Annotated in this window: 50 protein-coding genes (1 of these 50 running past the window's edge); 35 read left to right on the top strand and 15 right to left on the bottom strand. The window is 45.1% G+C overall.

Annotated elements, in window-relative coordinates; translation table 11 throughout:
• The 11 genes from DFP81_RS07080 to mobA all read left to right on the top strand — a co-directional run.
• Nucleotides 1-457, top strand: the 3' portion of a protein-coding gene (locus DFP81_RS07080) for an ANTAR domain-containing response regulator (protein WP_245959106.1). The gene continues 146 nt to the left of window position 1, outside the view; only the last 457 of its 603 coding nucleotides appear in the window; its start codon lies off the left edge, out of view; it ends in the stop codon at nt 455-457.
• Nucleotides 454-1,644 (top strand): CmpA/NrtA family ABC transporter substrate-binding protein, encoded by a 1,191-nt coding sequence (locus DFP81_RS07075; RefSeq protein WP_115897077.1) that lies wholly within the window; start codon nt 454-456, stop codon nt 1,642-1,644. The genes DFP81_RS07080 and DFP81_RS07075 overlap by 4 nt, the downstream gene beginning before the upstream one ends.
• Nucleotides 1,645-1,972: 328 nt before the next feature.
• Nucleotides 1,973-3,382: a CmpA/NrtA family ABC transporter substrate-binding protein gene (locus DFP81_RS07070; RefSeq protein WP_115897076.1), complete on the top strand. Its 1,410-nt coding sequence runs from the start codon at nt 1,973-1,975 to the stop codon at nt 3,380-3,382.
• Between the two features lie 68 nt (nt 3,383-3,450).
• Complete coding sequence (locus DFP81_RS07065; RefSeq protein WP_115897075.1) at nt 3,451-4,422, top strand: ABC transporter permease; 972 nt, start codon at nt 3,451-3,453, stop codon at nt 4,420-4,422.
• Nucleotides 4,423-4,435: 13 nt separating this feature from the next.
• Nucleotides 4,436-5,281 carry an ABC transporter ATP-binding protein gene (locus tag DFP81_RS07060; RefSeq protein ID WP_115897074.1) on the top strand — a complete coding sequence of 282 codons (846 nt, stop codon included), beginning with the start codon at nt 4,436-4,438 and terminating at the stop codon, nt 5,279-5,281.
• 58 nt (nt 5,282-5,339) lie between these two features.
• Nucleotides 5,340-6,584, top strand: a complete 1,245-nt coding sequence (locus DFP81_RS07055) for an NAD(P)/FAD-dependent oxidoreductase (RefSeq protein WP_115897073.1) — start codon at nt 5,340-5,342, stop codon at nt 6,582-6,584.
• 62 nt (nt 6,585-6,646) lie between these two features.
• Nucleotides 6,647-9,205 (top strand): nitrite reductase large subunit NirB, encoded by a 2,559-nt coding sequence (nirB, locus tag DFP81_RS07050; RefSeq protein ID WP_115897072.1) that lies wholly within the window; start codon nt 6,647-6,649, stop codon nt 9,203-9,205.
• 11 nt (nt 9,206-9,216) lie between these two features.
• Complete coding sequence (gene nirD, locus DFP81_RS07045) at nt 9,217-9,546, top strand: nitrite reductase small subunit NirD (RefSeq protein ID WP_115897071.1); 330 nt, start codon at nt 9,217-9,219, stop codon at nt 9,544-9,546.
• A gap of 295 nt (nt 9,547-9,841) precedes the next feature.
• On the top strand, nt 9,842-12,514 hold the full coding sequence (locus DFP81_RS07040; RefSeq protein WP_115897070.1) for a nitrate reductase: 2,673 nt from the start codon (nt 9,842-9,844) through the stop codon (nt 12,512-12,514).
• Nucleotides 12,511-13,515, top strand: a complete 1,005-nt coding sequence (locus DFP81_RS07035; protein ID WP_115897069.1) for a glycosyl transferase family protein — start codon at nt 12,511-12,513, stop codon at nt 13,513-13,515. Before DFP81_RS07040 ends, DFP81_RS07035 begins: the two co-directional genes overlap by 4 nt.
• Entirely contained in the window at nt 13,515-14,093 is a 579-nt protein-coding gene (mobA, locus tag DFP81_RS07030) for a molybdenum cofactor guanylyltransferase (RefSeq protein ID WP_115897068.1), read from the top strand. Before DFP81_RS07035 ends, mobA begins: the two co-directional genes overlap by 1 nt.
• On the opposite strand, the gene DFP81_RS07025 is transcribed toward mobA, so the two are convergent.
• From DFP81_RS07025 to purM, 3 genes are read right to left on the bottom strand one after another with little or no spacing between them, the layout of a single operon-like run.
• Nucleotides 14,083-14,817, bottom strand: coding sequence for a DUF3108 domain-containing protein (locus tag DFP81_RS07025; RefSeq protein ID WP_115897067.1), 735 nt, complete (start codon nt 14,815-14,817; stop codon nt 14,083-14,085). The two genes, mobA and DFP81_RS07025, sit on opposite strands and share 11 nt — an antisense overlap.
• A gap of 16 nt (nt 14,818-14,833) precedes the next feature.
• On the bottom strand, nt 14,834-15,487 hold the full coding sequence (gene purN, locus DFP81_RS07020; protein WP_115897066.1) for a phosphoribosylglycinamide formyltransferase: 654 nt from the start codon (nt 15,485-15,487) through the stop codon (nt 14,834-14,836).
• Entirely contained in the window at nt 15,484-16,542 is a 1,059-nt protein-coding gene (purM, locus tag DFP81_RS07015) for a phosphoribosylformylglycinamidine cyclo-ligase (protein WP_115897065.1), read from the bottom strand. Before purM ends, purN begins: the two co-directional genes overlap by 4 nt.
• Nucleotides 16,543-16,658: 116 nt before the next feature.
• Between purM and DFP81_RS07010 the strand changes: the two genes are divergently transcribed.
• Both DFP81_RS07010 and DFP81_RS07005 read left to right on the top strand, forming a co-directional pair.
• A complete protein-coding gene (locus DFP81_RS07010) occupies nt 16,659-17,894 on the top strand; it encodes a DUF2066 domain-containing protein (protein WP_115897064.1) in 1,236 nt (411 codons plus the stop codon).
• Nucleotides 17,894-18,121, top strand: a complete 228-nt coding sequence (locus DFP81_RS07005; RefSeq protein WP_342769963.1) for a hypothetical protein — start codon at nt 17,894-17,896, stop codon at nt 18,119-18,121. Before DFP81_RS07010 ends, DFP81_RS07005 begins: the two co-directional genes overlap by 1 nt.
• Nucleotides 18,122-18,205: 84 nt before the next feature.
• Here the strand turns inward: DFP81_RS07005 and gltA are convergent, their stop codons facing one another.
• The gene (gene gltA, locus DFP81_RS07000; protein WP_115897062.1) at nt 18,206-19,489 is read right to left on the bottom strand and encodes a citrate synthase; all 1,284 of its coding nucleotides are present in this window, start codon (nt 19,487-19,489) and stop codon (nt 18,206-18,208) included.
• A 569-nt stretch (nt 19,490-20,058) separates the two neighbouring features.
• Here gltA and sdhC point away from each other — a divergent pair.
• The 12 genes from sdhC to DFP81_RS06940 all read left to right on the top strand — a co-directional run bounded on the left by sdhC (nt 20,059) and on the right by DFP81_RS06940 (nt 33,852).
• Nucleotides 20,059-20,436 carry a succinate dehydrogenase, cytochrome b556 subunit gene (gene sdhC, locus DFP81_RS06995; RefSeq protein WP_115897061.1) on the top strand — a complete coding sequence of 126 codons (378 nt, stop codon included), beginning with the start codon at nt 20,059-20,061 and terminating at the stop codon, nt 20,434-20,436.
• Nucleotides 20,430-20,777: a succinate dehydrogenase, hydrophobic membrane anchor protein gene (sdhD, locus tag DFP81_RS06990; protein ID WP_115897060.1), complete on the top strand. Its 348-nt coding sequence runs from the start codon at nt 20,430-20,432 to the stop codon at nt 20,775-20,777. Before sdhC ends, sdhD begins: the two co-directional genes overlap by 7 nt.
• A gap of 3 nt (nt 20,778-20,780) precedes the next feature.
• Complete coding sequence (gene sdhA / locus DFP81_RS06985; protein ID WP_115897059.1) at nt 20,781-22,553, top strand: succinate dehydrogenase flavoprotein subunit; 1,773 nt, start codon at nt 20,781-20,783, stop codon at nt 22,551-22,553.
• A gap of 12 nt (nt 22,554-22,565) precedes the next feature.
• Entirely contained in the window at nt 22,566-23,270 is a 705-nt protein-coding gene (locus DFP81_RS06980; protein WP_115897058.1) for a succinate dehydrogenase iron-sulfur subunit, read from the top strand.
• Nucleotides 23,271-23,634: 364 nt separating this feature from the next.
• Nucleotides 23,635-26,472 (top strand): 2-oxoglutarate dehydrogenase E1 component, encoded by a 2,838-nt coding sequence (locus DFP81_RS06975; protein WP_115897057.1) that lies wholly within the window; start codon nt 23,635-23,637, stop codon nt 26,470-26,472.
• 33 nt (nt 26,473-26,505) lie between these two features.
• The gene (gene odhB / locus DFP81_RS06970; RefSeq protein ID WP_115897056.1) at nt 26,506-28,029 is read left to right on the top strand and encodes a 2-oxoglutarate dehydrogenase complex dihydrolipoyllysine-residue succinyltransferase; all 1,524 of its coding nucleotides are present in this window, start codon (nt 26,506-26,508) and stop codon (nt 28,027-28,029) included.
• Between the two features lie 145 nt (nt 28,030-28,174).
• Nucleotides 28,175-29,617, top strand: coding sequence for a dihydrolipoyl dehydrogenase (gene lpdA / locus DFP81_RS06965; RefSeq protein ID WP_115897055.1), 1,443 nt, complete (start codon nt 28,175-28,177; stop codon nt 29,615-29,617).
• Nucleotides 29,618-29,704: 87 nt separating this feature from the next.
• Nucleotides 29,705-30,871 carry an ADP-forming succinate--CoA ligase subunit beta gene (gene sucC, locus DFP81_RS06960; protein WP_115897054.1) on the top strand — a complete coding sequence of 389 codons (1,167 nt, stop codon included), beginning with the start codon at nt 29,705-29,707 and terminating at the stop codon, nt 30,869-30,871.
• 2 nt (nt 30,872-30,873) lie between these two features.
• Nucleotides 30,874-31,746: a succinate--CoA ligase subunit alpha gene (sucD, locus tag DFP81_RS06955; RefSeq protein WP_115897053.1), complete on the top strand. Its 873-nt coding sequence runs from the start codon at nt 30,874-30,876 to the stop codon at nt 31,744-31,746.
• Between the two features lie 93 nt (nt 31,747-31,839).
• The gene (locus tag DFP81_RS18605) at nt 31,840-32,043 is read left to right on the top strand and encodes a cysteine-rich CWC family protein (RefSeq protein WP_115897052.1); all 204 of its coding nucleotides are present in this window, start codon (nt 31,840-31,842) and stop codon (nt 32,041-32,043) included.
• Nucleotides 32,044-32,073: 30 nt separating this feature from the next.
• The gene (gene lhgO, locus DFP81_RS06945) at nt 32,074-33,294 is read left to right on the top strand and encodes an L-2-hydroxyglutarate oxidase (RefSeq protein ID WP_115897051.1); all 1,221 of its coding nucleotides are present in this window, start codon (nt 32,074-32,076) and stop codon (nt 33,292-33,294) included.
• Between the two features lie 96 nt (nt 33,295-33,390).
• A complete protein-coding gene (locus DFP81_RS06940; protein ID WP_115897050.1) occupies nt 33,391-33,852 on the top strand; it encodes a hypothetical protein in 462 nt (153 codons plus the stop codon).
• Nucleotides 33,853-33,868: 16 nt separating this feature from the next.
• On the opposite strand, the gene DFP81_RS06935 is transcribed toward DFP81_RS06940, so the two are convergent.
• A complete protein-coding gene (locus tag DFP81_RS06935; protein ID WP_115897049.1) occupies nt 33,869-34,273 on the bottom strand; it encodes a nucleoside-diphosphate sugar epimerase/dehydratase in 405 nt (134 codons plus the stop codon).
• 119 nt (nt 34,274-34,392) lie between these two features.
• On the opposite strand from DFP81_RS06935, the gene DFP81_RS06930 reads away from it, so the two are divergent.
• Nucleotides 34,393-34,623, top strand: coding sequence for a DUF2789 family protein (locus DFP81_RS06930; protein WP_115897048.1), 231 nt, complete (start codon nt 34,393-34,395; stop codon nt 34,621-34,623).
• Here DFP81_RS06930 and DFP81_RS06925 read toward each other — a convergent pair.
• From DFP81_RS06925 to DFP81_RS06890, 8 genes are all read right to left on the bottom strand, one after another.
• Complete coding sequence (locus DFP81_RS06925) at nt 34,620-35,309, bottom strand: response regulator (RefSeq protein ID WP_115897047.1); 690 nt, start codon at nt 35,307-35,309, stop codon at nt 34,620-34,622. The genes DFP81_RS06930 and DFP81_RS06925 overlap by 4 nt on opposite strands.
• The gene (locus DFP81_RS06920; RefSeq protein ID WP_115897046.1) at nt 35,306-36,904 is read right to left on the bottom strand and encodes an ATP-binding protein; all 1,599 of its coding nucleotides are present in this window, start codon (nt 36,902-36,904) and stop codon (nt 35,306-35,308) included. The genes DFP81_RS06925 and DFP81_RS06920 overlap by 4 nt, the downstream gene beginning before the upstream one ends.
• Before the next feature lie 94 nt (nt 36,905-36,998).
• Complete coding sequence (locus DFP81_RS06915) at nt 36,999-38,282, bottom strand: 2-hydroxycarboxylate transporter family protein (RefSeq protein ID WP_115897045.1); 1,284 nt, start codon at nt 38,280-38,282, stop codon at nt 36,999-37,001.
• 254 nt (nt 38,283-38,536) lie between these two features.
• Nucleotides 38,537-39,427, bottom strand: a complete 891-nt coding sequence (locus DFP81_RS06910) for an NAD(P)-dependent oxidoreductase (protein ID WP_115897044.1) — start codon at nt 39,425-39,427, stop codon at nt 38,537-38,539.
• An 85-nt stretch (nt 39,428-39,512) separates the two neighbouring features.
• Complete coding sequence (locus tag DFP81_RS06905; protein ID WP_115897043.1) at nt 39,513-40,598, bottom strand: class I mannose-6-phosphate isomerase; 1,086 nt, start codon at nt 40,596-40,598, stop codon at nt 39,513-39,515.
• A 140-nt stretch (nt 40,599-40,738) separates the two neighbouring features.
• A complete protein-coding gene (locus DFP81_RS06900) occupies nt 40,739-42,049 on the bottom strand; it encodes a TRAP transporter large permease (protein WP_115897042.1) in 1,311 nt (436 codons plus the stop codon).
• Nucleotides 42,046-42,543, bottom strand: a complete 498-nt coding sequence (locus DFP81_RS06895; protein WP_115897041.1) for a TRAP transporter small permease — start codon at nt 42,541-42,543, stop codon at nt 42,046-42,048. Before DFP81_RS06895 ends, DFP81_RS06900 begins: the two co-directional genes overlap by 4 nt.
• Nucleotides 42,544-42,634: 91 nt before the next feature.
• Nucleotides 42,635-43,636 (bottom strand): TRAP transporter substrate-binding protein, encoded by a 1,002-nt coding sequence (locus tag DFP81_RS06890; RefSeq protein WP_220342864.1) that lies wholly within the window; start codon nt 43,634-43,636, stop codon nt 42,635-42,637.
• Between the two features lie 381 nt (nt 43,637-44,017).
• Between DFP81_RS06890 and DFP81_RS06885 the strand changes: the two genes are divergently transcribed.
• From DFP81_RS06885 to DFP81_RS18655, 8 genes are all read left to right on the top strand, one after another.
• Nucleotides 44,018-45,502 carry a carboxypeptidase M32 gene (locus DFP81_RS06885; RefSeq protein ID WP_115897040.1) on the top strand — a complete coding sequence of 495 codons (1,485 nt, stop codon included), beginning with the start codon at nt 44,018-44,020 and terminating at the stop codon, nt 45,500-45,502.
• Between the two features lie 69 nt (nt 45,503-45,571).
• Nucleotides 45,572-46,771, top strand: a complete 1,200-nt coding sequence (locus tag DFP81_RS06880; protein WP_115897039.1) for an NADH:flavin oxidoreductase/NADH oxidase family protein — start codon at nt 45,572-45,574, stop codon at nt 46,769-46,771.
• Nucleotides 46,772-47,221: 450 nt separating this feature from the next.
• Nucleotides 47,222-47,809, top strand: a complete 588-nt coding sequence (locus tag DFP81_RS06875) for a cytochrome b (protein ID WP_181903054.1) — start codon at nt 47,222-47,224, stop codon at nt 47,807-47,809.
• An 806-nt stretch (nt 47,810-48,615) separates the two neighbouring features.
• Nucleotides 48,616-48,942, top strand: a complete 327-nt coding sequence (locus DFP81_RS06870) for a gamma-glutamylcyclotransferase family protein (protein ID WP_115897037.1) — start codon at nt 48,616-48,618, stop codon at nt 48,940-48,942.
• A 416-nt stretch (nt 48,943-49,358) separates the two neighbouring features.
• Complete coding sequence (locus tag DFP81_RS06860; RefSeq protein WP_115897035.1) at nt 49,359-50,264, top strand: DMT family transporter; 906 nt, start codon at nt 49,359-49,361, stop codon at nt 50,262-50,264.
• 277 nt (nt 50,265-50,541) lie between these two features.
• The gene (locus DFP81_RS06855; protein ID WP_115897034.1) at nt 50,542-51,021 is read left to right on the top strand and encodes a GNAT family N-acetyltransferase; all 480 of its coding nucleotides are present in this window, start codon (nt 50,542-50,544) and stop codon (nt 51,019-51,021) included.
• A gap of 491 nt (nt 51,022-51,512) precedes the next feature.
• Nucleotides 51,513-53,399: a methyl-accepting chemotaxis protein gene (locus DFP81_RS06850; RefSeq protein ID WP_115897033.1), complete on the top strand. Its 1,887-nt coding sequence runs from the start codon at nt 51,513-51,515 to the stop codon at nt 53,397-53,399.
• 404 nt (nt 53,400-53,803) lie between these two features.
• Nucleotides 53,804-54,181, top strand: a complete 378-nt coding sequence (locus DFP81_RS18655; protein WP_484172075.1) for a GFA family protein — start codon at nt 53,804-53,806, stop codon at nt 54,179-54,181.
• 129 nt (nt 54,182-54,310) lie between these two features.
• Here the strand turns inward: DFP81_RS18655 and DFP81_RS06845 are convergent, their stop codons facing one another.
• Together DFP81_RS06845 and DFP81_RS06840 are read right to left on the bottom strand one after the other, a co-directional pair.
• Nucleotides 54,311-55,186 carry an MYG1 family protein gene (locus tag DFP81_RS06845; protein ID WP_115897032.1) on the bottom strand — a complete coding sequence of 292 codons (876 nt, stop codon included), beginning with the start codon at nt 55,184-55,186 and terminating at the stop codon, nt 54,311-54,313.
• Between the two features lie 250 nt (nt 55,187-55,436).
• The gene (locus DFP81_RS06840) at nt 55,437-56,339 is read right to left on the bottom strand and encodes an AraC family transcriptional regulator (protein ID WP_115897031.1); all 903 of its coding nucleotides are present in this window, start codon (nt 56,337-56,339) and stop codon (nt 55,437-55,439) included.
• 180 nt (nt 56,340-56,519) lie between these two features.
• On the opposite strand from DFP81_RS06840, the gene DFP81_RS06835 reads away from it, so the two are divergent.
• Nucleotides 56,520-57,470: an SDR family oxidoreductase gene (locus DFP81_RS06835; protein ID WP_115897030.1), complete on the top strand. Its 951-nt coding sequence runs from the start codon at nt 56,520-56,522 to the stop codon at nt 57,468-57,470.
• Nucleotides 57,471-57,671 lie beyond the last annotated feature (201 nt).

Genomic DNA, 57,671 nt, shown 5'->3' with positions numbered 1-57,671 from the left:
AGAAAGTCAGCCTGATATGGTGATCATTGATATTGAATCTCCAGATCGAGATATGTTGGAAAATATGTCTCGCTTAACGAAGGATAATCCTAGACCCATTGTGATGTTTGCCGAAGAAGATGACTCAAAATATGTGGAGGCAGCGATCCGAGCAGGTGTCAGCGCTTATGTGGTTGATGGCGTTCAAAGTGGCAGTGTAAAAGCCCTCCTGCAAGTGGCGATTGCTCGCTTCCGAGAATTTCAAGCGTTACGTTTAGAGCTGGATTCAGTAAAAACTCAGCTTGAGGATAGAAAGGTCATCGAAAAAGCCAAAGGACTAATTATGAAACATCAAGTATGTGATGAGCCTGCGGCCTATCAAGCTCTAAGAAAACTAGCAATGGATCGCAGTCAGCGCATGATAGACGTTGCTAGGAATGTTATCTCTGTGATGGAGTTGTTGGGGGAGAAGAGATGAATATAACAGCACCTAATACTGTGAGTTTACAGTCACAGCCTGTGCGCGTTGGTTTTATACCCTTGATCGACTGTGCGCCCTTTGTTGTTGCTCATGAGAAGGGATTTTTCTGCGCACAAGGGGTCCAAGTTGAATTATCAAAAGAAGCATCTTGGGCCAGTATCCGAGATAAGGTGGCGTTTAATTTATTGGATGGGGCGCATATGTTGGCGTCGCTGCCGATCGCTGCCAGTTTGGGTATTGGTACGGTAAAAACATCGATGGAAAGCAGCTTTACTGTGAGTCACAACGGTAATGCAGTGACGGTAAGTAACGCGCTGTATCAAAACCTAGTTAAGTTCAGTAATGATGTGCAAGATATTCGTTCTGGGGCGGCCTTGAAGCGCTTTATAGCCAGTAAAAAACCTACCGATCCAACACTTCGCTTTGCCATTGTTTATCCGTATTCCTCGCACAATTACCAGCTCCGAGACTGGCTTGCTCAAGCAGGTATAGACCCAGATAAAGATGTGCAGATTATTGTTATCACACCTGCCCAGATGATGAGCTATTTAAAACAAAATGAAATTGATGGCTACTGTGTTGGTGAACCCTGGAACAGCTTAGCGGTTGAGCAAGGTGTCGGCCACATTTTGGTAACAGGCTACGACATTTGGGGAAGTACCCCAGAAAAAGTATTTGGTGTGAATTCGTTATGGGCAGCACAGAATCCCGATGTGTATCTGGCGATGATTCGGGCCTTAAACCGTGCTTGCGAGTGGGTGGATGATAAACAGAATCAAAGTGAATTATTGAGTTTATTAAGCCAACCAGATTATCTGAATTGTCCAGCTGAGCAGCTTATCTATGGTTTCAATACGCTAAAGCCAAAAGGACAGTTCGATTGGCCTCTTGAGGCCTATCAACGCTTTTCTGGTGCTGACATTAATCGACCGCTTCCCAATTATGCTTTATGGATCCTAGCGCAAATGTCCCGTTGGCAGCAATTGGCGAAAATTCCGTCATTAAATCAAGTGGTAGAGCAGGTATATCGACAAGAATTGTATTATCAAGCCCTTGGTCTAGTGTGCCCTGAAGGGGGAAGTTGGAAAATCACCAAACAACAAGAGAAGGCGTTTTTAGCTGCAGTCGCTTCAGGAAACGTCAGGCTGCATCCTGATGGGGTATTGAAAGGGATTTGTTTCTAAGTTGACTTGTTATGGTGCAAGAGCGTGTGAAAGCTGCGCTAAAATGATCAAATAATCGATAAAAAACGACACTTAATATTTTTTCATTTGATTAAATTATTATTTATCAATGATTTAGAGTTTTTGGCATAGTCCATGCTTTATGTTTAGAAGCAGAAGATTTACTTGATAGCAAAACGGTGAAATTAGCGACGACTGTTAATTGTCACCCTCAAATTAAGTTGTTCATGACTGAATGACAGAAGAATGGCAAAGGCGCCTGCGGACACATAGATTGTGATTCGCATGCGCCTTTTTTTGTTTTTATAGCCTAAGCGGAGTGTTGATAATGAACTTGAAATCGAAGAAAGCCTGGTTACCTTTAGCGAAGTTAGCAGCAAGCACCCAAAAAGTGACGTTATCACTGCTGGTCGGATCCGCAGTTTTTTCAAGTGTTGTTCATGCAGAGCTGGGCTACCCAGAAAAAGAAGAGCTGAAGTTTGGCTTTATTAAATTGACGGATATGGCGCCGCTTGCCATTGCCTATGAGAAAGGCTATTTCGAGGATGAAGGTTTGTATGTCACCTTGGAAGCGCAAGCCAATTGGAAAGTACTGTTGGATCGCGTTATTGATGGGCAACTTGATGGTGCACATATGTTGGCGGGGCAACCACTTGGCGCCACCATCGGTTATGGTACAAAAGCGCATATCGTGACGGCCTTTAGTATGGACCTCAACGGCAATGGCATTACAGTATCAAATGATGTTTGGCAGCAAATGAAGCAGCATATTCCCAACGGTGCCGATGGTAAGCCCGTTCATCCGATCAGTGCCAGTGCTTTAAAACCTGTGATTGAGAGTTTTAAAGAGCAGGGTAAGCGTTTCAATATGGGGATGGTTTTTCCGGTTTCGACGCACAACTATGAGCTGCGTTATTGGCTAGCGGCGGGGGGCATCAACCCTGGTTACTATTCCCCTAAAACAGGTGATATCAGTGGGCAAATTAATGCTGATGCTTATTTGTCTGTTACGCCTCCGCCACAAATGCCTGCCACCATGGAAGCGGGCACTATTTCCGGTTATTGCGTAGGCGAACCTTGGAATCAACAGGCGGTATTTAAAGGAATTGGTGTGCCGGTTATTACTGACTATGAAATCTGGAAGAACAACCCTGAGAAAGTCTTTGGTGTCAGCCAGGCATGGGCAGATAAGTACCCTAATACGCATATTCACGTTGTCAAAGCGCTTATCAGAGCGGCCAAATGGTTAGACGAAAACAACAATGCTAATCGTCCTGAAGCAGTGAAGATATTGGCGCGCAGTGAATACGTAGGGGCAGATGAAAAAGTCATTGCTAACAGTATGACTGGCACCTTTGAGTATGAAAAAGGCGACAAGCGTGAGATTCCAGACTTTAACGTGTTCTTCCGCCATAACGCCACTTATCCTTATTACAGCGATGCTATTTGGTATCTCACGCAAATGCGCCGTTGGGGGCAAATCCCAGATGCAAAATCGGATGACTGGTATATGGATACCGCGAAGGAAGTCTACCGTCCTGCTATTTATCAGCAAGCGGCAGAGTCTTTGATCGAAGAGGGTCTAATGACAGCGGCGGATTTCCCAGACTTTGCGACAGAAGATGGCTTTAAACCACCTCAAGGTGAGTTTATTGATGATGTGGTTTATGACGGTAAACAACCTAATGCGTATTTGAACAGTTTCACCATAGGGCTAAAGGGGGATGATCAAATTTAATATCAATGGCCTGGCTGTGTGCACGCACAGCCTTCCTTTTTTAGTTGTAGCGTAAGAGTGACGTTATTATGAAAACACCAAATATATCAACCACAGCGTTAAAAGATTGGTTGGCGAGCTTTTCTTTGAAGGCGATATTTTTTCCGATTTTTGGCATTGTGGCCTTCTTACTTCTATGGCAAGTCGGTGCGAGTAAAGTACATACTTCTTTAGGGGAGTTTCCAGGCCCTGTCGTGGTATATCAACAGTGGAACAGCTTGTTGGATGACCATAGACGTGAAAAGGTTAAAGAAACTAAGTTTTACGAACGCCAAGAGGTGCGTATTGAAAAGCGCCAAGCGAAAGACCCAAGCTATGTCGGAAAAATACGCAGTTATACAGGCAAGCCTACTTTTTTTGAGCAGATCTTCACCAGCCTTTATACGGTACTAGCAGGGTTTGGTTTAGCAACCTTGATTGCGATTCCCGTGGGTATTTTGATCGGCTTAAACAGCTCAGTTTACAGTGCTTTAAACCCGATCATTCAGATTTTCAAACCGGTTTCTCCCTTAGCTTGGTTGCCGCTTGTGACCATGGTGGTCAGTGCTACCTATGTTACTAACGACCCGATGTTTTCCAAATCTTTTCTTACCTCCATGTTTACTGTGACGCTTTGTTGTATGTGGCCGACTTTGGTCAATACGGCTGTGGGTGTGGCAGCGATTGATAAAGACCTCTTGAATGTGTCTAAAGTGCTGCAACTTGGTTGGTTAACTCATGTGGTCAAGATTGTCATTCCTTCCGCCATTCCATTGATGTTTACCGGTTTGCGTTTGTCTTTGGGTATTGCTTGGATGGTATTGATTGCTGCTGAGATGTTGGCGCAAAACCCAGGGTTAGGAAAGTTTGTTTGGGACGAATTTCAAAACGGTAGTTCGAATTCTTTAGGCCGCATTATGGTGGCGGTTTTGATGATTGGCTTTATCGGCTTTTTATTAGACCGAGCGATGTTAACGGTGCAACGGTTTGTGTCGTGGGATAAGAGCCAAATATTACGCTAATTAGGAGAATAGTATGTCTACGCACCTTGATATAAGTAAAGTATCGATTGAATTCCCCACTCCAAAGGGGCCATTTAAGGCGCTTGATGAAGTGAGTCTTAAAATCGCCAAAGGGGAGTTTGTTTCTCTTATTGGGCATTCTGGTTGCGGTAAATCCACCGTGTTAAATATTGTTGCTGGTCTTTATGATGCAACAGAGGGTGGCGTGTTGTTGGATGGTAAAGAAGTGCGCGGGCCAGGGCCTGAGCGCGCGGTTGTGTTTCAGAATCATTCTTTGCTGCCTTGGCTGACGGCCTATGAAAATGTCGAACTCGCGGTAAAAAGAGTGTTTAAGGGTAAAAAATCCAAAAAAGAAATGCATGAATGGATCTTACATAACCTGGCTTTAGTGCATATGAGTCATGCCGCAGACAAACGCCCCAACGAGATCTCAGGAGGCATGAAACAGCGTGTTGGCATTGCTCGCGCGCTGGCGATGGAGCCGAGTGTGCTACTGATGGATGAGCCTTTTGGTGCGTTGGATGCGTTAACCCGTGCACACTTGCAAGACTCATTGATGGAAATTCAAAAAGACCTAAACAACACTGTGATCATGATTACCCACGATGTGGATGAGGCGGTATTGCTCTCCGATCGAATTATCATGATGACCAATGGACCTGCGGCCACGGTGGGTGAAATTCTCAGTGTGGACCTAGAACGACCTCGTGATCGATTGGCATTAGCGAATGACCCTAAGTATGTCAATTATCGAGCGCAAGTACTTACCTTCTTATATGAAAAGCAGCGTAAAGTTGAGCCCATTACACAAGCCTCTAAAGTCGTGACGAGCACGGCTAGTCGAGCGGCAAGCGCTTAAATGATGGGTATCAATAGTCGGATGGATTGGCAGCTGCAGAATAAAGAGGAGGTGGTTTATGCGTAGTGTTATAGCCGCATCGTTGCGTAAAGAGCGCATTGTTATCGTTGGTGGTGGTATGGCTGGCAGCAAGTTGGCTTATGAATTATGCCAACAGCAGAATAAGTCGACGCAGATTACTTTGATCGGTGAAGAAAAGCAGCTTGGCTACAATCGCATCATGCTCTCATCCTTGTTAGCAAACGACATTACTCAAGCAGACATGGCGTTAGTGGATACACAAAAAATGATCCTATCTGGTGCTGAAATTGTGTCTGGTGACCCTGTTCAGGGCATTTCAGCCGAGGACAAAAGTCTAAGCTTGCACAGTGGTCGAACCCTTTATTATGACAAGCTTATTCTTGCAACTGGGTCTAGAGCAAGCATTCTGCCGATTCAAGGTGCGTCAGCGGAGAATGTTATTGGTTTTCGTAATTGGCAAGATGTGCAGACCATGTCAGCAATGGCGGGGTCTCAGCCAGTTAGTGTGATTGGTGGTGGTTTGTTGGGGCTCGAAGCCGCCGTGGGTTTAGCCAAACGTGGCCATCAAGTTACCGTTTTTCATCGCTCAAAGTACTTATTAAACCGACAGCTAGATCGAGAATCGGCACGTTTGTTGCAGAATAAATTAGAAACAATGGGGATCACATTTCTTTTAGGGGAATCACCGCAAGCCTTGTTGCATAACGACCAAGGTGTGGTCAGTCATATTGAACGGGCAGATGGCAGCATCATGGCGACAAATTTAGTTGTGATGGCCGCTGGTATTACCCCAGAAGTGAAGGTGGCGAAACAAGCCGGTTTGCAGATTAACCGCGCCATCCTTGTTGATGCACAAATGAGAACCTCTTGCCCAGATGTTTTTGCGCTTGGTGAGTGTTGCGAGTTTGACGGTCAAACCTTTGGTTTAGTCGCCCCAATATGGTCTCAAATTAATGTGTTATTGGCGGTACTGGCTGGAAAACACGCTGACTTTTCCGTGGCGCCAGTTCCCACCAAACTGAAAGTTTCCGGTGTGAATCTTTTCTCCGTAGGAAGGATTCAGCCGACGGCAGATGATAACTGCATCGTTTTTCAGGACGAAGGCTCCAATCATTATCGCAAACTGATAGTCAACGACGGCTATTTAGTAGGCGCAATTCTCTATGGCAACGTCGCCGATGGTAGCTGGTACTTCCAGCTTATTCAAAATAAGACCAATGTCTCTGACATGCTTGATTTACTGGTCTTTGGCGAAGCGTACTGCCAATCCAAAGTTGCCTAAAACAAGCCTTTCTAGACGCGGTCAGCCTGCGGGCGAACTGATACAGGTGAGAGGAAAAAAAGATGATTTTAACGGCATCAGAAAAAACAGCTAAATCCCATCTAGTGGTGGTTGGTAATGGCATGGTGGGTCACCATTTTGTCGAGCAATTGATCGCACAGAAGGGGCATGAAGCTTACCAAATTACCGTCTTTGGTGAAGAGCCTCACCTTGCCTATGATCGTGTCCATCTGAGTGAATATTTTACCGGCAAAGAGGCGGCGGATCTGGCGATGACAGATGGCACCTTGTACGACCAACATGGGGTGCGCTACTTTACCAACCAACAAGTCATAGAGATCAACCGAGAAGACAAAATTTTGCGCCTGAAAGGGGGGGAGAGTCTTTCATATGACAAGCTTGTATTAGCGACAGGATCCTACCCTTTTGTGCCTCCCATTCCGGGGCATCAACGTGACAATACCTTTGTTTATCGAACCCTTGAAGATTTGGATGCGATCCGTGATTGCGCTAAAAAAGTGACCCGAGGCACAGTGGTTGGGGGTGGGTTACTCGGCCTAGAAGCCGCAAACGCTCTAAAAAACTTAGGGCTTGAAACCAGCGTTGTTGAGTTTGCACCGCGACTAATGCCAGTCCAACTGGATGAGAAAGGCGGTGATGTTCTTAAAGGGATGATTGAAGGGCTCGATGTTAAGGTCTACACCAATACCGCCACTCAAGATATTGTCGATGGTGATGATGCCTTCCATCGTATGAATTTTGCCGATGGTACCCATCTAGAAACGGATTTAATCTTATTTTCAGCGGGCATTCGTCCGCAAGATGCCTTGGCAACTCAGTCTGGATTAACCGTGGGAGAACGCGGTGGTATAGCAATTAATAACTTTTGCCAGACCAGTGACGAGAATATTTACGCAATCGGCGAATGCGCACTATGGAATAATCGTATTTTTGGCTTAGTCGCGCCGGGTTACACCATGGCGAAAACTGCGGTTGGACATTTATTAGGAAGCTCCGATTTCACCTTTACCGGTGCCGACATGAGCACAAAATTAAAGTTGTTGGGCTGTGATGTGGGCTCTGTGGGTGATGCCCATGGACAATCTCAAGGCTGTAAGGTCTTTGTCTATCAAGATGAAATCAGTCAAAGCTACCGTAAAATGGTGGTGTCAGAAGATGGTAAGAAGCTGCTTGGTGCGGTCTTGGTGGGCGATAACAGTTACTACGATACGCTATTGCAGTATTTCTTGAATGCCATTGATTTGCCAGAGCAGCCTCAATCATTGATTCTGCCGGCGATGGGTGACGCACCGGTGGGACTTGGTGTAGACGCATTGCCAGCAAGTGCGTCGATTTGTAGTTGTCACAATGTTTCTAAGCAAGATATCAACCAAGCGGTATCTAATGGCGCGGTTTCGGTCGCAGAGGTAAAAGGATTAACCAAAGCCGGTACTGGTTGTGGTGGTTGTGCGGCACTGCTTAAAAAGGTAGTGGACAACGAATTGTTGTCATTAGGCGTTGAGGTCAGTACCGATATCTGTGAACACTTTGCGTATACTCGCCAAGATTTATTTAACCTAGTTAAGGTTGAAAACATCAAGAGTTTCAAGGCGTTGCTTGCCAAACATGGTAAGGGGCATGGTTGCGAAATTTGTAAGCCTGCCGTGGGTTCTATCTTAGCCAGTGTGTGGAATGAATATGTACTGAAAAAAGAGCATATTTCGTTGCAAGATACCAATGATCGCTTTTTGGCTAACATGCAAAAAGACGGCACTTACTCCATTGTGCCGCGTATTCCAGGCGGTGAAATTACCCCAGATAAACTCATTGTGTTAGGTGAAGTGGCCAAGCAGTATGAGCTTTATACCAAGGTAACAGGCGGCCAGCGAATTGATTTATTTGGTGCTACCTTGTCTCAGCTTCCAGCCATTTGGAAACAGCTTATTGAAGCTGGATTTGAAACTGGCCAAGCCTATGGGAAATCCTTGCGAACGGTTAAGTCGTGTGTGGGAAGTACTTGGTGCCGTTATGGTGTAAATGACAGTATGACCATGGCGATTGACTTAGAAAATCGTTACAAGGGGCTAAGATCGCCCCATAAAATTAAATTTGCCGTGTCAGGTTGTACTCGAGAGTGTGCCGAAGCGCAAAGCAAAGACATCGGTGTGATTGCCACAGAAGGGGGATGGAACTTATACGTTTGTGGTAACGGTGGTATGAAGCCTCGCCATGGTGATTTATTTGCGACGGATTTAGATGATGCGACCTTGGTGAAGTACATCGACCGGGTGTTGATGTTTTACACCAAAACTGCCGATCGCTTACAGCGCACGTCTGTTTGGATGGACGGACTAGAAGGTGGGTTAGATTACCTAAAAGCAGTGGTGATTGAAGATAAATTGGGGCTTTGTGATGAGCTAGAAGCGCAGATGCAGCGGGTTGTTGATACCTTCCAATGTGAGTGGAAAACGACTCTAGAAGATGAAGAGGCGTTAAAAACTTTCCGTCAGTTTGTGAATTATGAAGGTGAAGACAGCAATGTGGTGTTTGTTCAAGAGCGAGATCAAGTGCGCCCTGCAACAGACGCAGAAAAACAACAACTTATCGCGAAAGTCGGCTAAGGAGAAGAGCAATGCAGTGGCATTTAATTTGTAAGCAAAGTGATCTCGTTATTGATGCCGGCGTGGCGGCGATGGTGAATGGCCAACAAGTTGCGCTATTTTATGTGCCAGAAGCATCAGAACAAGTGTTTGCAATTGGCAATTGGGACCCTATTGGCAAAGCGAATGTATTATCGCGCGGTTTGGTCACCCATTTAAATGGTCAATGGTCGGTAGCGAGTCCTTTATATAAGCAACACTATGACTTAGCGAATGGGTGCTGTGTGGAGCAGGAGGCAAAAGTGCCAGTGTGGCCAACTAAGTTGGTCGATGGCAAGGTGTATATTCGACAGTCTAACTAATCAGGTGCACGTTGGCTCCTTTATGGTGCGCGAGAGAGAGGTGGTTGCTGAGCGCTCCTTTGCTTTTTTCTCTTGTAACATCTTGAGTTCACATAACTCATTGAATTTTAAGGTTAAAATTTTTTTTGCTTGAGTGGTTTTTAATGTTGGCCTGGTATTTGCTTTTAGTTAGGCATACTGCACCGAGGGCCGATGAAGGCTGTCACATAAAGCAGACGAATATCATAAAAAGGCAACGAAGCCCAATCGCATTGTAACAGATGCGGTTGGGCTTTTTTTCGTTTAGGAGCACGCCATGACAACAACCGTTAGTACAACCTGTCCTTATTGTGGCGTAGGGTGCGGCGTAAATGTAACGCTTCCTGCGCAACCCAATGGGGTTGTCCCTCCGGTGTCTGGGGACTCAGCTCACCCGGCTAATTTCGGGCGTTTGTGTGTAAAAGGAAGCAGTTTAGCGCAGACCCTGAACTCCGATGACCGTTTACTGGTGCCGCATGTGGCAGGGCACGCAACGACATGGGATAACGCCATCGACACCGTTGCGAATAAAATCTCACAAGTGGTCAAAGAGCATGGTGCAGATGCGTTTGCGTTTTATTTGTCGGGACAGATTCTGACGGAAGACTATTATGTTGCCAACAAATTGGCCAAGGGCTTTATTGGTACCGCCAATGTCGATACTAACTCCAGGCTATGTATGGCATCTGCGGTGGTGGGCTACAAAAGGGCATTTGGTTCCGACACTGTACCTTGTAACTACAATGATTTAGAACAATGTGACCTGCTTATTATGGTGGGGTCTAACGCGGCGTGGACGCACCCAATCCTGTTTCAACGCATTGTCGCCGCAAAAAAACAGCGACCTGAAATGAAAGTGGTGGTGATTGATCCACGTGCGACAGCAACCTGTGATATTGCCGATTTGCATCTGGCGATTCGTCCAGGTTCCGATGCCGCGATCTTTAGCTTTTTACTTCAGGAGTCTGCGCGTCTTGGTTTAGTGGACAGGGATTTTATCGCTCAACATACCAGCCATTTTCAAGCAACGTTACAACAAGCGATTGAATCCACCCCAGATTTATCTACCACGGCTGAATTTTGTGGCCTAGAGGAAGCGCAATTGGCCACTCTTTGTGAGTGGTGGGCGAGCCAGGATAAAACCGTGACTTTCTACTCCCAAGGGGTCAACCAGTCGTCATCAGGGGTAGATAAATGCAATGCGATTATTAATTGTCATTTGGCAACCGCTCGCTTAGGAAAAGAAGGTGCAGGGCCTTTTTCCATTACCGGGCAACCAAATGCCATGGGTGGCAGAGAAGTAGGTGGATTAGCCAATCAGCTGGCTGCGCATATGGATTTTGCTACGCCTGGTGCGCTGGATTTGGTGCAGCGGTTTTGGCAGGCGCCAAATATGGCCACGCAAAACGGGCTAAAAGCTGTCGATTTATTTCAGGCGGTGGAAGAAGGTAAAGTAAAAGTGTTGTGGATTATGTCCACCAACCCTATGGTGAGTTTGCCGGATACCGCGCAAGTTAAAAGAGCATTAGAAAAGTGCGAATTGGTGATCGTCAGCGATTGCAAGGCGCACACAGACACCACCGTCATGGCGGATGTTTTGTTGCCTGCCACCGGTTGGAGCGAAAAAAATGGCACGGTGACCAACTCTGAACGAAGAATATCTCGCCAGCGAGGGCTACTGCCACCACCTGGAGAAGCAAAGCATGATTGGTGGGCGATATGTGAGGTTGCCAAAGCGCTCGGTTTTGAGGCGGCGTTTGATTATCAAGGCGTACATGAGATTTTTGCCGAGCATGCCGCCTTATCTGCGTTTGAAAATGAGGGTAAGCGTGATTTTGATATTGGTCATTATCGTCATATTAGCCAGCGCGAATACGATGCGTTTACGCCGACTCAATGGCCTGTTCCTGAGGGGAGGCCTGAGGGAACTGAGCGCATGTTTAGTGATGGTCATTTTTTCACGGGGGATGGACGAGCGCAGTTCATTCCGATAAAACCCAGCTTACCAGTGCAGCAAACCACTGAAAAATGGCCTTTTGTCTTGAATACTGGTCGTGTGCGAGATCAGTGGCACACCATGACCCGAACGGGGGATGCCGCTTCTTTAGCAAAGCACACGGGTCAGCCCTATGTGGCACTGCATCCAACGGATGCCCAGCGCTTAGGGATTAACGAAGGGACACTGACACGGATCAGCTCGGCCTATGGTGAAGTGAGAGTAAAGGCAACCTTAAGCAATGCGTCTCCTCCAGGACAAGTCTTTGTGCCCATTCATTGGACCCAACAATTTGCCAATGCGGCCGTAGTATCCAATTTGATTCCGCAAACGGTTGATCACCTATCCGGTCAGCCTGAATCTAAGCATGCGGTTGTCCAGTTAGAGGCGATACAAGACCTGCGCTATGGGTTGGTGGTGTCAAGGCGCCCTCAATGTTTTCCTGAGGCGCTTTATTGGTGCGCTATTCCCTCTGATAATGGCTTCCGCTATGAGGTTATCTGGCCTAAAGGGGTCGCTATTGAAAGCTTAAAAGCAACATTTACCCTCTTAGAAACAGGGCAAATACAGTGGCTGGAATATAACAATGAGGCGACAGGTCAGCGTCGCTTGGCGTGTGTGTGTGATGAAAAGTTGGACACAGTCATGTATTTTAGCAATCGGCCTGAAGCTGTGTCAGCAGACTGGTTATTGTCTAACTTGGTTGCAAGTGAGCCGTTATCTGAGCCTGATCGAGTCGCGTTATTGGTAGGTTCGCCGGCCAATGTTGAAGATAAAGGGAATATTGTCTGTTCTTGTTATCAAATTGGTAGTAAACAAATCGAGAAAGCCATAGCATCTGGCGCTGAATCAGTTGAAGCGCTAGGCGCTAGACTAAAATGCGGTACCAATTGCGGTTCCTGCATTCCCGAATTGAAACACTTTATACCAAAAGAAATGGAGTTATCTGCATGAGTCAGGCGTTTACGCAATTTGTTAAAATACTAGGTCGTGGCAGAAAAGGGGCTCGTAGTTTAACGGTGCAAGAAGCGGAACAAGCGATGTGGTTGATCCTCACCACCTCAGTGGCGCCTGAGCAGATGGGGGCGTTTTGGATGCTAATTCGGATCCGCGAAGAAACCGTAGAGGAAACCGTTGGCTTCACCCGTGCGACACGTCGATTCTTGGCACAACAAAGCGCGCCTCAACAAGCGGTACAATTAGACTGGCCTAGTTATGCTGGTAAGCGTAATGAGCTACCTTGGTTTTTATTATCCGCCTTGGCGTTGGCAAATAGCGGTGTGAATACTGTGATGCATGGGCACTCGTTCCGCGGCGAAGAGCGTATTTATGTGGACCAGGTGTTAGAGGCATTTAACTGGCCTTTGTGTGAAACGGCAGAGGAGCTGGATCAACAATTAGCAGAGCGTCATTTCGCCTATATATCATTAGCCAATATTCACCCTAAACTCAGTGAAATGATGGATCTTAAATATATTTTAGGTTTGCGTTCACCGGTCAATACCGTGGTGCGTATGATGAACCCATTCTCTGCGACACACAGTGTTCATGGGGTCTTTCATAAAGGCTATGACAGCTTACATTTAGAAGCATCTGAGCAGTTAGAAGACCCGTCCGTGCTGATTTTTCGAGGCGGTAATGGCGAGGCGGAAGTTAACCCTGAGCGTGATGTAGTGTTGGGTAAGCGACAAAAAGGCGTTTCTTCTTGGACTGGCTGGCCAAAAGCCGAGCAAGAGCATAAGCGTCGTAAAGACAATTTAGATTTATCTCGGTTAGCCGAACATTGGCAAGGTAAGTGTATCGACCCCTTTGGTGAGCAAGCGGTTAGGCAGACCTTAGCCTCAGTGGCAGGTTTGGTGTTTGGTGTCGTATCCCATGACGCTTGTTTGAATTTGGCCGATGAAATCTGGTCGCAACGAGATAAATCTGCGCTATCACTTGGGGAGGCAGGCTAATGGCTTGCTCGTTTTCTGGTGTTGTGCTGGCTGGAGGGCGAGCGCAACGCATGGATGGTGTAGAAAAAGGACTTATGCTTTACCAAGGTAAGCCTATGATTGCGCGTGTAGCGCAGGCAATGGAAGGGCTAACAAAGAGTATCGTGTTAAACGTGAATCGTCAGTTCAGGGATTATCAGGAGCTGGGTTATCCGTTGCTGCATGATGCTGATGAGTACGCTGAGCGAGGGCCGCTTTCCGGGTTGTGGAGTGCTCTTAGCCAAGCCTCTTGCGGTCATCTTTTGGTGGCGCCGTGTGATACGCCTAATATTTCAAGCGCGGCGTTCGCGGCGCTGTTAGAGGCGAGTCAGAGTCGACCTGAACAAATACACTGTTTGGCGAGTGCCAGTGGTATCCATCCTCTGCATGCAATTATACCGGTGGAAAGTGCCTTGTTGTGTTTGACCAATAGGCTAGCCGAAAGCAGTCAAAACAGTGTGTTGGGGTTTTATCGCCAGCATGGTTTTGCAGAACTGTTGTGGCACCACGAAGACGAGTTATTAAATGTGAATTATCACGACCAGCTGACTAGGAGTTAGGGTCTGTTTTGAGTGACTCTATGTCCAAGGTGTAAGAGTCGCCGTCTTTTTCTTTATGGGTTAACTTAACCAATAAAAAGTCATGGCTAGGAGCAAACCAAAAAGAGGTTTGCTTGTTTGATTTAGCATCGTTTATACGGGTAACCTTGATCGCTTCAAGACGTCCTAGAGTGGTGTCGATGGTTTCTGTTTGTAAGCGCTTAAAGCGCCAATTCTTCGTGTAACCACCATCTGCAATAAGATAGTTCAAGGTGGTTTTACCCTGTTTTAAATCTTCTCTTATTTGCAATTGAACACTCAGCTTGTCAACGGTTTTGGGTTTGATTGACATGCTCCAAGGCTTGTTTTTTACGTCATTTCTCACGCTCATTTTTGACCAGTCAAAACGCAGTTCTGCTTTGCGCTTTTTACCAAAGGCACTGCTTTCATAACGGTAATGAGATGGGACAATTTGGTATTGATCGACGGCAAAGGTGCTTTGCTCGTTCAGGGAGGCAAAAAGATTGTCGGCAGTAAAAGAAAAATGCCAGTTACCATCGGCTTGTCGGGTGAGGGTTTGTGTGCCTTTTACTTTTACTGTAATGCCTTTTTTCCAAACCGTGCTGTAGACCGCGCTATAGGGTACTAAAAAGCTGTCTTTGGCAGAGCTGGCGCCGTAAGCAGGAAGTATGGGCAAGGCGAGTAAGCTAATAATAGAAGTGATTAGAATCTTATCAATGCCCATACGTTTGGTTCCTACATTATGCTGGCACTTCTTTATAATCTGCGCCACTTTCGGGGAGTGGCTGACCATCAAGAAACGCTTTTCCGTGATTAACTGTGAGTCGGCCTTCGCTAAACCATTTTACCGCCAGTGGATAAATCACATGTTCCAGCTGGTGCACCTTAGTGGCTAATGATTCAGCGGTTTCTTGCGCCTCGATTTGGGTTCTAGCTTGCACGATAACCGCCCCAGCATCAAGCTCAGCACTAACAAAGTGCACAGAGACTCCATGTTCTTTATCACTTGCATCGATTGCACGCTGGTGGGTGTTTAAACCTTTATACTTTGGCAACAGTGAAGGGTGAATATTAAGCATTCTTCCCTCATAGTGACGAGTAAATGAATCGGTTAAGATTCTCATGAAGCCAGCCAGCACAACCAGTTTAGGTTGGTATTGGTCAATCACTTCTTGCAGTGACTGGTCAAATTCCTCTCGACTAGCAAAGCTTTTATGATCTAAAACATGCGTCGGTATGCCTGCTTTACGGGCTCTTTCTAAGCCAAAAGCGTCGGCTTTGTTGCTCACTACGGCGCTGATCGTAATGTCGAGCTTGCCTTGCAAGCTTTGATCAATCAAAGCTTGCAAGTTGCTACCGCTGCCAGATATTAAGACAACGATGGGGAAGCTCATGCATTGGCCTCTAGATCAGAGATCAATACTTCTTTGCCGCCGTTACGTTCGCAAATGTCACCGATGATCCAAGCGTTTTCGCCTTCTGCTTTTAGGATCGCAAGCGCTTGTTCGGCTTTGTCTGCGTCGATCGCAAGTACCATGCCCACGCCACAGTTTAGTACGCGGTACATTTCTTCTTGCTCAACATTGCCTTGTTCTTGTAGCCAATCGAACACAGCAGGGCGTGTCCAGCTAGTCGCGTCGATGCGCGCTGCTGCATTGTCTGGCAATACGCGAGGAATGTTTTCCAGCAAGCCGCCACCGGTAATGTGAGACAAGGCATTTACGGAAACGGATTCCATTAGTTTAAGAATGGACTTCACGTAAATGCGTGTTGGCTCCATTAGAGCGTCTTTTAGGGCAACACCGTCGATCTCTTGCTCTAAGTCTGCTTCGCTTACTTCAAGAATCTTACGAATCAAAGAGTAACCGTTAGAGTGCGGGCCAGAAGAGCCTAGGGCAATCAGGGTATCGCCAGCTTTTACATTGCTGCCATCGATGATGCCGTCTTCTTCAACAACACCCACACAGAAGCCTGCAAGGTCGTAGTCGCCGTCATGGTACATGCCTGGCATTTCAGCGGTTTCGCCACCCACAAGGGAACAACCAGACTGAAGACAGCCTTCGCCAATGCCTGTTACTACGTTAGCAGCAACATCAATGTCTAATTTGCCAGTTGCGTAATAATCTAGGAAAAGAAGAGGTTCTGCTCCAGCGACGATAAGGTCGTTAACACACATAGCCACAAGGTCGATGCCGATCGTGTCATGCTTGTTAAGGTCCATAGCCAAACGCAGCTTGGTGCCTACACCATCTGTGCCGGAAACAAGAATAGGATTTTTGTATTTGGTTGGAAGGCGAGTCAATGCGCCAAATCCACCCAATCCACCCATTACTTCAGGGCGACGAGTTTTTTTGCTAACGCCTTTGATGCGTTCAACAAGTTGATTGCCTGCGTTGATATCAACGCCCGCGTCTTTATAACTAATCGATGTTTTATCCGACTTGGTCATTGCCTATGCCTTATCATGGTACGAGGAAAAAAATGCATTTTAGCATAGTGACGCATTAGGGCTATGGTTCTTTGGTATTAAGACAGTAGAATAAGCAAATAAACGAAGGAAGGGTTATGAATTTTCGTATATTAGTGGTTTTATTCAGTGTTTTGTTTGTGTCGTACGCCAATGCGGTGCCCGTTAAGCAGCTTTATCGGGCAGAAATTAAACTGCCGGTAGAAGAATCTGAAGCAAAAATGCTGAACCAAGCGTTTTCGCAAGCGGTTGAACAGGTGTTGGTGCGCGTATCTGGTGATAAGGCAGCAATTAGTGGTAGCTTATTACAAGAAGCGCGATCCAGAGCGTCTACTTGGGTTGCTCAACATTCGGTGGTTTCATTAAATCAGCTGCTTCCGGTCGATGGTCAGCTGGTGGCGGGCAATCAAGTCAATGTGGTGTTTTATTCTGAGTCGATTGATCAGTTTTTGTCGCAGCATAATTTACCCGTATGGGGGCGTGATCGTCCTTCGGTGTTGATTTGGGCAGCCAGTGAAGAAAATGGTGTGCGTCGTTTGTCAGGGGGAAGTGCGCCTTCTCAGTTGTTGAATGATCTGGCTTCATCTGCTGCCATGTTAGGAGTGCCAATTTATGCCCCTTTGATTGACACAGTTGATAAAAAAGCCATTTCAGCGGCGGACGTATGGGGCTTCTTTGAAGGCAATATTCGTCAAGCGAGCCGACGTTATCAAACCGATGCGATTGCGGCCATGAGAGTGACGAATTACTCAGGTAATGTGACTGGCAGCTTGTTGGTCTTATTAAGTGATGGCAGTTCACAACGCTTTACCCTTTCGGGTGAAAATGTGTCTGCTCTTGCCGATCAAGCCAGTGCTGACATGGCAAAAGTCTTCTCGACGCGCTATGCCGCGGTGAGAAACAATCAAGCAGAGAGTCGTTTTTTAATTCAAGTGTCAGGCATCAGCAGTTATGCAGCGTTAAATAGAGTGCAAACTTACCTAGAGCGAGTTGGTGTGGTGAGAGACGCAGCCATTGCCAGTGCCAAAGGAGATACGGTGACTTTTTCGATTGCTATTAATGGTAGTAAACAGAAATTGATCAACAGCATTTCATTAAACAGTGTTTTGCAGCAAGTAGCGCCGCCTAAACCGGCGCTTGTGGTGACCAATACCGAGGCCACGGATTCGACTGAGGTACCGGTAGGTGAGGCCAGCGCACCAGCGGTTGCAGTAGTGTCTGACGATAATGGCGACGACACTCGTTCGCCAGAGGTTGCAGTAGTGCCTAACGATAGTGGCGACGATAGCCGTCCGCTAGTGGTTGAATATTTTAAATACAATGGAGTTCAATAGTGACAGAGTTAAATGAAGGGACAGTGCAAAAATTGGATTTTTTTGCGCGTCCTGCTGATGAGCAACAAGATTTCCTGCAGCAAACTTGGTGCAACACTTGTATGGAAATGGATTTAGGGATGAAAAACCCAGTCGAATACAGAGATAAAGATAAACTTTGGATTGAAGGTGAGTGCGTAAAGTGCTCTACCAAAGTTGTGACAGAGATTGTTGAAGAAGACGAATAGCTTTATTCGCTCTTGAGCAAACGGATCTGATCATAAAAAAAACCGCGCCATGGCGCGGTTTTTTTTGTCCTGGTAGCGACCAAACTAGCTGTTAGTTGGGTAGTCGCGCTCAGTTTCACCAACGTAAAGCTGGCGAGGACGGCCAATTTTGTATGGCCCTGAGATCATTTCGTTCCAGTGAGAGATCCAGCCGATAGTACGGGACATGGCGAAGATCACAGTAAACATACTGGTTGGAATACCAATGGCTTTCATGATGATGCCTGAGTAGAAGTCTACGTTCGGGTAAAGCTTACGCTCAACGAAATAAGGGTCTTCTAGGGCAATTTGTTCAAGACGCTTAGCAATTTTCAGTAGTGGGTCATTAGACATGCCCAACTCGGCTAATACTTGATCGCAGGTTTCACGCATCACTTTCGCGCGTGGATCGAAGTTTTTGTAAACTCGATGACCAAAACCCATCAGGCGGAATGGGTCGTTTTTATCTTTCGCTTTGTTGATGAATTCATCGATGTTCTCAACATCGCCGATTTCTTCTAGCATAGATAAAACGGCTTCATTTGCACCACCGTGAGCAGGGCCCCAAAGTGTCGCAATGCCGGCTGCAATACAAGCAAATGGGTTAGCGCCTGAAGAGCCTGCTAAGCGTACTGTAGAGGTCGAAGCGTTTTGTTCATGATCCGCATGAAGGATGAAGATTCGGTCCATCGCTTTCGCAAAGACAGGGTTAACCACATACTCTTCACAAGGTGTTGCAAACATCATGTACAAGAAATTTTCGGCGTAAGATAAGTCGTTACGTGGGTACATAACTGGCTGATCTTTAGAGTATTTGTAACAAATCGCCGCCAAGGTAGGCATCTTAGAAATCAAACGGAAAGCCGCAATTTCACGGTGTTTCGGGTTGTTGATGTCCATGTGGTCTTGGTAGAAAGCAGACAAGGCGCCGACTAGGCCACACATGATAGCCATCGGGTGAGCATCGTTACGGAAGCCTTCGATAAATTTGTGCATAGATTGGTTCACCATAGTGTGGTTACCAACCGTTTTTTCGAATTCTTCTTTTTGCGCTTTGTTAGGTAGCTCTCCGTATAAAAGAAGGTAGCAGGTTTCTAAATAATCAGAATGTTCTGCAAGCTGAGCAATAGGGTAGCCGCGATGAAGCAAGATGCCGGCTTCGCCATCGATGTAAGTAATCGCAGATTCACATGAACCAGTAGACATAAAGCCAGGGTCATAAGTAAAAATGCCATTAGAACCTAGCGAACGTACGTCGATAACGTCTGTGCCTAGTGTACCGGAAAGAACGGGTAACTCGATGGTCTTATCGATCCCATCTACTGTAAGTTGAGCTTTTTTATCGGCCATTGTATGGTCTCCTTCATATTCTGATCCGAGGCTAAGAAGTGACGGATTGGTGCGCTTAGCCCAGAAGGTGGGCAAAAAGTACTGTCTACGCACTATAAAAGTCAATCTTATGCATTTGCAAATTACTTGCATAATTGGTCTTTTGCTTGTAATTATCTGACAAAAAAGCGTTGTCCGGCTTGTTTGAAAAACACTCTATTTCGTTCTAACCAATTGATAACAAACAAAAAATTATTATATTTTTTTCGTATTTTTTCTGTAATTTAATACCATTATTGTTTTAGCTTATGGTTACATTCAGCTTGTGAATGATGATCATTGAAAACCCTTACTCTTGTCTATTTGTCTTAGTAAAATTTGCTGGTCTATAATTGCGGCTCCGATGATTTCATTGATTTGCCGACGTATTGCGATAAAGAGTAGTTGCTTTACCAAAACTCGTTTGCAAATCGATGGGATTTTCAAAGCAGGCCTATGATGCAGTAGCACTTTATAACAATGAGTGTGTACCTGCATATAGATATTGGGTCGTGATTGACCATTCAATCGATAAAATGGTGTAAAGAGTCGTGAGTAAAAAAAGACCAGTCAACCTTGATATTTCAACAATATCGCAGCCCGTAACAGCAATAGTATCCATCCTTCACCGTGTAACAGGAATCATTCTTTTTATTGGTTTGATCTTCTTGTTTTATGCTTTCGATGTCTCTTTAGAGTCTCAAGAAGGTTTTGATCACGTTGCTGATATGCTTCAAAACAATTTCTTAGCGAAATTCATTATTTGGGGTGTTGTATCCGCTTTGTTATACCACTTCGTAGCAGGTATCAAACACCTGTTTATGGATCTTGGTTATTTTGAAGAATTAGAAAGTGGGCGCCAAGCCGCTATCGCTAACCTAGTGATTGCCGCTGTCCTAATCGTTTTAGCAGGGGTGTGGATATGGTAACTCAAATCACTAGTTTCGGCCGTTCTGGTCTATATGATTGGATGATGCAGCGTATTTCTGCTGTCGTATTGTCCTTGTACACAGTTTTTATTATTGGCTACTTGTTGTTGCACCCTGATCTAACATTTGATCAGTGGAGCGCATTGTTCGAAACAACTTGGATGCGTATTTTCAGTCTGATGATGTTGCTGTCTATTGGCATGCACTCTTGGATTGGTTTGTGGTCAATTTCTACTGACTACATTAAACCAACCGGTATTCGTTTCTTTTTTCAAGCTCTATGCGGTCTACTGATGTTTGTTTACATCGTATGGGGTATTCAGGTTCTTTGGGGGCTATAAGTAATGGCAAATATTCGTACTATTTCTTTTGATGCCATTGTAATTGGTGGTGGCGGTGCTGGTATGCGCGCCGCATTACAATTGACTGAATCCGGTTTGAACACAGCGTGTGTAACGAAAGTGTTTCCTACACGTTCACACACAGTATCAGCACAAGGTGGTATTACCTGTGCGATCGCAAGTGAAGATCCAAATGATGATTGGCGCTGGCACATGTATGACACCGTAAAAGGGTCAGACTACATTGGTGACCAAGAAGCAATCGAGTACATGTGTTCTGTTGGTCCACAAGCGGTATTCGAGCTTGAGCACATGGGTCTACCTTTCTCTCGTAAAGAGAATGGTCGTATTTACCAACGTCCTTTCGGTGGTCAATCAAAAGACTTTGGTAAAGGCGGACAAGCAGCACGAACTTGTGCCGCGGCTGACCGTACTGGTCACGCGCTATTGCACACGCTTTACCAAGCGAACTTGAAAGGCGGTACTACCTTCTTTAACGAGTGGTACGCGACTGACCTTGTTAAAAACAGCGACAACGCAGTGGTTGGTGTGATTGCGATCTGCATCGAAACTGGCGAAACCGTTTATCTGAAAGCGAAGGCGACAGTACTGGCTACTGGTGGTGCAGGTCGTATTTTCCAATCTACTACTAATGCTCACATTAACACTGGTGATGGTGTTGGTATGGTATTGCGTGCTGGTTTCCCTGTACAAGACATGGAAATGTGGCAGTTCCACCCAACGGGTATCTATGGTGCCGGTACACTAGTGACAGAAGGTTGTCGTGGTGAAGGTGGTTACCTGATCAACAAAGACGGCGAGCGTTTCATGGAACGTTATGCGCCAAACGCGAAAGACCTTGCAGGTCGTGATGTGGTAGCGCGCTCTATGATTCTTGAGATCCTAGAAGGTCGTGGTTGTGGTCCAGAAGGCGATCATGTATTGCTTAAGCTTGACCATCTAGGTGAGGAAACCTTGAACAAACGTCTTCCTGGTATCCTAGAGTTGTCTCGTACTTTTGCTCACGTGGATCCAGTTAAAGAGCCAATCCCAGTTATTCCTACTTGTCACTACATGATGGGTGGTGTGCCGACTAATATTAGTGGTCAAGCGCTACAGCAAAACGAAAATGGCGACGATGTCGTGATTGAAGGTTTGTACGCTTGTGGTGAAATTGCTTGTGTATCTGTACACGGTGCAAACCGCCTAGGTGGTAACTCACTGCTTGATTTGGTTGTCTTTGGTCGTGCGGTTGGTTTGCATGTTAAGAAAGTGTTGGACGCAGGTTTCGATACACTTGATGCAAACGACACAGATATTGCAAAAGCCATGGCTCGTTTGGAGCGTCTGAACAACACCACAGGTGGTGAAGATGTTGCCACCGTTCGTGCAGAGCTGCAAAAAGTGATGCAGTTGTACTTCGGTGTATTCCGCGAAGGTGCCATGATGCAAAAAGGCTTGAAAGCACTGGAAGAAATTCGTACTCGTGTTGAGAATCTTAACCTTAGCGATAAGAGTCAGGCATTTAACACGGCTCGTGTTGAGGCGCTTGAACTTGAGAACTTGTTAGAAGTGGCAGAGGCAACCGCTATTCCAGCTGAGTTCCGTAAAGAAAGTCGTGGTGCACATGCCCGTAATGACTTTACTGAGCGTGATGATGAGAATTGGTTGAAACACTCATTGTTCCATCCAGCGAGCAAAGCCGTTACCAAGCGTGACGTAAACTTTGGACCGAAAACGATGGAAGCTTTTCCACCTACAGTTCGTTCATACTAAGGAGTAATTGGAATGTTAGTTAGTATTTATCGTTACAATCCTGAGGTGGACGATGCGCCATACATGAAGGATTACCAGATTGATCTGCCTGAAGGCAAAGATCTTATGGTTCTGGATGTGTTGAACTTGTTGAAAGCGCAAGATCCTACTATTTCTTACCGTCGTTCATGCCGTGAAGGTGTATGTGGTTCCGATGGTATGAATATGTCAGGTAAAAATGGTCTGGCTTGTATTACGACCGTTTCTGAAGCAGCGAAGAATGGTAAGCTTGTCTTGCGTCCGCTGCCGGGCTTGCCAGTGATACGCGACCTAGTGGTTGATATGGGGCAATTCTACAAGCAGTACGAAAAAATTCGTCCTTTCCTTATCAACGATACGCCAGCGCCAGCCATTGAGCGTTTGCAAAGTCCTGAAGAGCGTGAAAAGCTTGATGGCCTTTACGAGTGTATCTTGTGTGCATGTTGTTCAACAGCTTGTCCGTCATTCTGGTGGAACCCTGATAAGTTTATTGGGCCATCTGGTTTGCTACAGGCTTACCGTTTCTTGGCAGACAGCCGTGATACGGCTACGCAAGAGCGTTTGGGTGATTTAGATGATCCATTTAGTGTATTCCGTTGCCACGGTATCATGAACTGTGTCAACGTATGCCCTAAAGGATTAAACCCGACTAAAGCAATCGGTAATATCCGCAGCATGCTTTTGCAACGTGCAACTTAAGTAATAAATGATTCACTTTGTTAAGATAGAGTGAATTGTGAACAGGCGGCTTGAATTTGCTTTTCAATGCCGCCGTTTTTGCATCTTTTGATGTAGAGAAGTAAGCAAAAAGAATTTAAAATTTGTCCTCTGCTTGCAGGGATGTACTAAGAGAAACCTTCACGGTTATTGCTTCGGCAAACAATGGCACAGAGGTGCATTGTCGAGAGGGTTTGGTATGAAATGCAATAGGACAAAATGTGGTGACAAATTGACAATAAATCGAGGCTTTAACAGCCTTACGGGCCTGATGAAGTGATCGATCGAATATGATGGATTCATACCGGGACCCCGGTAGCTGGCTCGAACATAAGGGTGATCGAGAATGCACGAAAGTTTAATGGAGTTGCTATGGGGCACCTCTCATTTTTCAGGTGGTAACTTGGAATACGTTGAGGGGTTGTTTGAAAGCTACCTAGTCGATCCGAACTCAGTATCGGAAGAATGGAGAAAATGTTTTGATCAGCTGCCTCGCGTTAGCGAAGCACAATCAACCGACCTTCCTCATTCAGTTATTCAAGAGCAGTTCTTGGAGCTTGGCAAAAACAAGTTTCGCTCAATGCCTGCTTCAGCAGGTACAGCAGCCGGTTCTGATCACGAACAAAAACAAATTAATGTACTTCAGCTAATTAATGCATACCGTGTACGCGGTCATCAGCATGCAACGCTTGATCCACTTGGATTGCAAAAGCGTGAAAAAGTTGCTGACTTGGACATTGGTTATCACCAGTTAACTGGTGCGGATTTTGATACACAGTTTAAAACAGGTTCTTTGTTCTTTAATAAAGAAACCATGAAACTTAGTGAAATCATTTCCGAATTAGAAAAAACCTACTGCGGCAGCGTAGGCTATGAATTTATGCACATTGTTGATACGCAAGAAAAAGCGTGGCTTCAGCAACGTGTTGAATCAGTAAGATCCCGCCCTGAATTTTCTCCTGAAACTCGTCGATCCCTTTTAGAGCGTCTAACCGCTGCAGAAGGTCTAGAAAAATATCTTGCGAGTCGTTACCCAGGCGCGAAACGTTTTGGCCTTGAAGGTGGCGAAAGCCTAATTCCTATGGTGAACGAACTAATCCAACGCTCTGGTGCTCTTGGCGCCAAAGAAGTTGTCATTGGTATGGCACACCGTGGTCGCCTAAACGTCTTGGTGAACACCCTAGGTAAAAATCCAAAAGATTTGTTTGATGAGTTTGAAGGTAAGAAACTGGTAAACACTTCTGGTGACGTAAAATACCACCAAGGTTTCTCTTCAAATGTGATGACAGCAGGTGGCGAAGTACATATCGCGCTTGCCTTTAACCCATCTCACTTGGAAATTGTATCGCCAGTGGTTGAAGGGTCTGTACGAGCTCGTCAAGATCGTCGTAAAGACACAACAGGTAAGACTGTCGTGCCTATTTCGATCCATGGTGATGCTGCTTTTGCAGGTCAGGGTGTGGTAATGGAGACATTCCAGATGTCTCAGACTCGTGCTTACCATACTGGTGGTACGGTTCATATCGTGATTAACAACCAGGTTGGTTTTACCACTAACCGTCAAGATGACTCTCGTTCTACTGAGTACGCAACGGATGTTGCGAAAATGATCCAAGCGCCAATCTTCCATGTGAATGGCGATGACCCAGAAGCGGTCTTGTTCATTACTCAGTTGGCACTGGATTACCGTTACGAGTTTGGTCGTGATGTAGTGATCGACATGGTTTGTTACCGTCGTCGCGGTCACAACGAAACCGATGAGCCATCAGGCACTCAGCCATTGATGTACAGCATCATTAGCAAGCTTAAAACGACTCGTACTTTGTACTCAGACCGTTTGATTACAGAAAAAGTAGTGACTGAAGCGGAATCTGCTGGCATGGTCAGCGAAAACCGTGAAGACCTAGATAACGGTCGTCATGTTGCTAAGAGCTTGGTATTAGAGCCGAAATCTGAGTTGTTTGTTAATTGGAAGCCCTACCTTGGTGTTGAATGGACGGATGCAGGGGATACCTCTTACCCGTTAGCTAAGCTTCAAGAAGTGGCGAAAAAATTAACTCATATCCCAGATGGGGTTGTGGTTCAGCGTCAAGTTCAGAAGATTTACCAAGATCGCGATAAAATGACCGCAGGGGCATTGCCGCTAAATTGGGGTTACGCTGAAACCTTGGCTTTTGCTACCTTGCTTGAGCAGGATTACCCAATCCGTATTACCGGTCAGGATTCTGGTCGTGGTACTTTCTCTCACCGTCATGCGGTTATTCACAGCCAAAAAGACGGCAGTACTTATGTTCCTTTGAAACATTTGTCTGATAATCAGCCAACTTTGGATCTGTACGATTCTTACTTGTCTGAAGAAGCGGTATTGGCATTCGAATACGGCTACTCAACGACTGCGCCAAAAGGCTTGGTTATTTGGGAAGCGCAATTTGGTGACTTCGCCAACGGTGCGCAAGTGGTTATTGACCAATTTATCACCAGTGGTGAGCACAAGTGGGGTCGTTTATGTGGCCTAACTATGCTGTTGCCACATGGTTACGAAGGTCAAGGTCCTGAGCACTCATCTGCACGTCTAGAACGTTTCTTACAGCTTTGTGCTGAATACAACATTCAAGTGTGTGTGCCGACGACTCCGTCGCAAATCTTCCATATCCTCCGCCGCCAAGCGATTCGTCCTATGCGTCGTCCGCTGGTTATTATGTCTCCTAAGAGTTTGCTTCGTCATAAGCAAGCGGTCTCAACGTTAGAAGACTTGGCTGAAGGTAGCTTCAAAACGGTATTGCCAGAAACATCTGACACCATTGCAGCAGACAAAGTAAAACGCATTGTTCTGTGTAGCGGTAAAGTTTACTACGACTTGATCAACCGTCGTACTGAACTGGAGAAAGACGATGTTGTTGTGATTCGCTTGGAGCAATTGTACCCGTTCCCATACGATGATTTAGAATCCGTATTAGAACAGTACAAAAATGTTGAGAGCCTAGTTTGGTGTCAAGAAGAGCCTAAGAACCAAGGTGCTTGGCATGCCAATCGTCACCGTATGAACCGAGTATTGGAAAAACTGTACCCAGAGCTGAAAATTCGTTTTGCAGGCCGTATTTCGTCTGCTGCGCCAGCCGCTGGTTATATGTCTATCCATGTTGAAGAACAAGAAGCGCTGGTTAACGACGCATTAGTTGGCTAGCACCATAGCCTGTCAGAGAGATAAGGGTATCAAATGAGTATTGAAATTAAAGCACCTACTTTTCCAGAATCTGTAGCAGACGGCACCGTTGCTACTTGGTACAAACAACCAGGTGAAGCCTGTGCCCGTGATGAGCACATTGTAGACATCGAAACAGATAAAGTTGTCTTAGAAGTAGTGGCACCGGCTGATGGCGTTCTAAAAGACGTACTAAAAGCAGAAGGCGACGTTGTACTAAGTGACGAAGTATTGGCTATTTTTGAATCTGGTGCAGCGGCTTCCGCAGCACCAGCAGCCGAAGCAGCCGAAGCAGCTGCGCCAGCGGCTTCAGCACCTGCGGCAGCGCAAGAAAGCGTACAAATTAAAACGCCAACTTTCCCAGAGTCTGTTGCCGACGGCACAGTAGCAACTTGGTACAAGCAACCAGGTGAAGCATGTGCACGTGATGAGCATATTGTTGATATCGAAACAGACAAAGTCGTTTTAGAAGTGGTTGCGCCAGCAGATGGTGTTATTGGCGACGTCCTTAAAGCGGAAGGCGAAACGGTACTAAGTAATGAAGTCCTAGCGAACTTCCTAGTGGGTGCAACGGCTGCAGCAGCACCTGCTGCGGCAGCGGCGCCAGCAGCGGCTGCTCCTGCAGAAGCTGACGAAGATGGTGTTGCAGGCCCAGCGGCTCGTAAAGCATTGGCGGAAGCGGGTCTAACCGCAGCGCAAGTTAAAGGCACTGGCAAAGGTGGACGCATCACTAAAGAAGATGTTGACGCTGCAGTTAAAGCGAAACCAGCGGCTGCTCCAGCACCTGCTGCTAAAGCGGCAGCGCCAGCTGCTTTGCCTGCTCTAGGTGATGATGCGCGCATTGAAAAACGTGTTCCTATGACACGTCTTCGTGCGACGATTGCTAAGCGTCTTGTTGAAGCACAGCAAACTGCTGCTTTGTTGACGACTTACAACGAAGTTAACATGGGTCCAGTCATGGAACTTCGTAAGAAGTACAAAGACTTGTTCATGAAGACTCATAACGGCACTAAGCTTGGCTTTATGTCTTTCTTCGTGAAAGCGGCGACAGAAGCACTAAAACGCTTCCCAGCAGTGAACGCTTCTATCGACGGCAACGACATGGTTTACCATGGCTACCAAGACATCGGTGTTGCCGTTTCCACTGACCGTGGTTTGATGGTTCCAGTATTGCGTAATACAGAAGCAATGGGCCTTGCAGATATTGAGTCAACTATCATGGATTTCGCACTACGCGGCCGTGACGGCAAGCTTGGTATGAACGACATGCAAGGTGGTACTTTCACCATCACTAATGGCGGAACGTTTGGTTCTTTGCTATCTACGCCAATCATTAACCCACCACAAACTGCGATCTTGGGTATGCACAAAATCCAAGAGCGCCCAATGGCGGTTAATGGTCAAGTTGTGATCCAACCTATGATGTACCTAGCGCTTTCTTACGACCACCGTATGATCGATGGTAAAGAAGCGGTGCAATTCTTGGTTACGATCAAAGAGCTTCTAGAAGATCCATCTCGTCTTCTACTTGAAATCTAATTGATTCGCTGAGTATTTGAAGAGTGAGTGCTTGAAGTATAAGCACTTGTAATCTAAGTGTTCGTACCCATTTTAAAGGAACGAATTGATTTTGTAGCAACCCTTGCAGGGTTGCTACAGTTCAGCAAGATAAATGGAAACACATATGTCTACTAAATTTGATGTTATTGTAATTGGTGGTGGCCCAGGTGGTTACGTTGCAGCTATTCGTGCGGCTCAGCTAGGCCTGAAAACAGCGTGTATCGAAAAATGGTTAGACAAAGAAGAGAAGCCTCGTTTAGGCGGAACTTGTTTGAACGTGGGTTGTATCCCATCTAAAGCATTGTTGGACTCTTCACACAAATACCACGATGCAAAAGCGTCTTACGGCGTACACGGTATTAGTGTTGGCGATGTGGCTATGGATGTAAACACCATGGTTGATCGCAAAGATAAGATTGTAGATCAGTTGACTAGCGGTATCACAGGCTTGTTCAAAGCCAACGGTGTTACAAGCTTTGAAGGTTTCGGTAAGGTTCTAGCGAACAAAAAAGTAGAATTCACTGCACATGACGGCACTGTCACTGTGTTAGAAACTGACAATGTGATTTTGGCAACTGGTTCTGTACCGGTTAACATTCCACCTGCACCACGTACTGGTGACATCATCGTTGATAACGAAGGTGCATTGGATTTCCGTGAAGTACCTAAGCGTCTTGGCGTGATCGGTGCTGGCGTAATCGGTCTTGAGTTGGGTTCTGTATGGGCTCGTCTTGGTTCTGAAGTGGTTGTGTTGGAAGCGCAGGATTCTTTCCTAAGCGTTTGTGACCAAGACATCGCGAAAGAAGCGGCTAAGATCTTCAAAAAACAAGATCTAGACATTCGCCTAGGTGCGCGTGTTACTGGTAGCCAAATCAACGGCGAAGAAGTTGAAGTAACTTACCTTGACGCGAAAGGTGAAGAGCAGAAGCAAACGTTTGATAAATTGATCGTTGCGGTTGGTCGTAAGCCATTCACACAAGGCTGTTTCTCTGACGATTCTGGCGTTAACCTAGACGAACGTGGTTTTGTCTTTGTTGATGAGCAGTGCCGTACTTCTGTTCCAGGTGTATACGCAATTGGTGACATCGTACGTGGTCCAATGTTGGCGCACAAAGCATCTGAAGAAGGTGTGATGGTTGCTGATATTATCGCTGGTCACAAAGCGCAAATGAACTACGATTGCATTCCTTCTGTTATCTACACTCACCCAGAACTTGCTTGGGTTGGTAAAAACGAGCAGGAATTAAAATCAGAAGGCGTTAAATACAAAGTTGGTAAGTTCCCATTCGCGGCGTCTGGTCGTGCAATGGCGGCGAACGACACAGATGGTTTTGTTAAAATCATTGCTGATGAAGAAACAGATCGCATCTTGGGTTGCCACATCATTGGCGGCCATGCAGCGGACTTGATCGCACAAGCGGTTATTGCAATGGAATTTGGTTCTACAGCAGAAGACATCGCTTTGACAGTATTTGCTCACCCAACAGTAAGTGAAGCAGTGCATGAAGCGGCGTTAGCAGTAGATGGCCATGCTATCCACATTGCAAACCGTAAAAAGCGTAAATAAAAAATTAGATTTGCCGGCCTAGTGCCGGTAATTTCTGTCTTTAAAGACAGAGCTTATGTCAATCATTCAGATGAGCGGAAGAATCAAATGAACTTACATGAATATCAGGCTAAACAGCTTTTTGCTGAGTACGGTCTGCCAGTATCTACAGGGTACGCAGTAGACACGCCGGAAGCGGCAGTGGAAGCAGCGAAAAAAATTGGCGGTGACAAATGGGTTGTTAAAGCTCAGGTGCATGCTGGCGGTCGTGGTAAAGCGGGCGGTGTAAAACTTGTTGATTCTTATGAAGAAGTTGCTGCATTTGCAGAAAACTGGTTAGGTAAAAACCTAGTTACTTACCAAACAGACGAAAATGGTCAGCCAGTAGCTAAGATTCTTGTTGAATCTTGCACTGACATCGACAACGAACTGTACCTAGGTGCGGTTGTTGACCGTTCTACTCGTAAAGTTGTATTCATGGCCTCTACTGAAGGCGGTGTTGAGATTGAGAAAGTAGCTGAGGAAACTCCTGAGCTAATCCACAAAGCGATCATCGATCCTTTGGTTGGCGCTCAACCTTACCAAGCTCGTGAAATGGCATTTAAAATGGGTCTTAACCCAGCTCAAATCAAGCAGTTCACTAAGATCTTCCTTGGTTTGTCTCAAATGTTCCATGACTACGATTTCGCATTGCTAGAAATCAACCCACTTGTAATCACTGATGAAGGTAACCTTCACTGCCTAGATGGTAAAATCAACATCGACAGCAACGCGGTTTACCGTCAGAAGAAAATGCAAGAGTTCCACGATCCATCTCAAGAAGATGAGCGTGAAGCACATGCAGCACAATGGGAACTTAACTACGTTGCACTAGACGGAAACGTTGGCTGCATGGTAAACGGTGCTGGTCTAGCGATGGGTACAATGGACATCGTAAACCTACACGGCGGCAAACCTGCTAACTTCCTAGACGTTGGTGGCGGCGCGACGAAAGAGCGTGTAGCTGAAGCGTTCAAAATCATCCTTTCTGATGACAATGTTAAAGCCGTTTTGGTTAACATTTTCGGTGGTATCGTTCGTTGTGACATGATCGCTGAAGGTATTATCGGTGCGGTTGAACAAGTAGGCGTTAACGTGCCTGTTGTTGTTCGTCTAGAAGGTACGAATGCTGATCTTGGTCGTGAAGTTCTAGCGAACTCTGATCTTGATATCATTGCTGCAACAAGTCTAAAAGACGCAGCTGAGCAAGTTGTTAAAGCTGCGGAGGGCAAATAATAATGTCTGTCTTAATTAACAAAGATACAAAAGTTATCTGTCAGGGTTTCACTGGCGGACAAGGTACTTTCCATTCCGAGCAAGCGATTGCATACGGAACTAAAATGGTAGGTGGTGTTACTCCAGGTAAAGGTGGTCAAACTCACCTTGGTCTACCTGTATTCAACACAGTAAAAGAAGCGGTTGAAGAAACTGGCGCTGAAGCGTCTGTTATCTACGTACCAGCTCCTTTCTGTAAAGATTCTATCCTTGAAGCGGCGAATGCTGGTATCAAACTAATCGTTTGTATCACTGAAGGCATCCCGACTCTTGATATGCTTGATTGTAAAGTAGCTTGTGATTCTCTAGGTGTTCGTCTTATCGGCCCTAACTGCCCAGGTGTTATCACTCCTGGCGAATCTAAAATCGGCATCATGCCTGGCCATATCCACATGCCAGGTAAAGTAGGTATCGTATCTCGTTCTGGTACTTTGACTTATGAAGCGGTTAAGCAAACTACTGACGCTGGCTTCGGCCAATCTACTTGTGTCGGTATTGGTGGTGACCCAATCCCAGGTACTAACTTCATCGACGTATTGGAAATGTTCCAAAACGATCCACAGACTGAAGCGATTGTTATGATCGGTGAAATCGGTGGTACAGCGGAAGAAGAAGCGGCTGCTTACATCAAAGCAAACGTAACTAAGCCTGTTGTTTCTTACATTGCTGGTGTTACTGCACCTGCTGGTAAGCGCATGGGTCACGCTGGTGCGATCATCTCTGGTGGTAAAGGTACTGCTGATGAGAAATTTGCAGCTCTAGAAGACGCTGGTGTTAAAACCGTTCGTTCTCTAGCTGATATCGGTGCTGGCCTTAAAGAAATTACTGGCTGGTAAGTCGATAGTTTCTAGGTAATCACCTATAGTAAAATCCCTGCTTCGGCGGGGATTTTTTTTGCCTTTTTATCAGCCTAACCTGGTGCTTAGTTTATGGTAAATTGTCCTTTTTGTATGGCCGCCAACGCCTGTACTGCAAATAACCAATGTTGGTGTTTCATGGTCGAGATACCAGACTCTCTGCTGTCGTTGGTGCCAGAGTCGTATCAGGCTAAAGCTTGCATTTGTCAGGCCTGTCTTGAACAATACACAAAGGATCCCAATGCCTTTATAGAGTCGCTTAATACACAAGCCTAACTTTCCATTACAATAAAAAAGAGACAGTGGATGAACGAGTCAGAAAGTGTCAAATATGATATTACGATAGTCGGCGGCGGTATCGTTGGTTTATCAACCGCTTGGCAGTTGCAACAGCGTTATCCTACCTATCGGATATTACTGCTAGAAAAAGAGCAAACGGTTGCGCAGCATCAAACTGGGCACAATTCTGGTGTCATCCATGCGGGAGTTTATTACGCTCCAGGTAGCTTAAAAGCCTCTTTTTGTAAGCAAGGGGCGAAGGCCACCAAAGATTTCTGTCAGAAGCATCAAATAGATTTTGAAGAGTGTGGCAAATTGATTGTCGCCACAACACCACAAGAAGAGCAACGAATGGACGCGCTTTATGCGCGTTGTCAGGAAAATGAGCTGGAAGTATTTCGCTTAGATCGTGATGCTTTGCAGCAGCGTGAACCTAATGTCAAAGGCATTGCAGCCTTGTTTGTACCTTCTACAGGCATCGTCAATTATCGTGATATTTGTCAAAAGCTTGCCGAGCTCTTTGTTCAGCGTGGTGGCGAAATTCGCTTTGGCTGTCAGGTGTCAGCGCTAGACGAAAGTCATGACAAAATCACCATTCACACAGCCGACCAGCAGATTCATACAGGTTATCTGGTTTGTTGTGCTGGGCTGATGGCTGACCGTTTAACGCGGATGCTGAAGATCCCAACGGACTTTCAAATTATTCCTTTTCGTGGGGAATACTACCGTTTGCCGCGTAAACATAACCAAATCGTAAATCACCTTATTTACCCTGTGCCAGATCCAGAGCTGCCTTTCTTAGGAGTACACCTAACACGCATGATAGATGGCTCAGTGACGGTTGGGCCGAATGCTGTGCAAGGCTGGAAACGAGAAGGTTATGGCGCAATTAATATTAGTCCCCGTGATATTTGGGACATGGTGCGTTTTCCAGGCTTCTGGCGCTTAATCGCCAATCATTGGCAAGTTGGCTTAAAAGAAACCAAAAACTCTTGGTTTAAGGCCGGTTATCTCAGTCAGGTTAAGAAATATTGCGAGCAAATCACACTGGATGATCTACAAGAGTACCCAGCGGGCATTCGCGCTCAAGCAGTCATGAAGGATGGTTCACTGGTGCATGATTTTTTGTTTGCCCAGAGCGCGCGTTCGTTGCATGTGTGTAATGCTCCTTCACCAGCGGCAACCAGTGCTTTTCCGATAGGTCACTATATTGTCGATAAATTGGATGATCTTATGACGACGCTATAATGCGTCTGTGTGAAGCATGAAGCGGCTGAAATTTGCTTATTTTGGTCGCTTCAAGATAGAGTGCAGTAAATGGCGAAACAAGAGTGAGGGTCGAAGATGCGAATATTCCAGTCTAGACAATGGGTGCGGGGTATAGTTGCTGGCTTAGTGGTGACGCAGCTGAGCGCCTGCGGGACCTTACTTTATCCGGAACGAAGAGGGCAAACATCGGGTACTATCGATGTCGGTATTGCCTTGTTGAATGCTCTAGGATTGGTGTTTTTCTTTATCCCTGGGGTCGTAGCGTTTGGCGTCGATTTTATGACAGGCGGTATTTATTATCCGGATGGCCGAGTCTCAACCCTGAGCGAAGAGGAGATGAAGCGCATTAGCCCTGATCATAAAACCATAGACATGAATGCGCTAAAACAAGTCCTTGCTGAGCATGATTCGCTAGATTGGTCTGAGTTCTCTGCAACACAGCTTAACGCACAGCCCATGGCCTCGCATCAGGCGATGATGGAGGCGCTGAATAGCCCATGGTCCAGTCAGCAGAAGCAATTGGCAAAAGCCTATTAATAGGGCAATACTGAGTTTAGTGAGTATGCTGCGCTAAGGCCTGACGCAAGATAGCGAGCTGCTGCTCATTGCTGGTATGGTCAGATAAAGCAACCAATTGCGCATTCGAGGTGATGACTTTGTCTTTTAATGGGGCAGATAACTCAGGGAGCTGGCCTTCAATGGTAACCACCAGTTCGACCTGATGCTTATCGATCAGTGTCATCAGGTCGCTTGGGTAATACACGGTCACACCATGCAGCTGTGTTTTGTTGGTCCAAGGTTCTTCGTCGATAAATGCCATGATCTGGATGTCTTTGGCTTCTTCTTGCAGGTATTTTGAGAAGGAAAAGCTAGGGTAATCGATGCCAATCAGAATAATCCGATGCCTAGTGTGTTGATGTTGCATCAAATCAGTGACCCAACGTTTAATGCTTTTCACTTTGTTTCCTCCATAAATTGATAAGCTAGTTAGCCTGCTATAGTCTATCTTAGAGACTGAGAGAAAGGCTATTTTCTCTCTTTTTGTGGAATGTTTTATGTCAATAAAGGAGACACATTATGGATACGTCATCGCACACCATTGTCGGCTTATTTGCCCAGTTGGGCTTAGGTGATAAGCAAGCGGATGTTGAGCAATTTATTGAGCACCATGGCGGTCTGCCTAGTACGGTAAAACTCACCCAAGCCAGTTTCTTCAATGACGCTCAGAAAACCTTTCTCAGTCAGGAATGGACCCATGACTCCGAATGGGTAGCGGCCATTGATGAGCTTGATGCCTTATTGCGCTAGTTGGCCGAGAGCTTTTTGTAGCGCTGTTTAGGGCGGCCACCTGTCTTGTAGTCTAGGTTCATTTCAACCAAGCCTTGGGCTTCTAAATACTCCAAATAACGCCTAGCGGTAATACGACTCAAATGAATCGCGTTGCCTATTTCTTCCGCGGTAAAGCTTGTGTCTTTTAAGTCTTCTAGGTGCTTGTTTAGCACCTCTAAGGTCTTTTGATCGATACCCTTAGGCGTTTTTCTACTCTTATCTAAATGCGTTTGTTTGCGGAACAGAAGGTCAATGCTTTGTTGGTCGATTTTGGCCGATTTTGACAGTTGTTGGCGCAGCTCAGTGTAGTCGGATAAAGCCTGTAGTACACGAGACATACGAATCGGTTTGACCAAGTAATCCATCACTCCCAACTGAATGCTCTTTTCGATCGTACTGGTTTCACGTTCTGCCGTGGTCATAATAAAAGCACCTTGAAAGCCACTGCTTTTTAAGCTGCGAATTAACTCAATGCCATTTCCATCTGGTAGGGTGATGTCGACCATCACCAGTTCTGGTAAAAACGCCTCGGCTTTAATTTTTGCTTCGGCAACGTTTTCACACACGGCAACCACTTCAAAATCAGCATGTTGATTGATGGTGTTTTCTAAAACATAGCTAGCACGAATGTCGTCTTCTACTATCATGACGGGAATGGTGTTCATTGGATGAGAGCCTGCTTGTCTAAATATACGCTAAATACGGTAGTGTTTGTTTCGCTGCGTTCCCAATCTAAGCTGCCTCGGTATTGATCGACAATTTTCTTCACTAAGTATAACCCGATACCGTGCTGTTCTGAGTTGTGTTTGCTGCTGATACCAAAATCTAAAATACTATTTTCTAAGTCTTTTGCGATGCCTGCACCAGAGTCTTCTACCTCAATCATTATGTGGGCACTACGGTCACTAATGTACAGACTGATCTCAGGGGTATGATTGTCTCGGTTGGTCCAGGCGGCAAGGAGGGCATTGTCTAGAAGGTTACTAACTAGGGTCACAAGGCGTTCAGAAACATGAGATGAATAATGTCCAAGCTGGCAATCATTATCAACGTGAAACTTGATGTTCGAATCAATCGCTTTGCTGTACTTGGCGAGTATTAAGCCTGCGATAGCACTGTTGTCGATCGACTGAATAATTTGGCGCAGTATTTTCTGGTAGCCGTCACTCTCCTGCTGTAAGTACTCAATGGCTTCTCGATAGTGTTCTGCTTGCAGCATGCCAGAGAGAACATTGAGTCGATTAGAATATTCATGTGTTTTGGTGCGCAGTAGGTCGGCGTAGTTTTTGGTGGTGATGAGTTCTTGTTCGAGGGCTTTTTCATCGTGATCTGGGTACAACACGATGACATAGCCAAACTGGCCTTTTTTGTGTTGCATGGGGTATAAGTTGGCAATGAAATTGAGCTTGCCGAGGTTAAATGAACGCTTGCTTATTTGCCCCTTGGCCTCTAATGCGAAATGCGACAAATGTTGAGAATGTAGGCTTAAAGGCTCACCAATAACTTGTTGTCTGCTAGGAATGTTTTTGTCCAGCCACTCGACCGCGGTGCTGTTAATAGTGGTGATCTTTTGGTGGTTATCTATGGCAATAATACCATCGCGGATGCTGTCCAACAGGAGCTCTTGCTCTTTAAACTTTTGTACAATCTCTTCAGGTTCTAGGGAAAGAAACGTTCGATTTAGTTTGAACAATAAAAAAACCGCAATGACGATGCAGAGCAGGTACACGAAGCCGACTAAAAGCCCCGCTTCTTTTAGGTGATTGAAAATCAGTGCGCTGGTAGATTGCAATAAATAGCCGATACTGATGGCGCCAATAATCTCGCCATTATGACGGATGGGTACAGAGTTGCGGATCGCTTTACCTAGGGTGCCTGTCGCCACGCTGGTGTCGTCTTTGCCATGGTGTAAAGCGAGCAAAATATCATCCCCAACAAAGCGTTTGCCGACACGTTTGGCGATGGGGTGACTAAGACGAATGGCGTTTTTATTCACCACCACAATATAAGAAGCGTCGGTTTGAGCGCGCAAGGTCTCAATATAGCCGGCTATATAACTGGCTTTACCTTGGTTGCTTTGTTCTACCGCGTGTACCACTTTTTCATTGTGAGCAATGACTCGACCCAGTTCTAAGCCCCGTTGGCTGATGCCTTCTAAATAGGCGTTTTGAAGAGAGTAACCCAGTACCAATCCTACTACGATAACAATGAGAGTAACGGTTGATAAGGTAATCAGAGCAAGGTAAGACTTAAGCGTCATGGGTGAATCAAGGTCAAAATAATAAGAGACTGATTATACAACATGAACGTAAAAGAGATAAGAGAAGAGGCTTAGCGCCTCTTCTCTAATTTGATTAGGCGATTGCTTGTACCACAAGGGTTGCCAAAATCAGCATAAAGGCTCCACCAATGCGAGAGGAAATCTGCGCAAATGGCATCAGTTTCATACGACGACTGGCAGCAAGCACAGCAACGTCACCTGTGCCGCCCATATTGGCCATACAAAGGCCACCGGTAATAGCCGCTTCGATAGGGTAGAACCCCATCATTCTGCCGATTAAACCAGCACCAATAACAGCACCCAAAACAGTCACAAAGACCAATACGAAGTACATAGGTGTGAGCGCTGCAATGATCTGGTCTAAGTTGGTGTATGCCACCCCAATACCAACCAGCAAGGCCGGTGTTAGGTTACCAACAACAAATTTGTACCAAGCATGCGCCGCTTGCTCAAAGGCTTTTGGCATCAAGCCAGATACCTTAATAAGCGCAATCGAAATGATCATTAATGCATATGGGTGCATTGGAATAACCATAGACAACAGGGTGCCAAAGAAGAACATGGAGATCGCCAGTAGCGCCCCGATAGCCAGCATTTTTAAATCGACGGCGGCTTCTTTTTCTTCGCTTTCCACTTCAGCCGTTGCGCCGCGAATAAGCTCGCCATTGCCGGTCAAACTTGGCATCACTTGCCCTAATTTGTTGAGCAAACCTGCCATGACAATGGCAATCGCATTACCAATTGCCAAAGCCGGTACCATTTGGGACATTAAGGTTTGCGCATCCATCCCTGTTTTACCCGACATGATCTGTACTAGAGGCACCGCCCCTGCACCCATGCCGCCGCCCATAATAGGGAGAGCAATAAGCATGACGGCGTCATAAAAACTTTTGCCAACCAGCATGCCGACTAGGCCAGTTAATAAACAGGCAACGGCGGCTGAGCCTAAAATAACAGGGATGTATTTAAGGGCTGCTTTTTTTAGTGTTTGTGTGCTCATGCCGAAAATCGATCCGGTCACTAGGCTGGCCACGTAAAAAGCAAGAAAACCACCGCTTTTCATAAAGGTGGTGATTTGATCTGCGGTTTCCGTAGGGAAGATACCTTTATGGAAAAGGTAAGAGGAACCAAAGATAACTACGATGGCACCACCACCGAAAAATTGGCTAATAATCGGCGTTCTATCACCAATATAATTTAAGACAAAACCGATAATCGCCATGGCGCCTAGCGCACCAATCATGCCGCCAGGCATTTTATTTTCAAAGGTAGCGAATAATATAATCGCCGCCGCAATGGTTAAGATGACTTTTTGGGCACCTTGACTCGACGCCTGCATAGTATCGTTTGTAATCATGGAGGTCTCACTTTGTGTTTGTTTTATTTGTGCGCCGCAGTCTATCAAGCTTCTTCAGCAGCGGAAGTCGCCTCCTTATTAATGAAACTAAAGAGCTCTTTTGTAACTTTTGAAATCATGGCTTATGTGCTTTTAGGGGAGCATAAAGGGTGAGGAAAGGTTTTTTTTGCAGGCAAAAAGAACGCCTAGGAGAAAAAGTCGCTAGGCGTTTGTCATGAAAAAAACAAAGGGGGATGGAGCGCCAATATCCCGCGCTATTTTTGACTGAGGTTGTGGCTAAAGAAATCGACCATTTCTGACACCATTTTGTCGCCCATATCTTGTTTGACGGCGCCGGAGAATGCTTCGTTGGTGCCCGTAGACATGATGCTTTTGGTTTCAAGGTCTGTTGCCATTTGGCGATAATATCCCACGTCTTTGGCGGCATTTCGGATCGAAAAGCCCAATTTGCTTGGATCGCCATCGACCCCATAAGCTTTAACAAAATCCATCATTGCAGAGCGTAACGGCCCAGCGGACATAACCTCGTAAAGGTCCTGTCGGTCGACGCCTGCTTGGTCAGCCATGGCAAAAGCTTCTGCCATGGCACTGGCGGTGGTCATGCCAAAGAAGTTATTGATTAGTTTTACTGTGTTACCAGAACCAAGCTTGCCAAGATGGAAGATATTTTCGCCAAGATCTTCCAGTATCGGACGAACTTTCTCGAACGCCGTCGCGTCGCCGGAGCACATAATATTTAATAAGCCATCCACCGCTTGAGCGGGTGTTCTGCCTAATGGGGCGTCTAAATAGGTGCCACCTACCGCGGCGACTTCGTTACCAAGGGCGATGGTGGAAGCAGGTAAAGAGGTGCCAAAATCAATCACCACAGCGCCATTTTTTAACCCCTTGATTACACCATTTTCTCCTCGCATACGGCTTTCTACAGATGCCGATGTATCCATACACAGCATCACAATATCGCAACTTTGTGCCAGCTCACGAGGACTACTTGCTTCTACGGCACCCGCGGCAACGGCAGCATCGATTCGCGGACGGGAAACATTGCCCATCACAGTTAACGAATAGCCTAAAGATTGCAAACGACCGACCATGGCCGCCCCCATTAAACCTAGGCCAATAAATCCGATTGTTGGTTTTGTCATTTTATTTCTCCCTATGAAACACATTATTTTTATTCGTTAAATACACATTGATCAGCCGGAGTTCGGTTTCTCAGACATCACCTTGTTAGGTGATGGAGGGTGGATAACACTCCAAAATTTCCACCCCAGCAATCGAGCTAATGGTGAGGCTTTTGATACCAGCAGGGCAGAAGAAACGGTCGAACTGTTGCACATGAGTGACCTCGTCGCCTATTTGGATATGACACTCACCACGCACCACAATCGCGATGTAAAAGTCTTCTTCGGCCTTGTCTATGGTGCCGGTAATGGTGGACTTCTTAACCCGGAACTTGTCGGTGACCGAGTCATCGATCAAGCTTTCTTGGAAAGCCTGAGCGGAATATTGACGTATCTTCTTAGCTTGCTGATAAAAGGTTTGAATGGCGTCTGCCACTGATAGCTGAGTGAAATCAAAAACATTCATGCAGAAATCGAGATCACGCTTCATAAAGCGAGCTTCTTCTGGCATGGTGTAGCCAGCTTTGGAAAACTCAAAGCGCACCGCCCAATCTGATGGTTCCATAATTTCAACCATTAAAATCCCTTCGCCAATGGCGTGAGGTGAGCCGCCCGGAATATACAAACAATCGCCAGGTTTTACGGGGATTTTTTCAAAACAAGCTTCGATCGCGGCAATGTCTTGCTGCTCTATCATTTGTTTAAAGGCGCTGCGCGAAGGGGGATGTTGAAAGCCCACATAAACATAAGGCTCGGTGATGTCTTCACGAACCTCTAAAATGTAATAGCCTTCTGCTTTGCCGTGGTGACTGTTTAGGTGTTCACGGGCAAATTCCGCAGTGGGGTGAGCTTGAAAGTGCAGGCGAACCGAAGAATCCAAAAACTTCACCAGTAACATCGGATTAACACCAAAGGCTTTATGGTGTTGTGTGCCTAAAAAATAATCTGGGTCCAATGCCAGTAGCGTGTCGAAGCGCTGGCTCTTAGTGCCCACCAAGGCGTGGGATAATCCTTCAATCACCTCTTCTCGATCGGGGTTTACCGCTTGAGTGGTGGAGCCGATCCAATCTTCTGGAAAATGCGTGTCTTGAGGGTCGGCTTTCTCTTCAAGTTGATCAAGAATTTTGCCGCCAGTATAGGTGCGCCACACACGGTTTGGGGTGAAACGCACCAGTTTGTTTTTATAATCCATGCTGTTTCCTGTTCATTTATATGGACAGTGTCCATCAAAGACGGGCTTGCCGGTTTTTTTGTTGGACTGCTTTAAGGTCGTTTTATGTATCAGGCATGGCTACCACCACGATGGCATAACATCGTGGTGGTGGCATGCGTCTATTTGAATGAGTTTGGCATTAAGGTACTTGGCAACCAGAGGGAGATCTCTGGGAAGAGGATCACCAATAGCAAAATGAGCAGCATAGGCAAAAGAATGATCATCACCTGCTTTAAGACGCTGATAACATTCATTCCGCCAATGGACGCAGAGATTAGCAAACAGAGCCCATAAGGGGGTGTCACCAAGCCAAAAGCGAGTGAGATAATGCCGATCATAGCAAACACCACAGGGGATATATCTGCTTGAATAGCCACAGGTAATAGCACAGTGCCTAAAATGATAATGGTTGGAATAGCGTCAATAAAGAGGCCAAAAAACAAGAACAAGCAGGCAATAATTAAACCTGTTCCAAAGCTGCCTAATTGCATGTCGGTGAGCACGCTGATGATTAGACGAGGCACATTATAATAAGCCAATAACCAGCCAAAAACAGACGCCGTACCAATCGCAAACAGTGAGATGGAGGCGAAGCGGCCGGTATCGTATAAAATGGTGCCCACTTCACGAGGTGTAACCGTGCGGTACACCACCATGCCTAAAAACAAGGAATAGCCTGCCGCAATAATGGCACTTTCTGTAGGGGTCACAATGCCTGCGACTATCCCCACAATAACAAACACTGGGGTCAACATGGCCAAAGCGGCGCCTTTAAAAGCTTTAAACGAGGAAGACCAAGTGGGTTTTAGAGCAATGGGGTAGTTGTATACCTTAGCGAAACCATAAACAGTGGCCATCAAGGCGCAGCCAATCATGATGCCGGGGATGGCTCCTGCCAGAAACAGGGCGCCGACCGACACTTGCATAACACCACCCCACACAATCATCAAAATGCTAGGCGGAATAATCACCCCCATGACAGAAGAGCAGGCAGTAATGGCAATGGCAAAGCGTCGATCATAGCCTTCTTTGATCATCGCAGGGATCAAAATTTTGCCGCAACCGGCGGCATCGGCTGTTGAAGAGCCGGAAATGCCTGCGAACAACATGGAAACCGCCACGTTAACATGGCCTAAACCACCGGGCATCCAGCCAGTGAGCACTCTGGCAAGATCGATGAGTTTGTCGGTTATTTTCCCCGAGTTCATTAAATTCGCGGCCAATAAGAAGAAGGGCACCGCCAGTAAAATAAAGGAGTTATAAGACTGAAACATTCGGTCGATGATGATAAAAGGCGTTAAGCGGATTTCCAGCGCAATCACAGGAATGGTGGCAAGGCCCAGCGCGAAGGCAACGGGCACACGGACCACCACCAAGAGAATAAAGCTGCCCACTAAGAGTGCGCATGCGAGTCCGGTAGTAAGAATCATGAAGCAATCCTTTTAGAAGTGGCACGATAATGTTCAAAGGCTTCGTACATACGGTAAAGGGAAAAAACACCCCATAAAAAACCGGCAAGAGGAATGGTGATGTGAGTAACCAACAGGTTCGCGTTCATCATAACCGAGTGTTGGATAAAACCAAATTTGGCGTATTCAATGCCATACCAAGCGAACAGTATTCCAAATAAGCCGACGAGCAGGCAGACAATCGCTTGTTGAATAAACAGAATAAGGGGGTTGCTACTATCTGGAATGACTTGGACATCAAAATGCATGTTGTCCCAGACGGCGATCACAGAGCCGATCATTACGACCCAAACAAAAATAAAAGTGGCGAGTTCTTCGGTCCACAAATAGACAGGGATAATGCCAGTATAGCGAGCCACAACTTGCATCACGACAGGAATAACTAATACGCCTACTAGTATCCCTAGCAGCACTCGCAGAATGTTACACAGCGATTCCAAAATGCGTTTAATCATAAAAATCTTCCAAGATAGAATGCGAGAATGAAAATACCCACTCCGTGAACCTATGGGTTACGGAGAGGGTAAGGGCTTCCAGCGCAAGGTATTATTTGTTACGAATTGCCGTCAGCAAATCCGTCGCATTTAAGCTTGCGGCATAGTTATCTTGAACGGGTTTTACCATCTCAAGCAGTTTTTCACGATTGGCAAAATCAGACACCATAATTTGCCCCGCGTCTGCCATTTGTTTCAGCTTGATCGCATCTTCACGAGACTCTAACTCACGGCCATAATTACCGGCTTCTTTACCTGCTTTCATAATGGCGGCTTGAAGGTCTTTTGGTAGTTTGCGGTAACTTTTACCACTGAACACGATAGGGCGAACGGTAATAGAGTGGGCTGTTTTGGTCAGGTAAGGAGCCACTTCATAGAATTTTAAGTTTTGAATACTGGCCGCTTCGTTTTCCAGGCCGTTTACCACACCGGTTTGAATGGCGTTGTACACCTCGTTGTAGGAAATTGCAGAAGGCGCTGCGCCAATCGCATTAAACACTTGAGCCTGAATAGGGGCGCCCATTACACGCATTTTGTGGCCAGCTAGCTCTTGCATATTAGAGATTTTTTCACTGGAAATTAGGTTGCGTGTTCCGCCGCCTGCGTAACCCACAATGACAATATCGGCTTTTTCAGACAGCTCTTTTTCCAACGGTGCTAATACATTGCTCGACAGTACCGCATTCCAATGGTCTAGATCGCGAAATAAAAACGGCATATCCATGAGCGGAATAGAAGGCGCAAAGCGTGCCATGTTAGACGGCGCTAAAATGGTGTAGTCAATGGCAACACCTTGGTTCAAAAAGGTTACGTAATCTTTTTCGACGCCCAGCTCACCATTAAGACGTAAATCAAAAGTCACATCGCCGCTGTAATATTGGCCAACGAGTTCATCGAATTTCATCAAGGTTTTAGTGAAAGCGTGTTGTTCATCAAACATGCTGGCACCACGTAGTGTGGTGTCTGCATTGGCAGAAGTAGCGAGTGCGGCAAAGGCTGCACCAACCAATGTGGCTTTTGCGATTTTCTTTAGGTGTCTATGTAGGGTCATCATTTTTTTTATCCTTATTATATGATCTGATCCAAAAAATCCTATTTGTTATACAATAGTACTTAATGGGGTGAAATAACTATATTTAAAAAAATCCACCTTGTCTATGCGTATTTTTTGCTCAATTTTTTCATTTCTTTGTAGCTTCGCTGGTTTGTCACTAGGTGGTGCGTCTATCAGAAACTGATTGTTAAATAATCAACTGGTTACTCTATAAGGTAGCTGGTGGCTGGCGTTATGGAAAAGAATCAGCGGAGATAATGATTTAGCGATGCGATTTGATTGTGATGAGAATCTATCCCAGTTAGAAAGCATGTAATATGATGGCAAGATAAACGCCGTTTAAACGAGCAAACTCTGTTGCTAATGAAAAAGAAGAGAGCCATGTCTACATACGATCAACTTAGTGCCCATTACCAAACCATTCATCATTTTAACCACGCTCAAGCCATGCTTGGCTGGGACGCCGCGGCCAATATGCCAGCTGGTGGCAATGACGCACGCGCCGCTGCGATGGCGGAACTGTCGGTTCATGTACACAGATTATCTACCCAGCCTCAGCTGGAAGAGTGGTTTGCTAAGGCGGCACAAGAAACATTAACCTTCGAACAACAAGCTAGTCTGCGAGAAATGAAACGCCAATGGCAACAGGCTGCTTTACTGCCAGAAGCTTTAGTGCAAGCGCAATCCATGGCGGGCTCTAAATGTGAGCATGCATGGCGCGCACAACGCCAAGACAATGATTGGGCAGGCTTTGAGAAAAACTGGAAAGAAGTTGTAGCCCTTTCAAGAGAAGAAGCGCAAATCCGTGGCGCCGCGCTAGGATTAACTCCGTATGACGCCATGCTGGATAAATTTGAGCCTGGCACCAGCAGCGCCTCGTTAGATATTTTATTTTCCGATGTGAAGCTTTGGCTGCCAGATCTGATTGAAAAGGCGTTAAACAAACAGCGTTCTGAATCCATCATCATGCCTACTGGCAACTACTCAAGCGCTACGCAAAAAGCCCTTGGCCTTGAAGTCATGAAGCTGCTGCAATTTGATTTTGAACGCGGTCGTTTAGACGAAAGCGTGCACCCATTTTGTGGTGGTGTAGCATCGGATGTGCGCATTACCACGCGCTATGACGAAGCTGATTTCGTGCAAGCTTTAATGGGCATTGTTCATGAAACTGGCCACGCACGATACGAACAAGGATTGCCAAAAGCCCTAGCAGGATTACCCGTAGGCGAAGCGCGCTCCATGGGCATTCACGAATCCCAATCTTTGTTCTTTGAGATGCAAGTAGGGCGTAGCAAAGCTTTCGTATCGCATTTGTCACGACTTTCAAAAGACGCTTTTAACGCACACCAAGACCCTGTATTTGCCGAACAAAATCTACAGAAAATCTACACTCGTGTGGACAAAGGCTTCATTCGAGTCGACGCCGATGAGCTCACTTACCCAGCGCACGTGATCTTACGCTATGAAATAGAACGCGACCTGATTAACGGCTTCATTGAACACACAGACGTGCCCGCCTTGTGGGACGAAAAAATGAAAGCGTCTCTTGGTCTCTCCACTAAAGACAACTACAAAAACGGCTGCATGCAAGACATTCATTGGACCGATGGCGCCTTCGGTTACTTCCCAAGTTACACCCTTGGCGCCATGTACGCCGCCCAATACAAAGCCACCATGACCAACACCGTTGACTGCGACGCCGCCATCCAAAGCGGCGACCTAAGCCCCATCTTCCAATGGCTCAGCGATAATATCTGGTCACAAGCCTCGCTTCATACCACAGATGAACTGGTCAAACGCGCCACCGGCGAAACCCTAAATGCCGCGCATTTTAGAAAACATCTAGAAGGGCGCTACTTAAAATAAGCCGAGAGTATATTAAAGGGGTCAGATCCCTTTACATTAAAATTGTTTAAATTAATTTGAGAGAAAAGTATGACGCAAGCATTAATCAACAATGAGTTATTGAACCGACCATTGGAACTTCCTTGCGGAGCCGTCATTAAAAACCGCCTCATTAAATCAGCCATGTCAGACTCTCTCGGAGATGGTGAAGGTAATGCTACTGAAAGCCAAACTCGCCTCTATGAACGATGGGCAAAAGGCGGTGTTGGCTTATCAATTATCGGGGAAGTACAAATAACGCCTGAATATCCTGAAGCGCCGGGTAATTTGGTATTAGATCATCATGCAGATTACGACGCGTTGAAAGCATTAACCGCCCGAGCATCTGTTAATGATGCTCATATATGGCCTCAATTAGGTCATGCCGGTGCATTGGCGTATGAGCCACTTAGCCAGGCAAAAGGCCCATCAGCCCTTAAAATAGGTGAATTCGAGTGTTTGGGCATGTCAGAGGAAGATGTATCTCAACTACCAGAGATGTATGCAAAAGCAGCGAAAATCGCAAAAGATACGGGTTTTACTGGCGTACAAATCCATGCCGGCCATGGTTTTTTATTGAGTCAGTTTTTGTCACCGCTGTTTAATCTTCGCACAGATCAGTACGGCGGTTCTGTTGAATCTCGTAGTCGAATTATTGTAGAGATTATTGATAAAGTTAGATTAACCCTTGGTGACACGTTTCCCATTGGCATCAAAATAAATTCTTCAGATCAGTTAGAAGGTGGTTTGACTGAGCAAGAAGCGTTAGAAGTCGTACGTATTCTAGATACAACCTCGATTGATTTGATTGAGGTAAGCGGCGGCTCGTATTTTCCGGGCGCAAAATCAAGCTCCGATAGTACATCAAGTGGTCCGTACTTTGTCGATTTTGCTGTTAAAGCAAGAGATATCACCACTAAACCTTTAGCGGTTACTGGTGGTTTTAAGAATCGTGAACAGGTATTGAATGCACTGGCTTCTAATACGGTCGATTGCGTTGGTTTAGGTCGTGCTCTCATCCTCAACCCAGAACTTGCGGAGGAGTGGACAACAGGCACTGAAACACGGCTCAATTTTCCAACATTTGAATCACCACCGAGTGGTGGTGTGACAGCCTGGTACACCATGGCATTAACATCGATAGCTAATGATAAAGAAAGCGACGCGGAGCGGGATTTATCATCAACGATTCAAACATATGAAGGCCGTGATAGAGAGCGTGTTACTAGGTGGCGAGCCAAATTTCAGTAAAGCTTTTCCTATGATCTTAAAGGGGGCAGATCCCTTTAAATAGAATCTAATTGCAAAATTAAGGCCGCTAGGTAGGCAATTCATGATAGAAAAAATCAATAAGCAGAAAGGTTATTTTTAAACGAGTCTATTGTTTTCTTGTTTAGCTATTTTGAATCACCATATTTTTCCCAGTTTACACTGGTATAAAATAAAAATCGCCTTAAGATCAATGACTAATGATTCAGTTTTCTGCGATAGTAGACTGAAGATAAAAGTGATAAAGCACACACTCGTTTAGCTAGTTTTTAATTTTTTGATGGCTTTATAAACTGAATATAATTCAGTGATTTATAAAGGTATTTGGAGAGTTGTAAAAATTCGTACTATTAAGCTTTTATGTCACTGCGAGAAAAAGTGACTTTGAATGGATATCAATGCCTAATAATTTACATGTTGAATGAGAATGAAATGATAAAAAATTCTGAAAGGACTTATGGCAGTATTGCTAAATGGTTTCACTGGATTGTAGTTTTTTGTTTTCTCGCTGCTTATGTGATCATATATTATAGAATTTGGTTTTTAGGCAATGACGATCCCCTATATCGCCCTAGCTTGCATATACATGCAGCCATAGGTTTTAGCGTCATTCTTTGGGCTTCTTTTCGTATCGGGTGGAGGTTGATGAATCCCCAACCCAAAATGTCAGTCATGCCAAAATGGCAAAGTTATACTGCTCACTGGATGCATTGGATTCTCTATTTCTTTATGTTTGCAATGCCAATTTCGGGATGGTTTGGCTTCGGTGGTTCAGTTGACTATGGAATCTTTCAGATACCCACTTTTCGTGAAACAGGGATAGGGCAGTGGATTCTGGAATTGTTCAATACCGAATGGGATATCTGGGAAAAGAAATGGGATTTTTTCCATCAAGACATTAGTGGAGCTTGGGTGCTTTGGCTGCTAATTGCTACGCATGCTAGCGCAGCGCTATATCATCACTTCGTACAAAAAGACGATACGTTAAAACGTATGTTGCCAGGCAAACTAGAAAAATAAGGCAAATTTAAAACACCAGGTTATAGAATCGGGTGTTTGAAAAAATTAAGCTTTATTTTCATCTGATCCCTTTAAATTCCAGATGTCTGCTGGACGAACATGATTGTCTTATGCGTTTGCCTAAAAAAGAGCGGCCAATAACTTATGCCTGCATAAATACTACAGTCAAAATACTGCTTAGGGTCGAGCCCCTTTTTGCCCTACAGGTCTTATTTTAGCCAGAAAACTACTTCAAAAAGGGCTTTGACCTGACCTCGACCTCACAGCTAAATCATCAACAGCAGCTAATCCAGCCCAACTGGCGTTTCTCTTTGAAACTGCCGCCTACCTCATCGAAAACACCGATTGAGCTTGCTTAAACGTAGGCCAGAATGAATGGAGGCACGACGGGAATTTGGCAATGAAAGCCACGGTTTCACAAAGATTTGTTACCGCAAAGACTCTATGAATACGAGTATGAGTTTCTTCCCCTTTTTTCTTCAAGGGGAAGACGGAAAATGGGGGTATTTCTAAACGAATCTATTGCTTGCTTATTTAGCCATTTTGAATGGCTATATTTTGCGTGTTTACACTGGAATAAAATAAAAAACCGTTTTAAAATCAATGGCTAATGATTCACAGTGCAGAGATAAGAGGCTGGGGATAAAAGTGTAAGCGCGCATGCTCGTTTAGCCAGTTTTTAATTTTGTGGATAGCTTTATAAAATTCTTAAAATCATTTAGTTATAGGAATGTTTAGAGGTTTTTTAAAATGTGTTAATGAGTATGCGCACTAAGTAAGATGTTAGCTGTCGAGGAGATTCTTAAGTGAAAGAAAAATTATTTGTATACGGAACACTAGGCCTCGGTCGTCCCAACGAGCATGTACTTAGTGATATTGGTGGTGCATGGGAGACTGCAAGCGTAAGGGGAATTCTGAAGGATAAAGGTTGGGGAGCAGAGATGGGGTTTCCTGGACTTGAACTGGATGAATCAGGTAAAGAGATTGAAGGTTTTGTGTTTACCTCTGAAAATCTGGCAGATCATTGGGCTAGTCTTGATGAGTTTGAAGGAGAGGCATACCAGCGGGTAATAACAAAAGTACTGTTAAAAAATGGACGAACAATATACGCGAATATATACACACTACGTTAAAAGTAGAATGTGGTAGCAGCTAACAAGCGCAATCACACGGGTCAATTTTCCACTGCGCTCCAAATTGTCCGGTGTTGCGGGCGCTATGGCAGACCACAGGGTAGAAAGCACAATGGACTTTGGAATTACTAAACGCCACCTAACCAAGACAGGCATACTAAAAAACCAACGCCACCTAACCAAGACAGGCATACCAAAAAACCAATAAAAACAAAGCATTATTTCGTTTCCTCTAATCTTATCTATGCTTAATCTGTGTGCTTTCAAGCAGGATCAGCACCCGAGTGTCTAAAGAGAGACTTGATCTTAAATCTGACTTTGAAGAAAGTGGGCATTAAAAACATCAAATAAGCGGGAGTTTGTCGGGTACACTCTTTCTTTATGTATACGGTAAGAATGCTAATTGGATCAATCATATGGCTCATAACAACACACCTACTTTAAAAAGCTGGTTTTCTCTGCTGTTACTCATTCTGCTGTGGGGAACGTCATTTATGTTTACCGCTGTCTCACTGGAAAGCTTTAGTCCTGTGGCTATCGTCGCTCTTAGAGTCTTGATTGCAGCGATTGTTCTTACTCTCTTTATGTATGCTAAGGGTTGGCGCTTGCCTACGGAACCCTTGGCTTGGGGGGGATTTTTGTTGCTGGGTATTGCGGGTAACTTGTTGCCATTCTTTTTGATTTCCACCGGACAAAAGGATATTAGCTCAGGCATTACTGGGTTGTTGATGGCATTTATGCCGCTGGCGACCATGATTTTGGCGCATTATTTTGTCTCTGGAGAAAGCCTAAATCGCTTTAAAATCTTCGGTTTTTTGCTAGGTATTACTGGCGTGGTGATTGTGCTTTGGCCGTCATTAGTAGGCGCCCACAGTAACTTACTCAGTGGTTTATTGATTTTACTCGCTACGTTTAGTTATGCGGTAAATGCCATTTTGGTGAGGCGATTACCTTCTTATAATCCTGTTGTCACCGCGGCTGGCATGACGATTGTTTCGAGCATTGCTGTCGTGCCATTGTGGCTCTGGCAAGATTTACCGTGGCAACAAAGTTATTCTTTAAAAGCCACGTTATCCATGTTGTGGTTAGGGGTTGGACCAACAGCGTATGGCACCATTATTTTGTTTAGCGTTATCGCCACGGCAGGTCCGACCTTTCTTTCGTATATTAATTACGTGATCCCCGTCGTAGCGTATTTTACTGGCGCGCTTCTTTTGGGCGAAAGCATTGAATGGCATAGCCTAGCGGCGATGTTATTAATAATTCTAGGGATAGCGCTAACACGCAAGCGGGTTGCTGATCGAATACCGCAACCAAGATAAATATAGTAAAGCAGTCCGCACCCTTTATCTATGATGTGGTTTTATCAGCGGGGCGTTATGATATTGAATATGAAAGTAATGTTAAGTGTATTAAAAAACACCGAAACTCTATGCTGTAGAAAGAAGAAATACTTCTACTTTACTGATTAGTAAAAATTCGATTTTGAAGGTGATGAAGGCTGTATTTTATACAGATATATAGTATTAAATAACTCTGAGGGTTTAAGTCTTATTTTTGTACGTTTTATAAACAATATTATTCGGTATTAAGGTTGCTATGGATATACAAAGCTACTTGTCAAAGAGAGCGAAGGAAATTGCTGACTTATTTTATCAATCAGTTCATGCAATTGATTCTTCTGTCTATTCACCAGAGCTAAAAGACGCTTGGGCGCCTACGCCGGTTAATTATGAGCGTTGGATTAAGCGATTAAACGAAAAAAAACCGTTTTTAGCAGTCATTGAAAATCGTGTTGCTGGTTTTATCGAGTTGGAGGCAGATGGTCACATTGACTGTGTTTATACCCATCCTGACTTTCAAGGGAAGGGGGTGGCATCCACCTTGTATGAGCACTTGCTCAAGGAAGCAAAATCTAAAAATATCAACCGGTTGTATGTTGAAGCATCGCTCATTGCTCGGTCGTTTTTTGAGCATCGTGGGTTTTCTGTGATCAAGCAGAGTAAAGTACAAAGAAGCGGTATTTACTTAGTTAATTTTTTAATGGAAAAGCACTTAAGCCCTAATAATCAAATCTAACCATCCGCTAGCCTGTTGTCAGATTAGAAAGTCATGTTTCTGATCCTGTAAACGGATCATAAATCTGACATTACTTTTCAATTTTTATAGCCGCCCACACCTTCACTCCATATCGCTGGAAGCTTTCAATTTTTTGTAAATAATGAAAGCAAAGTAATGAGCCTAGCGCTAAGCCAGCTAATGCAGCATATTTTTATTTCCTCGAAAATAGTGAGTATTCAATAGGTATATACGATTGCCAAGCTATCGAGTTTGTGAATAGATTTGACCCTATTATTAAATTGTTTATGTGAATTTTTGTGGGGTAAAATTGCCCAAAAACGACTGCCTACAGGTGCACAGATTTGACAAGAAACTGATCACTATAAAATTTACTAATGGTCTATTTTCTGTAAAGAAAGCAACATACAATTATACTGCACATATCATTCGTCACTTAAATAACCTGCTAGTGATATAAAACGACAATTGACATCTACTTGGTAAATAATATGACAAAAAACCGTGCTTTATCCCTTAGATTTAAAATTTTCTTACTCCTTGCCATCAGCTCTATCCTTGTCGGAGGTGTGGTAGCCAGTTTGAGTTACACAAAAATCAATCAGGTTTCTAAGGAAAACAGCTTAGAGAAGCTGGTTAACAATAGTAGAGAGATTTCCTCTTCGGTTGACTTCTATGCACGGTCAGTCAAATCATCACTGAATTTTGCGGCTAATGTTTATGACATAGAAGCAAATTACACAGAGCGCAAGGCGTTCCTTGAGGCGTTAAATTCCAGTACGAATTCACTTGTTTCTTACATTGGATTGGTAGCAAAAGGTCTTGCTGATATAACTGGAGAGCTGATACCACTGTCTAAATTAGATATCACCAAGAGAGAGTGGTATCAATGTGTACTGAGTACCGGCCAGTTCTGTATCACTACCCCTTACAAGTCTATCAACGGCAATATGGTGATTGCTTGGGCTGAGCCGATTAAGCGTGATGGTCAGATTATCGGTATGATGAGCGTCAACAAGCCGATGAATGATTTGTCAAAATTGGTTATTGACCCTATTCAGGACAGCGCCTACCAAACATCTGCTTTTCGAAAAGACGGCTTTATTATTGGTAGCAGCAATCAAGAGGAGGTCGGCAAGAATATTTTTGATTTGACAGGTAGCAACGAACAACACTATCAGTCTTTGCTGAACCACATCGTTTTACAAGATGGCTTTTATCAGTATCTGGTTTACTCTGAAGACGCAAAGCTTTACGTGAGCGTTCAGGTTCCAGAAGAGTATATCCTCGCAGCGGCAAGAAGTGCGGCGATTAACTCGATCATTGCTGCAGTGGTAGTGGTTTTACTTGCTCTGTTGTTTGCTAACTTCTTCTTGCGACGAGCACTTGGCATTCCACTAGAGAAAATGACCACAGTCGCTCAGAACATTGCCTCCGGTAACCTGAATAACAATATTGATCTGAGTAAATACAAAAACGATGAAATCGGCACGTTAGCGCGTTCATTTTCCGGCATGCAAACGTCATTAAGTGAAACCGTTAGTCAGCTAAACCATTCTGCTAAAGAGCTAGCAAATGCGTCAGGTCTGGTAGTAAGTACTTCTCAGCATAATTCCATGAGCATGCAAAGTCAGCAACAAGAGCTGTCTACTCTGGCCTCATCAATGGAGCAGATGCAAGCTAGTGTGAATGAGATTGCTCAAAGTGCCGCGGAAACCCAGACGGTAACTCAGAACGCAACAGACATCTCCAGCGAATCTCTGACCCTAGTTGACCAGACGATAGACTCCATTCGTTCTGTCGAGATAGAAAATAACGGAATTAAATCAAAAATAGACGGGTTAAAAGAGGACAGCACCCAGATCAGCAGTATCTTGGATGTGATAGTCGGGATTTCTGAGCAGACGAATTTGCTGGCATTGAATGCTGCAATCGAAGCGGCAAGGGCGGGTGAACATGGTCGTGGTTTTGCTGTGGTCGCTGACGAGGTTAGGAATCTAGCCCAGAAAACCCAAGAGTCATCTGAAGAGATCAACTCGATGATCAAGACAATCCAAGGAAGAAGTGATGAGCTGACTACAGCGATTGAAGGCAGTGCCAACAAGATAGGTTTTGCCGTTGAGAGCTCAGATAAAGTGGGCGATGCTATCGGGAAAGTCAACGCGGCAATTCAGGAGACCTTCAAGATGAACACCCAAATAGCCAGCGCCGCTGAAGAGCAGAATCTTGTCACCCGTGAGCTGAACAGCAATATAACTGCGATCAATGACTCCTCTATTTCGGTAACCAGTGAGTCGGCCCAGACGGTAGAAACGGCATCGACGTTAAATGATATTACCGGCAAGCTAACAGATATCACCAAACGCTTTACGGTTTAGCGACAACGGATAGAAGCGCCCCTGTAAAAGCAGGGGCTACTTTCTTCCTCAACAACTAACGCCAACAATAACCGACATAAAGTCAGGTCCCTTAAATTAGCGTCCCCTTTCAGTAAGAGAACGCTGTAGGGGTAAGGGAGGCTGTATTATTTATAATAATGCAGCCGTTTTACTGCATTTCATGGCTAATTTGGCCAAGATTATAAACGCCTTTTTGGTGAAACCCCGAGTCAAACAATTAACCGCTTCCGGCCACACTAATTTAACCAAATAACTAGGACAGGCATACAAAAAACCTCGATATTACTGGGTTTTAACTGTGCCTGTCCTACATCAGTTTGTGAAAGTAGTTGACTGTTTCATCTGTGTTACATAAAAAGTATCAATAGCTATTGTTCGGTGAAATGGTAAAGGGAATCACTCATATGTTCGAAGCAACTTGTCATTGTGGCAATCTATCTTTAACAACAAGTAAAGTCCCCGACACTATAACAAGCTGTAACTGCTCCATTTGCTATCGAATAGGTGCACTGTGGGCTTATTATACAGTGGACCAAGTCATGATTGCTGAGAAACTGCCATCAAATGTTTATGTGTGGGGTAATCAACTTCGCAGTTATCACAGTTGCTCAAAATGCGGCTGCACAACGCATTACACGCAACAAAGAGATGATGGTACAAAGAGAGTCGCTGTGAACATACGTATGGCAAACTGGGCACTGTTTAACGATATACCCATCAGGCATTTCGATGGCGCAGACAGTTTTAAGTACCTCGACTAACAAACCAGATTAAAAACAGTGGCCTATCTAGGGGGTTAGTAGGATAGGGGTTAGTAGGACAGGCATGCAAAAAACCTCGTAGTTACTGGGTTTTAAGGGTGCCTGTCCAACAATGGTCTTTTTTAAGGGTTAATAATCCAACGCCATTTTTGCCATTTTCATAGTATTTTCAAACGAGGCACAGCCTGCGATAAACAAGCCGTTATGGCAGAACATGGCATCGTTTAATCCTGTTACGTCTTGCAGCTCTTTATCAGACAAACCTGCCCACGGTGCAGGGAGTTTTTTACGGTCTTCAAATGAGCCAAGCTCAACAGGCACGGTTTGTATCCGCCATTGCCCTGTTTGGGACGGGTAGACCATAAACAAGGCGTCTTGTGATAACTTAAGGACAGTGGTTTTCCATGGCGTGTATTGTTCTAATACTATTACTCTTGGGTCCGCGGCTTTTTCTATGGCGTTGGCAACTATGCTTCTAGCGTTTACGCCGCCACTTGCAGTTGCAATGAATCGAGTGAGTATACGCGATGCAAAAGCAACGGCTTCATCAAAACAGGCATCAAAATCGCTTTCTTCCTGCCATGTAGGGTTAAACATTGAGATGGTTTGACTCAGGCTAATGCCTGTTGCTACGCCTTCTACGTGTCCGCAATCTATTGCATCTATGGTGGATACTAAGTTTTTATCCAATGAATTGGCGACCTCTTGATTGCCTGCGCATATTGCTAGGCCGTACTTTTGCCAGATCAATCCAAATGAAGAAAATGGAATGCCATTTTCTCGTGCCCCTGCGCCGCCTTTTTGGTGATGATCAAAACGGTCTTTTTCTGGGTCGTATATCCCACCTACATCTAACACAATGTCGGCTTTGGCTATGACGTCTAAGTCTCGTGTGCGTATTAATTCTATCGATGGAAAAATCTGTTTAAGCGCGGCTACCGCAAATACGTCGTCTGCGTGAAAGTTGCCATTGTGCGTTGCGATTACTTGAACTTGCTCGGTCATTCTATAGTCTCTTTAATTGGTATCAATTCACTTAACAGCACACACGTACTAAAAATCGGGATTTTACGGGGTTTTGATGTAGGGGGACACCGTTCATTTCGAAATAGTCGAACATCTAAGACAGGCATAGATAAAAGCTAATAAATACAATGCGTTAGATTTTACTGTGTGCTTTCTTAATGCTGTGAGAGTGAGCAGAGCGAAATATCAAGCATTGTTACTTTAGTGGGAGGCAAATACTTTGTTCGTGTTACGGATGATTGGGCCTAAGTTTATCTTCATTTTGTACTTGGCTCCATTGCTTTGGTGATAAGCCATACATTCGTTTGAACTCTCGGCTAAATTGTGACGGGCTAGCATAGCCCACTTCCATGGCAGCAAGGTTCACATTGGTGCCTTCAGCAATTTTCTTTGCAGCATTGTTAAGTCTCATTGATTTGACGAATTGAATGGGGGACATATTGGTTGCTTGCTTGAATTTACGATGGAACACAGCCCGACTCATGCCTATTTGTTCCGCCATGCTTTCGATCGTGACTGTTTGATGTAAATGAGCGGATAGAAACTCAATTGAGCGGGCGATTTCATTACCCACACCAAATGCACTGCTGAATGACTTACCTGCTTCACCTTTTAATATCGCGTAGTAAAGTTCGCGTAACCGGCTTTTTCCGAGTATCGGTAAATCAATAGGGCTTTCATCCAGCTGTAGCAGGCGATACAGCGCATCCGTAAAGTTGTCGTCCCAAGACGCTGTTGATAGACCTTGAGGCTGTGTGGTGTTTTTAGAAATACGAAACGCAGCAGTTGAACTGGCTAACTCCAAGACAAGTTCCGTCATCACACTGGTATCAAGTGCAATATAAACCCCTATTAATGGGGTGTCTGGTGAAGCGTTCGGGGTGCCTGCTTCAATGGGCATAGACATGGTACAGCAGATATAACGATTGTCGTCGTAGAAGCGCTTTTTACCATCCACAATAGCTTCTTTGTTACCACAAACTATCGCCGTCACTGAGGGTTCATAAACGGCGGGCGCACAGCGAATAGGCTCTGTGATTTTAAATAAGTGCACACCTTTTATACCGCTGTCCATCATGCCGCTTGTGTTTATTTTGGCATTAATGAGTTGTTCGATTCGTTGTTTGCTCATCGCTTCATATACGTTAGCTAAAAAGAGAATGATAACCTAACACTTCTTCTTTCCTGAAACAAAAGACTGATACAAATAGGCATATTTTAAAGAGTATTTCGCCTATTTATATCGATTTTTTGATCTTATAGTGCATCTATCTGAATTGAAGTATTTAGCAAAATATACAGGAAGATAGAGATGACAATGCAAAAACAATTTGGTCCTAAAGGCTGGACACCTGACAATTTAAGTGCGTTAACCGGAAAAACTTATCTGATTACCGGGGCCAATACGGGAGTGGGTTTTCAGGGGGCTCGCATTTTGTTGTCTAAGGGGGCGAATGTTGTGATGCTAAATCGCAGCGCAAGCAAGTCTGAAGTAGCTATTGAAAAGCTGAAAAAGGAATTTGGTAGCACAGCAAAAGTGAGCTATATCACGATAGATTTAGCCAAACTTGATTCCATTCGACAAGCGGCAACAGAAATATTGGAAAAAGTTCCTAGCATTGATGCGCTGATATGCAATGGTGCTATTGCACAAATTGCCAAACAACAGCTGACAGCCGATGGTTTTGAAAGTCAGCTTGGAGTGAACCACTACGGCCATTTTTTATTGTCTGGCTTACTCTTCGAACGAATCGAAAACTCACAAGGCAGAATTGTGGTTGTTTCTAGTGAAGGCCATAAGATGGGCTTAAGATGCATTCAGTTTGATGATATGAATTGGGATAAAAACTATCACCCCAATAAAGCCTATAGCCAAAGCAAATTGGCACAAACCATGTTTGCTTACGAGTTGCAGGACAGAATCAAAGCCGCTGGCAAAGCAGTGAAGGTGTATGTGTGTCATCCGGGGGCATCAAAAACCTCTTTGATCAGAGAAAGTGCTAGCTTTATGACTCGAGCTTCTTGGGTATTTATGGTGAAGATTGGACTCGCTCAAACGGCTGAAAAAGGGGCTTACCCTGAAGTAATGTGTGCTACCCAAGAGGGGTTGGAAGAGCGAGCTTATTATGGTCCTACAGGGCTGATGAATTTTGGCGGGCCTGTTGATGGCAGCAAAATTGAACCCTTTGTATTAAATAAAAATGCACAAACCAAGCTATGGGCACTTTCTGAAAAAGAAACATCCCTAAATTGGCCGATTTAATGAACCAATCACCAACAATTACTTAGACCAATTACTAAGACAGGCATAGAAAAAAGGCTGTAAATACGTAGCTTATAGACTTTTCCGGCTTGTTTCTCATCTTTCTTCTATACTTAATCTTTGTTTTCTCAAGGAAGAGGAACGGGATTATGCCCATGCCCAGAAGTCAGCAGGTTTGCTTAGACGATACCCCTTATTATC

Source organism: Marinomonas pollencensis, assembly GCF_003387375.1.
Lineage (GTDB): Bacteria > Pseudomonadota > Gammaproteobacteria > Pseudomonadales > Marinomonadaceae > Marinomonas > Marinomonas pollencensis.
The sequence above is the reverse complement of the archived record's forward strand: the minus strand, read 5'-3'. Positions and strand labels throughout refer to the sequence as shown.

Bases quoted from the DNA above. Each gene is read 5' to 3' on its own strand.
- DFP81_RS07075 (WP_115897077.1), top strand. From the start codon at position 454: ATGAATATAACAGCACCTAATACTGTGAGTTTACAGTCACAGCCTGTG.
- DFP81_RS07070 (WP_115897076.1), top strand. From the start codon at position 1,973: ATGAACTTGAAATCGAAGAAAGCCTGGTTACCTTTAGCGAAGTTAGCA.
- DFP81_RS07065 (WP_115897075.1), top strand. From the start codon at position 3,451: ATGAAAACACCAAATATATCAACCACAGCGTTAAAAGATTGGTTGGCG.
- DFP81_RS07060 (WP_115897074.1), top strand. From the start codon at position 4,436: ATGTCTACGCACCTTGATATAAGTAAAGTATCGATTGAATTCCCCACT.
- DFP81_RS07055 (WP_115897073.1), top strand. From the start codon at position 5,340: ATGCGTAGTGTTATAGCCGCATCGTTGCGTAAAGAGCGCATTGTTATC.
- nirB (WP_115897072.1), top strand. From the start codon at position 6,647: ATGATTTTAACGGCATCAGAAAAAACAGCTAAATCCCATCTAGTGGTG.
- nirD (WP_115897071.1), top strand. From the start codon at position 9,217: ATGCAGTGGCATTTAATTTGTAAGCAAAGTGATCTCGTTATTGATGCC.
- DFP81_RS07040 (WP_115897070.1), top strand. From the start codon at position 9,842: ATGACAACAACCGTTAGTACAACCTGTCCTTATTGTGGCGTAGGGTGC.
- DFP81_RS07035 (WP_115897069.1), top strand. From the start codon at position 12,511: ATGAGTCAGGCGTTTACGCAATTTGTTAAAATACTAGGTCGTGGCAGA.
- mobA (WP_115897068.1), top strand. From the start codon at position 13,515: ATGGCTTGCTCGTTTTCTGGTGTTGTGCTGGCTGGAGGGCGAGCGCAA.
- DFP81_RS07025 (WP_115897067.1), bottom strand. From the start codon at position 14,817: ATGGGCATTGATAAGATTCTAATCACTTCTATTATTAGCTTACTCGCC.
- purN (WP_115897066.1), bottom strand. From the start codon at position 15,487: ATGAGCTTCCCCATCGTTGTCTTAATATCTGGCAGCGGTAGCAACTTG.
- purM (WP_115897065.1), bottom strand. From the start codon at position 16,542: ATGACCAAGTCGGATAAAACATCGATTAGTTATAAAGACGCGGGCGTT.
- DFP81_RS07010 (WP_115897064.1), top strand. From the start codon at position 16,659: ATGAATTTTCGTATATTAGTGGTTTTATTCAGTGTTTTGTTTGTGTCG.
- gltA (WP_115897062.1), bottom strand. From the start codon at position 19,489: ATGGCCGATAAAAAAGCTCAACTTACAGTAGATGGGATCGATAAGACC.
- sdhD (WP_115897060.1), top strand. From the start codon at position 20,430: ATGGTAACTCAAATCACTAGTTTCGGCCGTTCTGGTCTATATGATTGG.
- sdhA (WP_115897059.1), top strand. From the start codon at position 20,781: ATGGCAAATATTCGTACTATTTCTTTTGATGCCATTGTAATTGGTGGT.
- DFP81_RS06980 (WP_115897058.1), top strand. From the start codon at position 22,566: ATGTTAGTTAGTATTTATCGTTACAATCCTGAGGTGGACGATGCGCCA.
- DFP81_RS06975 (WP_115897057.1), top strand. From the start codon at position 23,635: ATGCACGAAAGTTTAATGGAGTTGCTATGGGGCACCTCTCATTTTTCA.
- odhB (WP_115897056.1), top strand. From the start codon at position 26,506: ATGAGTATTGAAATTAAAGCACCTACTTTTCCAGAATCTGTAGCAGAC.
- lpdA (WP_115897055.1), top strand. From the start codon at position 28,175: ATGTCTACTAAATTTGATGTTATTGTAATTGGTGGTGGCCCAGGTGGT.
- sucC (WP_115897054.1), top strand. From the start codon at position 29,705: ATGAACTTACATGAATATCAGGCTAAACAGCTTTTTGCTGAGTACGGT.
- sucD (WP_115897053.1), top strand. From the start codon at position 30,874: ATGTCTGTCTTAATTAACAAAGATACAAAAGTTATCTGTCAGGGTTTC.
- DFP81_RS18605 (WP_115897052.1), top strand. From the start codon at position 31,840: ATGGTAAATTGTCCTTTTTGTATGGCCGCCAACGCCTGTACTGCAAAT.
- lhgO (WP_115897051.1), top strand. From the start codon at position 32,074: ATGAACGAGTCAGAAAGTGTCAAATATGATATTACGATAGTCGGCGGC.
- DFP81_RS06940 (WP_115897050.1), top strand. From the start codon at position 33,391: ATGCGAATATTCCAGTCTAGACAATGGGTGCGGGGTATAGTTGCTGGC.
- DFP81_RS06930 (WP_115897048.1), top strand. From the start codon at position 34,393: ATGGATACGTCATCGCACACCATTGTCGGCTTATTTGCCCAGTTGGGC.
- DFP81_RS06925 (WP_115897047.1), bottom strand. From the start codon at position 35,309: ATGAACACCATTCCCGTCATGATAGTAGAAGACGACATTCGTGCTAGC.
- DFP81_RS06920 (WP_115897046.1), bottom strand. From the start codon at position 36,904: ATGACGCTTAAGTCTTACCTTGCTCTGATTACCTTATCAACCGTTACT.
- DFP81_RS06915 (WP_115897045.1), bottom strand. From the start codon at position 38,282: ATGATTACAAACGATACTATGCAGGCGTCGAGTCAAGGTGCCCAAAAA.
- DFP81_RS06910 (WP_115897044.1), bottom strand. From the start codon at position 39,427: ATGACAAAACCAACAATCGGATTTATTGGCCTAGGTTTAATGGGGGCG.
- DFP81_RS06905 (WP_115897043.1), bottom strand. From the start codon at position 40,598: ATGGATTATAAAAACAAACTGGTGCGTTTCACCCCAAACCGTGTGTGG.
- DFP81_RS06900 (WP_115897042.1), bottom strand. From the start codon at position 42,049: ATGATTCTTACTACCGGACTCGCATGCGCACTCTTAGTGGGCAGCTTT.
- DFP81_RS06895 (WP_115897041.1), bottom strand. From the start codon at position 42,543: ATGATTAAACGCATTTTGGAATCGCTGTGTAACATTCTGCGAGTGCTG.
- DFP81_RS06890 (WP_220342864.1), bottom strand. From the start codon at position 43,636: ATGATGACCCTACATAGACACCTAAAGAAAATCGCAAAAGCCACATTG.
- DFP81_RS06885 (WP_115897040.1), top strand. From the start codon at position 44,018: ATGTCTACATACGATCAACTTAGTGCCCATTACCAAACCATTCATCAT.
- DFP81_RS06880 (WP_115897039.1), top strand. From the start codon at position 45,572: ATGACGCAAGCATTAATCAACAATGAGTTATTGAACCGACCATTGGAA.
- DFP81_RS06875 (WP_181903054.1), top strand. From the start codon at position 47,222: ATGATAAAAAATTCTGAAAGGACTTATGGCAGTATTGCTAAATGGTTT.
- DFP81_RS06860 (WP_115897035.1), top strand. From the start codon at position 49,359: ATGGCTCATAACAACACACCTACTTTAAAAAGCTGGTTTTCTCTGCTG.
- DFP81_RS06855 (WP_115897034.1), top strand. From the start codon at position 50,542: ATGGATATACAAAGCTACTTGTCAAAGAGAGCGAAGGAAATTGCTGAC.
- DFP81_RS06850 (WP_115897033.1), top strand. From the start codon at position 51,513: ATGACAAAAAACCGTGCTTTATCCCTTAGATTTAAAATTTTCTTACTC.
- DFP81_RS18655 (WP_484172075.1), top strand. From the start codon at position 53,804: ATGGTAAAGGGAATCACTCATATGTTCGAAGCAACTTGTCATTGTGGC.
- DFP81_RS06845 (WP_115897032.1), bottom strand. From the start codon at position 55,186: ATGACCGAGCAAGTTCAAGTAATCGCAACGCACAATGGCAACTTTCAC.
- DFP81_RS06840 (WP_115897031.1), bottom strand. From the start codon at position 56,339: ATGAGCAAACAACGAATCGAACAACTCATTAATGCCAAAATAAACACA.
- DFP81_RS06835 (WP_115897030.1), top strand. From the start codon at position 56,520: ATGACAATGCAAAAACAATTTGGTCCTAAAGGCTGGACACCTGACAAT.